This is a genomic window from Thalassotalea sp. ND16A (genome assembly GCF_000764205.1).
GTDB lineage: Bacteria > Pseudomonadota > Gammaproteobacteria > Enterobacterales > Alteromonadaceae > Thalassotalea_A.
In genome coordinates, this window is record NZ_JQDZ01000038.1 from 1 (window position 1) to 50,482 (window position 50,482).

At 42.9% G+C, this 50,482-nt stretch carries 40 protein-coding genes and 2 riboswitches; of the genes, 32 read left to right on the plus strand and 8 right to left on the minus strand.

The genetic code is table 11. The annotated features are described in order from the left end of the window. Positions 1-224: 224 nt before the first annotated feature. The 15 genes from ND16A_RS12825 (at position 225) to ND16A_RS12760 (ending at position 17,120) form a co-directional block, all read left to right on the plus strand. Positions 225-1,442: a pyridoxal phosphate-dependent aminotransferase gene (locus tag ND16A_RS12825; protein WP_033076892.1), complete on the plus strand. Its 1,218-nt coding sequence runs from the start codon at positions 225-227 to the stop codon at positions 1,440-1,442. Between the two features lie 38 nt (positions 1,443-1,480). Beyond that, positions 1,481-2,077, plus strand: coding sequence for a 5'-deoxynucleotidase (gene yfbR, locus ND16A_RS12820; protein ID WP_033076893.1), 597 nt, complete (start codon positions 1,481-1,483; stop codon positions 2,075-2,077). Positions 2,078-2,168: 91 nt separating this feature from the next. Then, positions 2,169-3,425 carry a hydroxymethylglutaryl-CoA reductase gene (locus tag ND16A_RS12815; protein ID WP_033076894.1) on the plus strand — a complete coding sequence of 419 codons (1,257 nt, stop codon included), beginning with the start codon at positions 2,169-2,171 and terminating at the stop codon, positions 3,423-3,425. An 87-nt stretch (positions 3,426-3,512) separates the two neighbouring features. Beyond that, positions 3,513-3,685, plus strand: a riboswitch (cobalamin riboswitch). Positions 3,686-3,849: 164 nt separating this feature from the next. Continuing rightward, positions 3,850-4,665, plus strand: coding sequence for an ABC transporter ATP-binding protein (locus ND16A_RS12810; RefSeq protein WP_052072952.1), 816 nt, complete (start codon positions 3,850-3,852; stop codon positions 4,663-4,665). After that, a complete protein-coding gene (locus ND16A_RS12805) occupies positions 4,662-5,660 on the plus strand; it encodes a FecCD family ABC transporter permease (protein ID WP_052072953.1) in 999 nt (332 codons plus the stop codon). The genes ND16A_RS12810 and ND16A_RS12805 overlap by 4 nt, the downstream gene beginning before the upstream one ends. 43 nt (positions 5,661-5,703) lie before the next feature. Then, positions 5,704-6,777, plus strand: coding sequence for a nicotinate-nucleotide--dimethylbenzimidazole phosphoribosyltransferase (gene cobT, locus ND16A_RS12800; RefSeq protein WP_033076895.1), 1,074 nt, complete (start codon positions 5,704-5,706; stop codon positions 6,775-6,777). A 13-nt stretch (positions 6,778-6,790) separates the two neighbouring features. Further along, entirely contained in the window at positions 6,791-7,621 is an 831-nt protein-coding gene (locus ND16A_RS12795; RefSeq protein ID WP_235282009.1) for an adenosylcobinamide-GDP ribazoletransferase, read from the plus strand. Further along, the gene (gene cobU / locus ND16A_RS12790) at positions 7,618-8,253 is read left to right on the plus strand and encodes a bifunctional adenosylcobinamide kinase/adenosylcobinamide-phosphate guanylyltransferase (protein WP_033076896.1); all 636 of its coding nucleotides are present in this window, start codon (positions 7,618-7,620) and stop codon (positions 8,251-8,253) included. The genes ND16A_RS12795 and cobU overlap by 4 nt, the downstream gene beginning before the upstream one ends. Then, positions 8,246-8,932 carry a histidine phosphatase family protein gene (locus tag ND16A_RS0118965; protein WP_052072954.1) on the plus strand — a complete coding sequence of 229 codons (687 nt, stop codon included), beginning with the start codon at positions 8,246-8,248 and terminating at the stop codon, positions 8,930-8,932. The genes cobU and ND16A_RS0118965 overlap by 8 nt, the downstream gene beginning before the upstream one ends. Positions 8,933-8,943: 11 nt before the next feature. Beyond that, positions 8,944-10,512, plus strand: coding sequence for a cobyric acid synthase (locus ND16A_RS12785; protein WP_033076923.1), 1,569 nt, complete (start codon positions 8,944-8,946; stop codon positions 10,510-10,512). 4 nt (positions 10,513-10,516) lie between these two features. Then, a complete protein-coding gene (gene cobO / locus ND16A_RS12780; protein ID WP_052072955.1) occupies positions 10,517-11,185 on the plus strand; it encodes a cob(I)yrinic acid a,c-diamide adenosyltransferase in 669 nt (222 codons plus the stop codon). An 81-nt stretch (positions 11,186-11,266) separates the two neighbouring features. Next, positions 11,267-12,184, plus strand: a complete 918-nt coding sequence (locus tag ND16A_RS12775; protein WP_081945506.1) for a cobalamin-binding protein — start codon at positions 11,267-11,269, stop codon at positions 12,182-12,184. Positions 12,185-12,359: 175 nt separating this feature from the next. Beyond that, positions 12,360-12,533, plus strand: a riboswitch (cobalamin riboswitch). Between the two features lie 32 nt (positions 12,534-12,565). Beyond that, entirely contained in the window at positions 12,566-14,491 is a 1,926-nt protein-coding gene (locus ND16A_RS12770) for a TonB-dependent receptor domain-containing protein (RefSeq protein WP_052072956.1), read from the plus strand. A 367-nt stretch (positions 14,492-14,858) separates the two neighbouring features. Then, complete coding sequence (gene ltaE / locus ND16A_RS12765; RefSeq protein WP_200880815.1) at positions 14,859-15,869, plus strand: low-specificity L-threonine aldolase; 1,011 nt, start codon at positions 14,859-14,861, stop codon at positions 15,867-15,869. Positions 15,870-16,247: 378 nt separating this feature from the next. Then, a complete protein-coding gene (locus tag ND16A_RS12760; protein ID WP_033076897.1) occupies positions 16,248-17,120 on the plus strand; it encodes a 1-acyl-sn-glycerol-3-phosphate acyltransferase in 873 nt (290 codons plus the stop codon). A 518-nt stretch (positions 17,121-17,638) separates the two neighbouring features. On the opposite strand, the gene astB is transcribed toward ND16A_RS12760, so the two are convergent. Next, entirely contained in the window at positions 17,639-18,979 is a 1,341-nt protein-coding gene (gene astB / locus ND16A_RS12755) for an N-succinylarginine dihydrolase (protein WP_033076898.1), read from the minus strand. A gap of 366 nt (positions 18,980-19,345) precedes the next feature. Between astB and ND16A_RS12750 the strand changes: the two genes are divergently transcribed. The 3 genes from ND16A_RS12750 (at position 19,346) to ND16A_RS12740 (ending at position 22,080) form a co-directional block, all read left to right on the plus strand. Then, positions 19,346-21,070, plus strand: a complete 1,725-nt coding sequence (locus ND16A_RS12750; protein ID WP_033076899.1) for an acetolactate synthase 3 large subunit — start codon at positions 19,346-19,348, stop codon at positions 21,068-21,070. Then, a complete protein-coding gene (gene ilvN, locus ND16A_RS12745; protein ID WP_033076900.1) occupies positions 21,070-21,567 on the plus strand; it encodes an acetolactate synthase small subunit in 498 nt (165 codons plus the stop codon). Before ND16A_RS12750 ends, ilvN begins: the two co-directional genes overlap by 1 nt. Before the next feature lie 90 nt (positions 21,568-21,657). Beyond that, complete coding sequence (locus ND16A_RS12740; RefSeq protein ID WP_033076901.1) at positions 21,658-22,080, plus strand: GNAT family N-acetyltransferase; 423 nt, start codon at positions 21,658-21,660, stop codon at positions 22,078-22,080. A 50-nt stretch (positions 22,081-22,130) separates the two neighbouring features. Here ND16A_RS12740 and ND16A_RS12735 read toward each other — a convergent pair whose 3' ends face one another. Next, positions 22,131-23,519 carry an IgA Peptidase M64 gene (locus ND16A_RS12735; RefSeq protein ID WP_033076928.1) on the minus strand — a complete coding sequence of 463 codons (1,389 nt, stop codon included), beginning with the start codon at positions 23,517-23,519 and terminating at the stop codon, positions 22,131-22,133. Positions 23,520-23,663: 144 nt separating this feature from the next. Here ND16A_RS12735 and ND16A_RS12730 point away from each other — a divergent pair, with 144 nt between their 5' ends. After that, positions 23,664-24,419, plus strand: a complete 756-nt coding sequence (locus ND16A_RS12730) for a hypothetical protein (protein ID WP_033076902.1) — start codon at positions 23,664-23,666, stop codon at positions 24,417-24,419. A 95-nt stretch (positions 24,420-24,514) separates the two neighbouring features. Here the strand turns inward: ND16A_RS12730 and ND16A_RS12725 are convergent, their stop codons facing one another. From ND16A_RS12725 to ND16A_RS12715, 3 genes are all read right to left on the minus strand, one after another. Further along, complete coding sequence (locus tag ND16A_RS12725; protein WP_033076903.1) at positions 24,515-24,994, minus strand: aminoacyl-tRNA deacylase; 480 nt, start codon at positions 24,992-24,994, stop codon at positions 24,515-24,517. A gap of 70 nt (positions 24,995-25,064) precedes the next feature. Then, complete coding sequence (locus ND16A_RS12720) at positions 25,065-26,543, minus strand: sigma-54-dependent transcriptional regulator (protein WP_052072958.1); 1,479 nt, start codon at positions 26,541-26,543, stop codon at positions 25,065-25,067. A 429-nt stretch (positions 26,544-26,972) separates the two neighbouring features. Then, a complete protein-coding gene (locus ND16A_RS12715; protein WP_033076905.1) occupies positions 26,973-28,061 on the minus strand; it encodes a flavin-containing monooxygenase in 1,089 nt (362 codons plus the stop codon). Between the two features lie 356 nt (positions 28,062-28,417). Here ND16A_RS12715 and ND16A_RS12710 point away from each other — a divergent pair, with 356 nt between their 5' ends. Continuing rightward, positions 28,418-30,553, plus strand: coding sequence for a S46 family peptidase (locus ND16A_RS12710; protein ID WP_052072965.1), 2,136 nt, complete (start codon positions 28,418-28,420; stop codon positions 30,551-30,553). A 738-nt stretch (positions 30,554-31,291) separates the two neighbouring features. Next, positions 31,292-32,599 (plus strand): amino-acid N-acetyltransferase, encoded by a 1,308-nt coding sequence (gene argA, locus ND16A_RS12705; RefSeq protein WP_033076906.1) that lies wholly within the window; start codon positions 31,292-31,294, stop codon positions 32,597-32,599. Between the two features lie 866 nt (positions 32,600-33,465). On the opposite strand, the gene amrA is transcribed toward argA, so the two are convergent. Together amrA and amrB are read right to left on the minus strand one after the other, a co-directional pair. Further along, the gene (amrA, locus tag ND16A_RS12700) at positions 33,466-34,047 is read right to left on the minus strand and encodes an AmmeMemoRadiSam system protein A (RefSeq protein ID WP_033076907.1); all 582 of its coding nucleotides are present in this window, start codon (positions 34,045-34,047) and stop codon (positions 33,466-33,468) included. Beyond that, a complete protein-coding gene (gene amrB / locus ND16A_RS12695; protein WP_033076908.1) occupies positions 34,025-34,801 on the minus strand; it encodes an AmmeMemoRadiSam system protein B in 777 nt (258 codons plus the stop codon). The genes amrA and amrB overlap by 23 nt, the downstream gene beginning before the upstream one ends. 110 nt (positions 34,802-34,911) lie before the next feature. Here amrB and amrS point away from each other — a divergent pair, with 110 nt between their 5' ends. From amrS to ND16A_RS12645, 11 genes are all read left to right on the plus strand, one after another. Next, a complete protein-coding gene (amrS, locus tag ND16A_RS12690; RefSeq protein ID WP_033076909.1) occupies positions 34,912-35,994 on the plus strand; it encodes an AmmeMemoRadiSam system radical SAM enzyme in 1,083 nt (360 codons plus the stop codon). Between the two features lie 20 nt (positions 35,995-36,014). Then, positions 36,015-36,623 carry a TetR/AcrR family transcriptional regulator gene (locus ND16A_RS0118970; protein ID WP_052072959.1) on the plus strand — a complete coding sequence of 203 codons (609 nt, stop codon included), beginning with the start codon at positions 36,015-36,017 and terminating at the stop codon, positions 36,621-36,623. A 7-nt stretch (positions 36,624-36,630) separates the two neighbouring features. Further along, positions 36,631-37,710 (plus strand): metal-dependent hydrolase, encoded by a 1,080-nt coding sequence (locus ND16A_RS12685; protein ID WP_033076910.1) that lies wholly within the window; start codon positions 36,631-36,633, stop codon positions 37,708-37,710. Positions 37,711-37,829: 119 nt separating this feature from the next. After that, positions 37,830-38,129: a hypothetical protein gene (locus ND16A_RS12680; RefSeq protein WP_033076911.1), complete on the plus strand. Its 300-nt coding sequence runs from the start codon at positions 37,830-37,832 to the stop codon at positions 38,127-38,129. 263 nt (positions 38,130-38,392) lie between these two features. Continuing rightward, a complete protein-coding gene (locus ND16A_RS12675; protein WP_152593836.1) occupies positions 38,393-38,932 on the plus strand; it encodes a hypothetical protein in 540 nt (179 codons plus the stop codon). Positions 38,933-39,388: 456 nt separating this feature from the next. Beyond that, complete coding sequence (locus ND16A_RS12670; RefSeq protein ID WP_052072960.1) at positions 39,389-40,735, plus strand: Hsp70 family protein; 1,347 nt, start codon at positions 39,389-39,391, stop codon at positions 40,733-40,735. Between the two features lie 242 nt (positions 40,736-40,977). Then, a complete protein-coding gene (locus ND16A_RS12665; RefSeq protein ID WP_033076914.1) occupies positions 40,978-42,216 on the plus strand; it encodes an efflux RND transporter periplasmic adaptor subunit in 1,239 nt (412 codons plus the stop codon). Positions 42,217-42,258: 42 nt separating this feature from the next. After that, positions 42,259-42,954, plus strand: a complete 696-nt coding sequence (locus tag ND16A_RS12660; protein ID WP_033076915.1) for an ABC transporter ATP-binding protein — start codon at positions 42,259-42,261, stop codon at positions 42,952-42,954. Continuing rightward, positions 42,951-45,446: an ABC transporter permease gene (locus tag ND16A_RS12655; protein WP_033076916.1), complete on the plus strand. Its 2,496-nt coding sequence runs from the start codon at positions 42,951-42,953 to the stop codon at positions 45,444-45,446. Before ND16A_RS12660 ends, ND16A_RS12655 begins: the two co-directional genes overlap by 4 nt. Before the next feature lie 141 nt (positions 45,447-45,587). Continuing rightward, on the plus strand, positions 45,588-46,973 hold the full coding sequence (locus tag ND16A_RS12650; RefSeq protein ID WP_033076917.1) for a sigma-54-dependent transcriptional regulator: 1,386 nt from the start codon (positions 45,588-45,590) through the stop codon (positions 46,971-46,973). Continuing rightward, complete coding sequence (locus ND16A_RS12645; RefSeq protein ID WP_052072961.1) at positions 46,973-48,244, plus strand: sensor histidine kinase; 1,272 nt, start codon at positions 46,973-46,975, stop codon at positions 48,242-48,244. Before ND16A_RS12650 ends, ND16A_RS12645 begins: the two co-directional genes overlap by 1 nt. 344 nt (positions 48,245-48,588) lie before the next feature. Here ND16A_RS12645 and ND16A_RS12640 read toward each other — a convergent pair whose 3' ends face one another. Continuing rightward, on the minus strand, positions 48,589-50,094 hold the full coding sequence (locus ND16A_RS12640) for a hypothetical protein (RefSeq protein ID WP_033076918.1): 1,506 nt from the start codon (positions 50,092-50,094) through the stop codon (positions 48,589-48,591). Positions 50,095-50,482: the final 388 nt, after the last annotated feature.

A 50,482-nucleotide genomic window follows, 5' to 3' on the forward strand; every position in this document is an offset into this window, starting at 1 on the left:
AATCACTTTTAAACCCATCGAAGAAGCGTTTGAGCAATCCCACTTCTTCGTTCCATCTATTTGTAAGGGAATAACCATTACTGTATAGATGCGCCTTGAATTGGAATCGCTCAAGCGCTCTGAAACCTTCATACTGAATGGTGAAGGGTATACACAAGTATGATAGCAATCTGCAAAATATGCAGATTGATTTAAGCCAAGCAAGAGAAGTATGGTAAGTCAAAATGAGTGAATATTTAAAGTCGGAAAAATTATCTGGTGTCTGTTACGAGATTCGCGGGCGTATTGCCGATGAAGCCAGACGGTTAGAAGAAGAAGGTCATAAAATCCTTAAACTCAATATTGGCAACCCGGCGCCGTTTGGCTTTCTTGCGCCTGACGATATTTTACGTGATGTCATTCACAATCTGCCGACCGCGCAAGGTTATAGTGAATCACAAGGCATATATTCTGCCCGGGTGGCGGTAATGCAGTATTATCAACAGTTTGGCATGAAAAACCTCGACGTTGATAATATCTTTATTGGTAACGGGGTCAGTGAGCTGATTGTTATGGCGATGCAAGCACTACTCAATCAAGGCGATGAAGTACTGCTACCGGCTCCCGATTATCCGCTGTGGACCGCCGCCGTTTCGCTTTCTGGTGGCAAGCCGGTACATTATCGATGTGATGAAAAAAAATTCTGGTATCCGGACATCGAAGATATCAAAAGCAAAATATCGACAAAAACCAAAGCCATCGTGTTAATTAATCCAAACAACCCAACGGGCTCGGTTTATCCAAAAGAAGTGCTTGAGCAAATTATTGCCGTTGCCAAAGAGCACAAGCTGATCATTTTTTCCGACGAGATTTACGACAAGGTATTGTTCGACGGTACCAGTCACACGCCAACGGCAAGTTTAAGCGACGAAGTGTTAATCGCCACTATGGGCGGTTTATCGAAAAACTACCGAATTGCTGGCTTTAGAGCCGGCTGGATGATGTTTACCGGACCAATACTGCAGGCGAAAAATTATATCGAAGGCATTACCATGCTGTCATCAATGCGTCTGTGCGCCAATGTGCCGTGCCAACATGCGATCCAAACCGCGTTAGGTGGCTATCAAAGCATAAACGAACTGGTGCAAGCAGGCGGTCGTTTAAAAGTACAATTAGATATTGCCCATAAGATGCTTAACGACATTGATGGTTTAAGCTGTCATAAAGCCAAAGGCGCGATGTATTTATTTGTTAAAGTCGATGGCGAAAAACTCGGCATCACTGACGATGAGAGAATGGTATTGGATATTTTGCGCCAAGAAAAGATCTTACTGGTACAAGGCAGCGCCTTTAACTTAACCGAAGGTATCTATTTTAGATTGGTGTTTTTGCCACATAGTGAAGATTTAGTGCAAGCGATCCAACGTTTGAAGCATTTTTTCAGTAATTATAGGCAAGATTAGTATAACGTCCGGTTGCTGCCGGGCATAGGGAGAGTTTGATGGAAAGTACATTTTTAGCCTGGATGTTTCGCATGCCGTTAATTAAGCGGTGGGCGTTAATGTATTGCGTAAAAGCTGAAAACATTGCCGAACATTCTCATCAGGTTGCCATCGTTGCTCATCTTCTCGCGGTGATTAAAAACAAAAAATTTGCAGGCAATCTTAACGCCGATAGAGCGGCAACCGTCGCTTTATACCATGAAGCCAGCGAAACCCGTTATGGTGATATTGTTAGTCCAACCAAATATGCCAATAGCGAGATCTCACGCGAGTTTAAAAAAATTGAACGTTTGGCAGAGCAAGAGTGTTTAGAGTCTCTCCCGGAAGAGTTACGCGACATCTTTGAAGATATTGTGGTACAAGACAATGTTGAACAACAATATAAAGACATAGTAAAGGCCGCCGACATCATGGTTGCTTATATTAAAGCGTTAGATGAATTAAACCACAACAACCCCGAATTTGAACACGTTGAACAAAACCTCAAAATGAAACTTGAAGGCCTTAGTGCCACCATGCCGGAAGTGGACTATTTTAGGTCGACTTTCTTACGCTTTTGTACGGTTTCGGTAGATAAACTTTCCAAGCACCCTTAATCCTTATACAATAATGCCCCTGTTATCAATCAGTACCTTTGTACTAGATAGATTTATGCCGCCGTAGGACTTGTAAGTTGCTAAAAAGTAAATGAAAAATAAAAATACCGATTTAAATCCAGAGATTTTCTCTGCGTTATCAACAGTGGATCAATATTCATTACAACAGCTTAAGCCAAGTTTTAGCCCGGTTGCTAAACCGCAACCGAAAAATATGTTTATTAGCCCCAAAGCAATCGAAAAGCGTTGGCAAGCGATAAACTGCCCGGCGGCACGAGAGCATTTACTCGATCAAAATACCTTTGCCTCAATGAGCCAATATCAAAAGAATATTGAAAACTTCATTGGCACGGTAAAAGTCCCCGTTGGCATTGCTGGCCCACTGCGCATCAATGGTTTGTTTGCCCAAGATGATTACTTTCTGCCGCTAGCAACCACTGAAGCCGCATTAGTCGCCTCTTACAATCGTGGCGCGCTGCTCATTACTGAAGCCGGTGGTTGCTCAACCATGTTACTTAACGAGGGCGTTTGCCGTACGCCAGGCTTTGCCTTTGAGACTTTAATACAGGCAGGGAAATTTGTTGCCTGGGCAACAACGCAGCAGGAAAGTTTTCGCCAAATCACCGAAGCCAGCTCCAATCATCTTAAGTTAAAAGACTTGCGTATCAATATTGAAGGCAACAATGTTTATCTGATTTTTGATTATTTAACCGGTGATGCATCGGGGCAAAATATGGTAACGATTGCCACCAATTGTGCGCTCGAATACATTATTGAAAACACCCCGGTGGCGCCAAAACATTACTTTTTGGATGCAAACTTATCCGGGGATAAAAAAGCCACCAGCCAGTCGTTATCAGGGGTACGTGGTAAAAAAGTGACCAGCGAAATCACCATTTCGGCTGAATTAATCAAAAAAAGACTACATACCACACCCGAGCTGATGGCCAATTTCTGGCGCATGTCTACCGTTGGTGGCGTACTCAGTGGCTCTGTTGGCGTGCAAGGTCATTATGCCAATGGCCTGGCGGCTTTATATATTGCCTGTGGCCAAGATGCCGCCTGTGTGGCCGAATCTGCCATAGGGGTAACCCGGATGGAGCTTAATGATGATGGTAGCCTTTATGCGGCGGTAACCTTGCCAAATCTAATGGTAGGCACAGTGGGTGGCGGTACCGGGCTGGCAAGTCAGCAGGCAAATTTGCAATTACTCGGATTAGCCGGCGCCGGAAATGCCCGAGCTTTGGCTGAAGTATGCGCCGGCCTGTGCCTGGCGGGTGAGCTTTCTATTATCGGTGCTTTTTGTGCCGGTCACTTTGCCAAAGCCCATCACAAATTGGCGCGTTAAGCCAATATCAGCTTAGTTATTAGATATGCTAAACTTATCCTATTGAATTAAGATTTTAGTGTTAAAACGATGACTGAGTTGCTAAAATCGACGCGTAAAATTTAAGGTGTCCTGAACTGTAACAAACTTCAAGACTTAATAGGGAATGTGGTGCAATAGGCAAAATGGCTTATTAATTCCACAGCTGTTCCCGCAACTGTAAATAGAATCAATGAAAACATTCTATGAGTCAGAAAACCTGCCTTAAATGTTAATTAATGCTTTACATAAAATGATTGAACGTGCGGGTAACGCGTAGAAGATCAGGGTCAATTTTCAGTTAACCATCTGTATATTTATTTTTCAAATAGTCTTGGTTTTGTACCCCTCCTTCTTTTTCCCGTACTTTATTGCAAATAATAGAGACGAAAAAGATTTATACAAGATGTCAAACACCGTTCTACAAGCAAAACAGTTAAGTTGGCAGGTCGCTGGCAAAAGCATCATTGAAAATGTCGATTTTGAATTAAATCGTGGCGAAACGGTGGCGATTGTTGGACCCAATGGTGCCGGAAAAACCTCTTTGCTAAAATGCTTGCATGGCGAACATAATGACTTTGACGGCAGCATCACCTTAAACTCAAAACCATTAAGCACGCTCCATCATAAAAACATCGCCAAACAAATTGCCGTGGTAAGCCAACAAACTAACTCGGTTTTTGATTTAACCGTTGTTGATATTGTGCGTATGGGCTTGATCCCGCATAAAAGTTTTTTTGAAAACGATAATGGCAACGATGCTAACAAAATTCATTCGGCCCTGAGTAAAGTGGATTTACTGGAGCAGCAGCAACAAGTATTCAATACCCTTTCCGGTGGCGAACAGCAACGGGTTCTTATTGCCAGGGCTGTCGTGCAAGCAGCCAACATCTTAATCATGGATGAACCCACTAACCATTTAGATATTTATTATCAGCACCAAATACTGGCGTTAGCCAAAAAACTGAAGATAACCTTGTTACTTACTATTCATGATCTTAATTTAGCGGCAGAATACTGCGATCGCATTGTGCTAATGGATCATGGCAAAATAGTGGCGAACGACACTCCTGAGCAGGTGTTAACACCACACACTTTAAAAAGTGTGTTTAACTTAGATTGCGCTGTCGATAAAAACCCTTTTACCAATAAACCGCGTATCACCTTTTCTGCGCATACTGACTCTGCTGTAAGCACTGAAAAGAAAGGAGATAAGCAATGACCTCCTTGCCACATCGGCTCAATATCAAACTAACGGCAGCATTATTAACGGGCCTGGTGTTGGCCACATTTGTTCTTGCCATTGGCTTTGGCGTTAGTGAAGTTGACCATCGAGCAGTGTGGCAATGCGTGATAGCCAGTTGTGATAAATCGATTTACCAAACCATACTCTACGATATTCGCTTACCTCGGGTACTGTTAGGCTTTTTAGCCGGTTTCGGCTTAGCCATTTCTGGCGCACTAATGCAAAATGTGACTCGCAACCCACTGGCAGACCCTTATTTGTTTGGTATTGTTGCCGGTGCCGGCCTAGGTGCAACCCTGGCAAGTTTGCTGCCGCAATCTACTCACTTTGTGTCATTACCATTAGCCGCTTTTATTGGCGCCTTAGCCGCCGTATCTCTGGTGTTAGCGGTAATTGCCAACAACAACTGGCGCCGGGTCGAGCACTTATTGCTTGCCGGGGTTGCGGTATCCTTTCTTTTGAGTTCAATCACCAGCTTTACGCTCTACATGGGCGAAGCGTTTGCTTCAAACCGAGTGATATTTTGGCTAATGGGTTCTTTAGCAAGAGCAGATACAACCGCCCTGCTGTGGATTTTTCCGGTGATTTTAATTGCCACCATCATCGCCTTCTCGCTGGCAAGACAACTCGATGCCTTGCTGCTTAGTGATGAAAGCGCCCGCACTTTAGGCGTTAAAGTGGCCCGATTACGCATTATTGTATTGGTCGTTTGTGCCGCTAGTACCGCCGTCATTGTTGCCTTTTGTGGCGGTATTGGTTTTGTTGGATTAATGATCCCTCATATCGTCCGCTCTTATCTGGGCATTACCACCGGCAAATTGCTAATTGGCTCAGGTTTACTCGGCGGTTGTTTCCTGGTTTGGGTCGATGTATTGGCTCGTACCGCATTAGACGGACAAGAGATCCCTATCGGGGTGATCACGTCTGCCATGGGCAGCGTGTTCTTTTTACTGTTAATGCGCAAAATGTAATTAGCATCTTGCATTCAAATTATTATAAATCAAAGGTTTCGCGATGAGTATTAGCGCTTTAGAGACAAGATATAAACAAGCAATAATAGATGTTATTGATCAAAAGACTAAGCCCATTGGCGCCCTTGGTCAGTTAGAACAACTGGCGCTGCAATTGGCCTTAATTCAAAGTAACAAGCAACAATCGCTGGTATCACGCATTAGCATTAACCAGCCTACCGCTCTGGTATTTGCCGGCGATCACGGCATCAGTGAAGAAGGCGTGAGTATCGCCCCAAGCGCGGTTACCCGGCAAATGGTGTTGAATTTTCTCAATGGCGGTGCCGCAATCAACTGTTTTTGCCGCGCCAATAATATCTCCTTAACAGTGATAGATGCCGGCATTATTGAACCAATTACCGTAGCAGATATTGCCAATGCCGCCGAGCAACAGACTAGTTCGACAAGTTTTATCGAACAACGGTTAGGTGCCGGCAGCAACAATTTTGCCACTATGCCAGCAATGAGCATCGAGCAGGTAAACCAAGGCATCGCTTATGGTGAACAAATTGCCAATCAGTACATTAACCAGGGCTGTAATTTACTGATTTTGGGTGAAATGGGCATCGCCAATACCAGCTCAGCTACAGCATTACTGGCGGCGGTGAGCAAAGCCGAGGTTGAACAATGCGTAGGATTTGGCACCGGCATCAACTCACAACAACTAATCCAAAAAACGCAACTGATCAAAAAGGCTCTGCTACGCGTGCAAACAACCGATGCCATCAGTATTTTGAGTGAAGTTGGTGGTTTTGAAATCGTGCAAATGGTAGGTGCGATACTGGCCGCAGCAAAAGCGAAAATCACCGTATTAATTGATGGCTTTATTGTCAGCTGTGCTGCCCTTATGGCCAAACAAATCGATGGCAACGTAACCGGTTATTTAGTGTTTGCCCATCAGTCAGAAGAATCGGGGCATCAACTGTTACTCAGTCAATTTAATGCAACGCCATTAATTAACTTAGGGTTAAGGCTCGGAGAAGGTACTGGTGCAGCCCTGGCATTGCCATTATTAACGGCTTGTGCGCATTTTTATAATGATATGGCAAGTTTTAGCGATGCCGGCATTTCGGTATAGGTTTTACTAACTAATGACGCCAACGGATGAGTACAGCAAAGAGAAACAACAGATGAGTGGTTTTCGATACCAGCTTAATTTATTTTATTTGGCGCTAAGTTTTTTTAGTCGTATTCCTGTACCCGCTACCGTCCAGTATTCTGCGCCATTACTAAATAAGTCCGCTCGCTATTTCTCCTTGGTCGGCATAACCTTAGCCGTTATTTTGGCGCTTAGTTATTGGTTACTGTCGCCATTTTTACCGACTACGGTAGTCATCGTGTGTTTGCTTAGCATCAGTTTATTGCTAACCGGGGCGTTTCATGAAGATGGTCTGGCCGATACGGTGGATGGCATAGGTGGCGGCTTAACCGTGGAAAAACGCCTTGAGATAATGAAAGATAGTCGTATTGGTGTTTATGGTGCGATAACTATAATCATCGCCTTATTAATGAAATACTCAAGCCTGCTGGTTATTGCCGATTCATCACAACTTATCGCAAGTTTATTACTAGGTTATGCACTATCGCGCGCGATAGCAGCAAGTTTAATGTTTGACATGGCTTATGTCAGCGCCAGTTCTGGCAGTAAGAGTAAGCCATTAACTGAGCAGCAGAGTGGCGCAGAATTAACCTTGTTATTAGCCGTTGGCGCTCTGCCATTATTCCTGTTCCCCGTTACCACCATAGTGTCAGTTCTGATCAGCATGTGGCTATTTCGTAGTGCTTTTAAACATTGGTTAACCAAACGTATTGGCGGTTATACCGGCGATTGTTTAGGCGCCGCGCAACAAATTAGTGAACTATTGATCTATTTGCTCATTATAGCCAGTAGCAACACCAACAATGCAGGAGTCTTGTCATGATCCATTTAGTCTTAGGCGGCGCTCGCTCTGGTAAATCCAGCTTTGCCGAACAATTGTGCCACTCTTTGCTTAGCCAAAAACAAGCGGGTAATACTCCTCAGCAAAAGCCCATTTATATTGCCACCGCACAAGCATTTGACGAAGAGATGCAAAACCGCATTGCCAAACACCAACTTGATCGACAAGACAAGTGGCAACTCATTGAATGTCCATTAAAGTTAAATGATGCGCTCAGTGTCGCTCTAAGCCCGCGACAGCTCCAGTCACAGGCAAAACAACAAGCTGAACATACTATCTTAATCGACTGCTTAACCTTATGGCTCAATAACGTAATTTTCGAGTTTGGCGATAGTGCCAGACAAGAAGATATAGCATTATACAGCGAGCAATTACTCACCGCCGTTAGCCCTTATGTGAACAAGCAAGGTATAGATATTGTACTGGTTGCGAATGAAGTCGGTTTAGGCGTAGTACCGTTAGGCAAAGTAAGCCGTTTGTTTGTAGATAATGCCGGCTGGTTAAATCAAAATATTGCCGCCATTGCCGACAGCGTCACCTTAATCACTGCCGGCATCCCTTTAACATTAAAAGGCAATGCCCGCAGACAAAATAGCGGTGCTGGTGATGACTAAGGTTAACTCTGGCACAATGACCAACTTATTCTTGCTCAGGCATGCAAAAGTGGATGGCCCGGCAGCACTCTATGGTCATACCGATATCGGCGTAAGCGCTTATGAAAATGATAAATTAGTTGCCGAATTATTAAGGGTAAAACATTGTTTTAGCCATATTGTTAGCTCGCCCTTGCAGCGCTGCCGAACAGTTGCCGAACAATTTTCTGAGCAAAGCGGGTTGCCGTTGACCATAGAGCCAGGCTTAAGCGAAACCAGTTTTGGTGACTATGACGGCATCGCTTTTGACGATATTAACGGCAATGATGCTAACGCCAGTGATGCTAACGCCAGCGACTTAAATTGGCCAACATTGGAGAAATTTTGGCATAACCCAATGCTCAACACGTTACCCAATGCTGAGTCATTAATGAATTTTAAACAGCGTATTAATAGTATCCTGCGAACACTTATTAGCGAACATAAAGGCGAAAATGCTCTGCTGATCTGCCATGGCGGCGTGATCAAAATGATGATCAGTACCGTGCTAGAACTAGAGCATAACCCTAAGCTGTTTAGCCATTTGCGTATTAGCAACGCCCACATCAGTAACGTGAGTCATGATAGCGTAAATAATTTTAGCCAAGTGTGTTGGGTGAATGCGCCAATATCTAGCTGTAATATCGACCGACAACAATGACAGATAACCTTATGCCAACAGCAAACCAGCAAGCCATGACCTTAATGGTGCAAGGTACCACTTCAGATGCGGGTAAAAGTACACTGGTGGCCGGAATTTGTCGTATTTTGGCCAGAGAGAAGGTGAACGTTGCGCCGTTTAAGCCGCAAAATATGGCACACAATAGTGCCGTAACCAAAGATGGCGGCGAAATTGGTCGTGCTCAGGCAGTGCAAGCGCATGCTGCACTTATTGAACCAGAAGTTGATTTTAATCCAATTTTGTTAAAACCAAATTCCGATACCGGTGCGCAAGTAATTGTCCATGGTAAAGCGTTAACCTCGATGGAAGCGCAAAGTTATCACGATTATAAAAAGCAAGCGATGCAAGCAGTACTCGAATCGCATCAACGTTTAACCGAACGATTTGATTATATTATTGTGGAAGGCGCCGGCAGCCCGGCCGAAATCAATTTACGTGAAGGTGACATCGCCAACATGGGTTTTGCCGAGCAAGTGGATTGCCCGGTAATATTAATTGCGGATATCGACCGTGGTGGTGTTTTTGCTCATTTGGTCGGCACCTTGGAGTTACTGTCGCCATCGGAGCAAAACCGGGTCGTTGGCTTTGTCATTAATCGGTTTCGCGGTGACATCAAGTTATTAGAGCCCGGTTTGGACTGGTTAGAGCAAAAAACCAAGAAACCGGTGCTAGCGGTATTACCCTACTTGCATGGTTTAACCATAGCGGCTGAAGATGCGGTAGATGAGCAACAGCAGTTAACTGATGTCACAGAAAATGGACAAAATAGCATTAAGGTGATTGTGCTGGTTACTCCGAGAATGAGTAATCATAGTGATTTTGATAATTTACGTTGGCATCCTAATATTAACTTTCAGTTTATTTATGGCCAAGACCTTGATAGCCCTAATATTGATAGAGAAACAGCGCAACAACCCTTGCCCCCTTGTGACTTGCTAATTTTGCCGGGCAGTAAAAATGTACAAGCCGATTTAGCGTTTATCATACAACAAGGCTGGGATATCTGTATCAACAGGCATTTACGTTATGGCGGCAAGGTGATGGGTATTTGTGGTGGCATGCAAATGCTTGGTCACACACTGGCCGATCCTGATGCGATAGAAAGCGAAGTGCCTATGAGCCAGGGCTTAGGCTTATTGCCATTAACAACAACATTGAGCAAACAAAAAACCTTAACCAATGTCACTGGCACACTGCATTTGAACGAAAAAAATTGCGCCGTCAGTGGTTATGAGATCCATGCCGGCATTACCAAGCGATTAGATTTAGACAATGAGCAGCAAGTTAACGCATTGATCAGTATTAATGGTAAAGACGAAGGGTATGTGAGTGCCGATCAGCAAATTATCGGCAGCTATTGGCACGGAATTTTTGATACGCCGTCCGCTCTTAAGCTGATCATGCAATGGGCTGGCGCTATCCTTGGTGAAAGCAAAAGCTTCAAACAACAACAAAATATCGCCATTGATAAACTGGCCGATGCCATCGCAGTTGATTTAGATTTTAACAAAATTAAGCAACTCGCACAGGTTAACAATATAAACGATAAAAAGGTTTAACATTATGAGCACAGATAAGAGAACAGAAGCTGCAAGCGAAGAGGCGACAAGCAAAGATGAAGCGACGAGTAAAGCCGCCACCCGCAAGGCCGAAAAGCATCAAGCTCGCCAGCAACGTCTAAAAGAACAAGTGGATCAGCGCATCAAAAATGCCACCGATGAAAAAGGCTTGCTGATCGTGATCACCGGTAATGGCAAAGGCAAATCAACCTCTGGCTTTGGTACTGTTGCCCGTGCAGTTGGTCACGGTTTAAAAGCATCGGTGGTACAATTTATTAAAGGTACCTGGGAATGTGGCGAGCGTAATTTGCTCGAACAGCATGACGTTGATTTTTATGTCATGGGGACCGGATTTACCTGGGAAACCCAAAACAAAGAAAAAGACACTGCCGCCGCGCAACTGGCCTGGAGCGATACGCAAACGTTGTTAACCGATAACACGGTTGATCTGGTGCTACTGGATGAAATCACCTACATGGTGACATACGGCTATATCGATTTGGATGAGGTGATCAGTGCATTAACCAATCGTCCGAAAAATCAACATGTGATCATTACCGGCAGAGCCTGTCACCGCCGCTTAATCGAGTTGGCCGACACAGTTTCCGAAGTGCAACCTATAAAACATGCCTTTGATAATGGCATCAAAGCGCAAGCTGGCATCGACTGGTAACGGATAAAAACGCTAATGACTAAAAAATTGAAAATCATATTCGTTGTAGCCGTACTTTTCGTTGTCATATTGCTAAAAAATATGCTTTTACCTGACAGCTCTAACGTAGTTACGGCGGTAACAACTGACGTAGTGAGTGCAATTAGCAATGAAGTGGCAGATGATAAAACAACGACAAGCAGCGTTGATTATAGCCAGCAAAAAATCATTGCTCTTGCACCACATGTGGTCGAAGTGTTGTTCGATCTCGGCGTTGGTGAGCGTATTGTCGCCACCACTGAACATTCTGATTTTCCCGCGCAAGCGCTGGATATCCCAAGAATTGGTAATTACGCCCGATTAAAAATAGAACAAATCCTTGCGCATCAACCCGACCTTATTATCGCCTGGCGTACCGGTAATCCGAGTGATGACTTGCAGCGCCTGGAACAACTTGGCTTGAACATTGTTTATTCTGATCCGGTGAATTTATCGGATGTGGCGAAAGAGTTTCGTTTATTTGGACAATTAACCGGCAAAGCAACAATAGCCGAACAAAAAGCGCAATCCTTTGAGCAAAGCCTAAATGCGTTACAACAAAAATATCAGGATAAACAAGATATTAAAGTATTTTATGAGCTCTGGTCGAAACCGCTGACGACAGTGGCGAAAAATGCCTGGCCGCAACAACATTTAAGCATTTGTGGCGCCAGTAATCCATTTGTGAATTTGGTTAATGATTACCCACAAATCAACATTGAACAAATCATCGTCGCAGATCCTGATTTAATCATTCAGCCAATGTCGCAAGGTGAACCGAATCCAGATGCCATCGACTGGCAAAAATTTCCACAGGTAAATGCGGCAAAGCATCAACAGCTGTTACAACCAAATTCCGATATGTTGCATCGGATGAGTTACCGCTTATTAACCGAGCTGGAATTACTTTGTGAAAACATCGATAACAGTCGAAATTACTATCAACAATTAGCTGTCCAGCAACCGAACCAGGTAAACTAAAGACAGATAATTAAACACCATTTGAGTCGATGCTGGCATATTTTGTCAGCCCAGACTCAATATTACACTCGGTAAGTTTATTAAACATTGATAAAACTTTACTGAATATTTTACATCGCTCAGGTGTTTGCAAGGCAGCAATGCCAATTTGATTAGTTAAGTGGTCAACTTGGTATTCACGGCCTAAAGCAAACTAGCTCTGCAACACTGCAGAGTTTTGGGAAACAGGTAAACGGATACGCCAACATGGCAAAGTTATTCCTGTACTGCCCCCGCAACGGTAATTTAGAGCTCGGCGTTCGCACGAGAACTAATAAGTCCGGAGACCTGCCTCAGCGTTAATTTTTTTCAGGTGCGGTGGGCATCTTAAGTGAGGAAATAATGCAAACAAACAACACAAACACAACCGTTTTAAACAAAGGCTTAATCGCAATTGCCATCGGCTTAACGTTATCAAGTCAGCAATCTTTAGCCGTGACTATCGATGAAAACATCCTAATTACTGCCAATCGCTCGCAGCAAGAGCAGTTTTTATCTCTATCTTCGGCAGACATTATCACCAGCGATGAAATCAAAGCCATGCAAGTGAGCAGCGTTACCGATATCCTAAATACGATTGCCGGTATCAATGTCGTCAATCAAGGTGGCTCAGGCCAATCAAGTTCCGTATTTATGCGTGGTACCAACTCAAACCATAGCTTAGTACTGATTGATGGCGTACGAGTAAGCTCTGCAACTTTGGGCAGCACTAATTTCAGTGCGATGTCACCAAGCCAGATCTCACGCATCGAAGTGGTAAAAGGTCCGCGCGCCGCACTTTGGGGCAGCGATGCCATTGGCGGTGTCATTCAAATATTCACCAAACAGCATGCTGCCGGTGAGGGCGCTGTCAGTGTCGGTATCGGCAGCAATGGCTATGTTCAGGGCGATGCCGCGATTGGTTTGGGCAATGAACAGCATAGTTTAACTATCTCAGTATCAACAGAAAGCAGTGATGGCTTTAATGCTTATCATTCAGATCCATTGAATGATTATGACATTAACGAAGACGACGATGATGGTTATGACCGCTTCAGCATCAGTGCCGTGGGTAAAAGCCAAGTCACTAATACCTTATCATTGCATCTGGCCTCGCGTTTTGAGTCGGGTAACAGTGAATTTGATGCTTCCTATCCTGATCAACCTTGTTGGAATGATCCTGCCACCGCTTGTCCGGTCTATTACGCCAACGAACAGGACCATGAAAACTATTCAGTAAAACTGTCTAGCCAATATCAGGGCGATAACATCTTCAGTGAAGTTGCCATCGCAACTAGCCAAGATCAAGGCGAATCTTTTGGCAATGACACGCAAAAGAGCCGAATTACTACCGAGCGCGATCAAGTCAGCTTTATCAATCAGTACAGTTTTACTGGCCAAAGTAGTGTGAACCTTGGCCTCGAATATTACAACGAAACAGTATCTACTAGTAGTGACCTGGACCCCTGGACTGCTGATTTTCAAAGCTGGGCAGAAGACGAACGTGATGTAAGTGCAGTATTCTTACAAGGCCGCCATCAACAGGGACAATTGTTATTAGAAGCTGCGGTTCGCTATGATGATATTGAAAGATTAGGTAGTGAAACCACTTACAATGCCTCAATTGGCTATCAACCAAGTGACGACTGGCTAGTAAGTTTAAACCGCGGCACAGGTTTTAAAGCGCCAACGTTTAATGATTTGTATTGGCCTGGATCAGGCAACCCGGACTTAAAGCCTGAAGAAATCACCAATACTGAAATTTTAGTGCGTCATCAGTTTACCGACAATACCCTGGATGGCAGTGTGGAAGTGACAGTATTCGATTCAGAAATTACCAATCTGATCGCCTGGGCACCCAATGAATTTGGTTTATGGTTCCCGGCCAACATTAACGCTGCAGACATCCGAGGCGTTGAAGCCACTGTAACCGCGAACTTTAATAGCATTCACAATACCTTAGCAATTGCTTTTGTTGAGGCTGAAGACGGTGACACGGGTAAGCAGTTATTACGCCGTCCAGAACTGACTGCCACCTATGCTATTGACTATCACTGGCAAGATTTTAGCTTCTCTGGCATGGTGACTTATCGTGACGAAAGTATCGATTCTGGCGATGCGAAACTCGACAGCTATGTCTTGCTGGATCTCGGTGTGAGCTATCAGGCGACAGCTAATTTAAGCGTTAACGCCAAGGTAAATAACCTGCTTGATGAAGAATATGAAACCGCGCTTAACTACCTTGCTGATGGTACTAATTATAAGGCCTCAATCACGTACAGTTTCTAAATTGACAACAAATTTTAGAGTTTAATCAAAGCACATTTTAATAGTATTAAAATGTGCTTTTTTTTACTATGCTAATTAATACCAATTCTATTAAGCTTTTCCCAACTCAGAGCTGTGTCAGAGGTTCAATAATAAACTAAATTTTATTGGTATAGTTATTCTATATTAATTGGATTTTGTAAAATTAGTGGGTCACTGACAAGCTCCCAAGGGTGAGTTTAAAAGGCATATAGCCTTCTTTACTAATTTTAACAATGGAATAACCATTCTCTGCAATTAGTGCCTTGTCTATAAGACTTTTAATTCTCACTGAGTGATAAAAAGCTTAGTAGACTTGGTATACCATTAACTCAAATGAGAACTGATAATGATAGATTACCGCTCTGACACTGTAACCAAACCAACACCTGAGATGATGCAAGCCATGCTCAATGCCGAAGTCGGTGATGATGTTTATGGTGACGACCCATCGGTAAATGCTTTCGAAGCGCGCATGGCCAAGCTTTCTGGTTTTCAGGCGGCGATGATCGTTTGCTCCGGCACTCAGTCTAATTTGTGTGCCCTGCTTGCTCATTGTGGCAGAGGTGAAGAATATATTGTTGGCCAGGGCTATCATGCTTACCTTTATGAGGCCGGCGGTGCCGCGGTATTAGGTAGTGTGGTGCCACAACCAATCAAAGTACAATCTAGCGGTGAACTTTCCTTTGCCGATATCGCCGCGGTGATCAAAGAAGATGATCAACATTTTGCCATCACGAAATTGCTTAGCCTGGAAAATAGTTATTGCGGCAAGGTGATCCCGATGGAGTATTTTAGCGAAGCAAGAATATTTGCCGATCAGCACGGTTTGGCGATTCACCTAGATGGAGCTCGTATTTTTAATGCCCTAACCGCCATCGGCGTTGAGTTAAAAGATATTTGCCAGTATGTTGACTCAATCTCGGTGTGTTTTTCCAAAGGCTTAGGTACACCTATGGGTTCTGTACTTTGTGGCAGTAGCGATTTTATCGCTAAAGCCCGACGTATACGTAAAATGGTCGGTGGTGGCACTCGGCAAGCGGGGATCATGGCCAAAGCCATGGATCACGCTTTGGATCACAATATTGAACGTTTACAGGTTGATCATGCCAACGCCGTATTGCTGGCGGATTTATTAACGGAAAGTGACAAACTTAAAGTGATCACACCACAAACCAATATGGTTTATATCGACTTGGACGACAGCATTGATGGTGATCTGTTAGCGAAATTATTGCTGGCCGAAGGCATACAAATTTCTGCCGGACAAAATTTACGTCTGGTCACCCACCTGGACATCAATACTGCGGACATTATCTATACTGCTGATACCATCAAAGAGTGTCTAAAGCTGTTGTGATCTCTAATTTATTGGCTCTATTTGAGCTTAAAAGACGATAAATGGCAATTTGCCGACCGATTGATGATTACAAATTAAGTTTACAATGGCACTTTTTCTAGGCTCGTTATAACCTGAAGGAGGTCCCACATCTCGCTAGTGCTCGTGATGGGATGACGGCGTATTTTTTCTAAAATTGTATAGCTCCTTATGGCACTGAACTGCCGGTTCAAACCTGACATCTTGCCTTCCTTTTTAGAACCCAATCGAATAAATGAAAAAGCCGGTTTGTGGAAAACGGTATGCGAGCATAGTAAAAACCTACTCTAAATCAATATTCTCTACCGCTTACATGCTACAATCTTAGCTATCTTCATCGTAACAACAATCCCGATTATCATGGCTAAAAAAGCACTCCCCATTCGTGATAAAACCATCTTCGACGGTATTTTCACTAAATATTTTTTAAAATTTCTTTTTACCCTTTGGTTTAAGATTGCCGGTTGGAAGCTTTGCAAAAATGCGCCTGAAGGGGCTGGTGTGGCTATTGCGGCACCTCATACCTCAAATTGGGATTTTTTTTACGCTCTTGGTGCTGCCATACTACAAGATGTGAAAATATACTTTTCCATTAAAGATAGCTTATGCCGGGTACCTGTATTAGGCACTTGGTTAATGTATCTTGGTGCTATTCCTATTGATCGTTCAGCAAAAGGTGTTGGTCAAGTTCAGCAAATCAAAAACTTTATCAATAACCAAAAATTGAACCGAGTGTTTTTCTTATTTACCCCTGAAGGTACCCGCGGTGCAGTACCTAAATGGAAAACAGGCTTTTACCATGTTGCCCAAGGTTGTGGTTTGCCCATATTTTTAGCTAAAGTGGATTATCTTAGTAAAGAATCGGGTGTTTTTCATACCTTTAAATTAACTGATAATAAAGAGGATGATATTAGGGCGATGCAGGCTTCTTATGAGAGTATTCAAGGTAAGTTCCCGTTACATCAATACCCGCCATACACAGGTAGCATGCCAAAAATATCTGAAGCAGAAGCCAAAATAATCAAGGCCATGTACTCTTTTAAAGGCGTAGCCACTAAAATGGAAATCACCGCCAAAGCTAAACTGGGTGAACTATCAACGACCATGTTAGACTTTTTGATTGAGAAAGGCATGTTAGAAAAAGTCTCATCTTCTACTAATAAGAACGAGCCTAGCTATCAACTGACTTTTGCTGGTAGGGGTTGTTTTCTTCATTTATCGCCGAGTGTTTAGCTATTATTCACTGTAGCAAGCTGTCATAGCTCTATAAGGCCAACAACGGAAGGTTGAATTTATCAGCTACTCGCTTTCGCCATGCGCATATACAAGTCATAAAAACGAATTAGTGAACCTCCGCTTTCGTTTCAAAGTGATCCTTAGGCTAGTATAAATACAGCGTCATGCCGGCGCAGGCCGATACCTCCTGACGTATGCTGAGGATATAAAACAATTATTTTTAGGCACATTATATCTGAAGGGAGGTTGCGGCCTCGGCTCTGGCATCCATGCTTCGCTCTACCTCCTCCATCCTTGGAGTCGTTCGCCGCAATGACGTGGTTAATTGTTTCTGAATATAAATCAACAACTAACGCTAATAGAGCTAATTTACTAGACCTACCCTGGCAATTCTCAGTTAATTTATCCCTGAATTAGATACCATTCTAAAGGTGTCCTGCCGGGTATAAGCATCATCCTTGTGCAAAAAAAAGGGTCGACAAATGTCGACCCAAAAGAAAAGTGGCGGGAGCTACTTATATTTGTTGGAAATGATATACCGAGCCTAGCTTCAACATCTGGGTTAATTCGTCCAGGGCGGTACGAGACTCCATCAATAAATTCGGATCGCGTAAATCATCAAAGTGCAACTCGTCACGATAATGTTTGCTTACCCAGGCGTTTAAGTTGGTAAATAACTCATCACTCATTAAACAATGTTGGTTCACCGCGTTTAACTCAGTGTCATTTAATGCGACACGTAAACGTAAACAGGCAGGTCCACCACCGTTTTTCATACTCTCGTTCACATCAAAATACTTCACCTGTTTTATCGGTGTATTGAGAGTGACTAATTTGTCTAAATAAGCCTTAACCTTTGGGTTATGGTAACAATGCATAGGCGCTATGATTGCCATGGTGCCATCTGCTAAAGTGATTATTTGGGTATTAAACAAATAGGTTTTTACACAATCTTCCAGCGACACTTCATCTGTGGTTACTTTGATAAAGTGTAAATCGTCAGAGCCGAACTTACTTTGTACTTCGGCGAGAAAGGCATCGCTATGTAAAAATGCTTGCTCATGATAAAACAACACGTTTTGGTTACCGACAGAGATCACATCGTTATGAAATACCCCTTGGTCGATCACGTGCGGATTTTGCTGAACATACACCACATTTTCATCACTTAACCCGTGTAAGCGAGCAACCGCCTGGCTGGCTTCGAGAGTTTGACGTGCCGGGAATTTTGTTGGTGCCGGTTTAGATTGATCAAACGCATACTTACCAAAGGTAAATATTTCTAGCCCCTGCTCACCATACTCGCTACATAAACGGGTATGATTAGCCGCGCCTTCATCACCAAAATGATCATTCTCGTTTAAGTGCAAATGATGATTAAAGTGGTTGTCATCATTAAAAACCGCTTTTAAAATGTTACCGGTAATTTCCGGCTCTAGTGAGCGATGAAATTTATTGGTTAAATTCGCCGGGGTGAAATGTACCTTTGAGTCTTTGCTATCGCCAGATGGAGAAACCGTAGAAGAGTTAGCCGTCCACATACTTGAGGCACTGAAACACGCAGATAAGACATTGGGTGCTTCTTTATGCGCTTGCTCTAACACATTGGCATCTGAGCCAGAAAACCCCAAACGACGCAAAGACAAGATATCGGGACGCTCTTGTGGGGCAAATACCCCTTGTGTCATCCCCATATCGTGTAACGCTTTCATTTTGGCAATGCCTTGCAACGCGGCATTTTTAGGGCTTGAAGTATCGTTAGCGCTTAATTTAGAGGCAACGTTGCCCGTAGATAGGCCAGCGTAGTTGTGAGTAGGTCCAACCAAACCATCAAAATTTGCTTCAAAACTCTTCATTTTTCAACTCCCTATAGGTATAGATACCGAGTAAAACTGTTTGTAAATTTGCCGCTATTGTAACGATTTTTACCTTTGAGTAAATGCTAATCTCCTTTGCTTATATGTTATTTATTATTGATTTCTATTTAAATGTTGACTTTCAAGGCCTACTATTTAAATATAAAGCAACATTAACTAAATAATCATTATCGATGTCTATTAAATCTCTTTTTCTTCAAGTCCTGCTGGTCGTGGTTTTAATACTAAGGCTAGGGTTTTGATTGAATAAATAGACAACGCATAAAAATTCACAAAACCCTCGCTATACTAAGTGAGGGTTTTTTACTTTCTGAACCCAAAAAAATTTTAATCTAAGGCAATAAAATGACAATTGAGCGGTTATCAGGAGCGCATTTACTCACCAAAGCGCTGGCAGAATTAGAGGTTGAGTATATTTTTGGCTACCCGGGTGGGTCAGTTTTAGATATTTACGATGCCATTTTCCAACAAGATAAAGTAAGCCATATTCTGGTCCGCCATGAACAAGCTGCGACTCATATGGCCGATGGTTATACCAGAGCGACGGGCAAATGTGGTGTTGTTCTGGCAACATCAGGTCCAGGTAATACTAATTGTATTACCGGTATCGCTACCGCTTATATGGACTCTATTCCTATGGTCGTACTGGCAGGACAAGTAGCATCAAGCCTGATTGGTGGCGATGCCTTCCAGGAAACAGACATAGTTGGTTGTTCTCGTCCGATTGTTAAGCACAGCTTCAACTGTCGAGATGTGAATGATATCCCTAACGTACTGGCGAAAGCTTTTTATCTGGCTGAAACCGGACGACCAGGACCTGTAGTGGTGGAATTACCAAAAGATATTCTTAACCCGGATATTAAAGTGCCATTTGTGCTCAATAAAGATGTGAAAATACGTTCTTACAACCCAAACGTTAAGGGCCACAGCAAACAAATTAAAAAAGCGGTTGAGAAAATTGTTAACGCCAAGAAATTGGTGGTTTATACCGGTGGCGGTATTATTCTGGCCAATGCTGCCGAGCAGTTAACCGCATTGGTTGAACGGTTAAATGCGCCTTGCACCAATACCTTAATGGGCCTTGGCGGCATTAGCGGCTTGCATGACAACTTTATTGGCATGTTAGGTATGCACGGCACAGCAGAGGCGAATAAGGCGATGGCCAATGCCGATATTATTCTTGCTCTTGGCGCCCGCTTTGATGACAGGGTTACCAACAAAGTAGAAAAGTTCTGTCCGAACGCCACCATTATCCATGTCGATATTGACCCGACGTCAATTTCAAAAACCGTATCTGCGCATATTCCAATTGTTGGCCTGGTAGATGTGGTGATGGCGCAAATTAACAAGGAGCTTGATGACGTTGGATATCAATCTTCTGCAGATACATTCAAAGACTGGTGGCAGGACATTAACCAATGGCGCAAATTAAACAGTTTTAGCTATGAAACTAAAGAAGATTTAATTAAACCGCAACAAGTGGTTGAAGCGGTATACAAGCACACCAATGGTGATGCTTATGTATGTTCGGATGTTGGTCAGCATCAAATGTTTGCCGCCCAGTATTACCCGTTTAAAAACCCGCGCCAATGGATCAACTCAGGTGGGTTGGGCACCATGGGCTTTGGTTTCCCGGCCGCGATGGGGGTGAAACTGGCGTTCCCTGACAGTCACGTTGTTTGTATAACTGGTGATGGTTCAATCCAAATGAATATTCAGGAAATGTCTACTTGCCTGCAATACGACATTCCGGTGGTCATTGTGTCACTGAACAACCGTTCTCTGGGCATGGTGCGCCAGTGGCAAGACATGATTTATGGTGGTCGTCATTCCTCTTCATACATGGAATCTTTGCCTGATTTTGTCAAATTAGCCGAAGCATACGGTCATGTGGGGATGCAGGTAAATCACCCAGATGAACTCGATGACGCAATTAAAGAAGCGTTTGCAATTAAAAACCGATTGGTATTTGTTGACGTATTAGTCGATGAAAACGAACACGTATACCCGATGCAAGTGCGCTTTGGTGCGGTTGACGATATGTGGCTTAAAAAAGGAGAAAAAGTATAATGCGCCGTATCATTTCGATATTACTAGAGAACGAACCAGGTGCCCTTTCTCGCATTGTTGGCCTGTTTTCACAACGAGCCTTTAACATTGAAAGCTTATGTGTTGCCGAAACCGACGAGCCTAGTCTGTCACGTATTACCATTTCCACTTTTGGCGATGATAAAATTCTTGAGCAAATTACCAAACAGGTAAACAAGTTAGTCGATGTAATTAAAGTGGCAGACTTAACCGAACGGCCACACATTGAGCGTGAAATTGTCTTGGTAAAAGTATTGGCGATGAACAACAAAACGCGCACCGAAGTAATGCGCATAAGCGATATTTTCCGTGGCGACATCGTCGATGTTGGCAAGCAAATATACACGGTACAACTTACCGGTGATGAAGATAAAATATCATCCTTTATCAGTATATTGAGTAATGAAACCGAGATAATCGAAGTAGTACGCTCTGGTACTGTAGGTATTGCCCGCGGCGAAAAAGCCCTGCGCGCCTAGACGATAAACCGGGGTCAGAGTCAAGTTAACTAAAGCGATTAACTTGACTCTGACCCCGTACTTTGACCCCGCGCTCCCAGTCCTTATCTGATGCAAATTATTCAAGCAGACAAAACCAACAAAAAAGCGATCAAACGCTTTTACAAAAACAACCATTATAGTGCCAGCTTCATGGGTGATGATGCCTGTTACTTTATTACTGAAGATAGTGCTGACAACACAAACATTATTGCCGGTGTGATCATCTCTTACCAACAAAGCACGCCGTTTTTACACGCACTAGTTGTCACCAAAGAGTATCGTGGTAAAGGCCTGTCGACATTGTTACTCAATCACTGCCAACAGCAGATTAACCTCATCTATTGTTTTGCCAATAACTCATTATGCAGGCTTTACCAGCAACAAGGGTTTGCCTCGATTGCCGCAAATCAGCTGCCCGAGAGTTTAAAAGTACGCTTGTTAAATTACCAACAAAAAAGCCCTTCCCTGCAGAGCTTGATCTGGCAAAGATGAGCTTGCTTAGGCAGAACTAAGTTTTGTAATAATACTTATGCAGATTGGTATTAGCGCGAATATAGCTTGATCATGTCGATAATGCCCTGCTGACAAACCTGACAAAACTCTTCGGTTCGGGTAAACATAATGCAATTTAATTCACTGCGATAATAACCTTTGGCGGAATAGTTTGCCCCTTCAAAGGCACCTATGACATCCTTGTTGTCGGCTTTCGAGAACATAGTTTCGACAATCTGCTGATTTTGATGAAATAACTTATCCATCTCTGCTTCCGGTTTATTATCTTGGCGTAACTGTTGTCGAATTTTTTGATATTGATAAGAATGTTTTTCATATTCAGCTTTCGGCCAGGCCGTTGGTACATCGCTGTCCTTTTTAGTCAGATGCTGCCATTTTAACGGCTGACCTGGCAGTAATGCGGTAACATTGGGCTCATACGGCTCAATTATATTTTGCGGCGTTGTATAGGCCACCGAGCTGGTGTAATACTCATCGGCAAGTCCGGCAAAATGATGACCAAACTCATGAATAAACAGATAATTGGCCCAATCACTATTGGCCGCTGCAGTGGAAAACAAGCCGAATATGCCACCGCCGCCGTAGGTATCGTTATTGACGATAATTTCGACAAAATCGTAAGGCACTGACGATGCGATACGGCGAAAATTACGATTGTCGCTGGTCAGAACATAACGCTCAGAGCCAAACGCATCATAGGTGACGCCTAAAGGGCTATCATGATAAGTGTTGGTCGATGGCCTTGAAACGCCAGATTCAGCGGTAAGTGGTGCCAACGCCCAAACGTTAAAATGTTTGCGGTATTGTTTAAATGGACTGGTGGCAAATAATGCTTCGGTCATCGCTTTCGCCGATTGTTTGAATTTATCCATTTCCGCCGCGGTGTAGCCGTCTCCGAGGATTAACAAATCGACCTTTTCTGTCGGTGAGCCATTTTGCTCAATGGCAATCACTTGCGGTTGATAACTTGCCGATTCGCGATGATTTAAGTAATGGTTGGGATCAATTTCAGTGCTCCACACCGGTTGAAAGTCAAACTTGTGATCTCGTTTTTCAATGGTGATAACGACATTACTTTGAGGTTGCGGAAAACGTAGCGACTCATGAAAGGTACGTTTTATTTTCTTCGCTTCAGCGGTAGTTTCCCATTCCCCATAAATCGAACTAAAGCTGCGAGTAAATAACACCTTTTGGCTTTTACTGTCTGTTACGATAAAGCGATACTTACCACGATTCAGGCTATCGAGTACTTGCGATTTTGCCCCCGGCCAGGCCAATGGTTCAATCACCACTTGATCGAGAGAAAAGATCTCTGCTTTGGCATCCCCTGTATGGTAAAAATCTAGGCGCAAGGTATTCACTTGCGCATAACCATAACTTACCCAAAATAAACCTAAGGCGATGAAAAATTTAAACACAGCATTCTCCTTTTTATAGATAAATAACATAACGTTAACTTAATACCAATGCTAATAAATTTATTCTATAATGCTAGAATAATGAACTGCAATGTTTATTACTCAAAGATCTTTATAATTAACGGCTGAAGAGTAGAAATCGGTATGTTAAAACAGAATTATTTAATCCTCGGGGTAATAACATCATTTGTTATTCTATTCTTTATTTTTACCCCTGCGTTATCGCAATCCATTGAATATCACAGCTTTGCCGATCAAGGTAATTTCTACGCAATTCCCAACACCCTGAATGTGCTTTCAAATTTGCCGTTTATTGCTGTAGGCCTTTATGCATTAAGTAAAATCAGCAACAACTCGACTCGATTGTTCGACCACCATCTAGCGTTGAATTATCAGTTATTTTTTGCGGGCTTAATTGCCACCGGTATAGGGTCAAGTTTTTACCATCTAAACCCCACTAATTTCACCTTGATTTTTGACCGTTTAGGCATAGCTTTCAGTTTCATGGCGATTTTCAGCGCATTGCTCGGAGAATTTGTCAGTGTAAAATTAGGAAAAAAATGTCTGTTGCCGTTTATTTTTATCGGTATTGCCAGTGTCATTTACTGGGGCATAAGTGAGCACTTTCAACAAGGCGATTTACGGGGTTATTTGCTAGTACAATACCTGCCAATGATTATTTTACCCATCATTGTATTGACCAAAACATGGCCGTACACGGATAAAAATCAATGCTTTACGCTCATTACCATTTACTTTATCGCCAAGCTTTGTGAGCTATTTGATAATGAACTTTATGCTGTTATTCAAATAGTTAGTGGTCACACCTTAAAACATCTTTTTGCCGCATTTGCCGGTTACTGGGTGTACTGGATATTAATTCACCGTAAACCACGATAAAGCGGTCGCAGTAGCTTTAACGGATACGTAATACCTATTCCGACAATTTATTGGTCAATAAATTATCGGACTTGGTATAAACGACCTCTTTAAATTTAATGGATCACTTCTCGGCTAAATCGTGCATGTCTGGCACTGGCGGTTAATTTTTCAAAGCCTTGCTTATCAATACACAATAAATTTTCATGATCACCCGCTTCAATATAGACTTCGTCTAATTCGTCGAGTAACGAATCACAAATCATCGACATGTTATAGGCAATGCCCACTGGTGGCACGGCGCCATGTTCGCAATCTTTAAATAACTCATACACCTGGTTTTCTTTAATCAAATGATAACTTCCGAGTAATTCTTCATTAACTCTCGACATAGTCACTTTATTGTTTGCCGGTAACACTGCCATTAATTTTCGCCCTTCGTGATCAGAAAGCATCACCCCTTTGGCGATTTGATTTAATGGTACATTTGCGGTAACCGCTGTGCTAACGGAATTATCGCTATGAAAATGAGGAATAACCTGAAAAGGAATTTGATGTTCACTTAGGTAAAAACCCAATCGGTTCGCAATAGACATAAACACCTCCACACTAAATATGCCTTTGTTAAGTATAGCCGGAAGCTCAACAAAAACATCATTATCAGGCTTACTTTCCAGAGTTACTTTCCAGAATGTATTTCTTCACCGTGCGTCGGTCCAGGTTGGTTTTTTTCGCTACCGCTTCATAGCTACCAAGCTGCTGATAAAGTTTGAAACAATACCTTTTCGAAAAGTCTTTCAGATCAAGATGTTCACGATTAAATTGTGGCATTGAGCCAACATCATTATGCTGGTGATGAAATCTGTCGCCTAAATAACTGCCACTCAATATTACCCTTCTGATCGCTTGTTCCAACTCGCGCACATTACCTGGCCAATAATAATCTTTAGGCAATCCCTGAGCCAGAGCAGTAAGTACCCTGTCGACGATGTTGTCATCTTTATTGCCACAAATCCGTGATACCAACTCAGCTACCAGTATTTCCAGTTCATTTTTCGATTCGTTAATGCGCTGCCTTAATGACGGAATTTCGATAACGTCTGAGCAAAGACGATAATAAAAGTCATCCCGTAACATTTCGTCTTTTCTTAAATCATGTAATGACTGATTTGCTGCAGCAACAATGCGGCCATGGAAAGACTCTTCAATATAACTGCCAACCGGCACAAATTTTCGCTCTTGCAATACTTTCAATAATTTAATTTGAATGTTTTGACTGAGGTTGCCAATCTCGTCGAGAAACAACAAACCATGTGAATTGCACTGGGAAAAAAGACCTTTATGCTGTTCAACGGCTCCGGTAAAGGCACCTTTACGATGGCCAAATAATTCTGACTCAATTAAGTTTTCCGCAAATTGCGACAAATTGGCACTGATAAACGTTTGATTGAAATTTTCACTAAAGCAAGCGGTTTTTCTATCAAAGGTAATATGCACTGAACGCCCTAAGGCAAAGGCTGCGGCCCCTTTACCAGTACCGGTTTCGCCCACTAAGAACACCGAAAAGTCTTCCATATTATCCCATAAACTGCGGTGATAATTAAACACATCGGAAGTAAACAGGTTATTCCACAGGCTCTCCCGTAACCGGGTTATTGCGTCACATTGGCCCACCAGGCCGGTATTAATAAACAAGTAAGCACGGCGAAATTGATACAACAACTCTAATAGGCTCAGCGCCTCTTTTTCAATAAAACCTCGACTTACCAGCTTGGCAATAATTGGTTCCCCTTCGGGAAAGGTGACTGAGCTGGTTTTTGAGGCTAATTGCCGTTTAATTAAATCATCTAACGGCTCGATATAGTCTAAATACACTTCCGCAATATAAGAAAAATACAGAATTTTACGCTCTTGACCATTAAATTGCTGAAAGGTAGTGAGGTTACGCTTTTCAAGTTCGGCGATATTGGCAGTTAACAGCGGTTGTAAGCTTTTAAAAAAATGCACGCCTACAGACTGGCCCGTTAAATATTTACTGGTTACCAGAGTGTGTAACAACCTGCGCTCTTCGGTGAAAGGATTAACCATTACCGAGCGGGTAAAATTAGAAAAAAACTTCAGCTCTTCATTGGTTAATAGTTTCACCACTGTGCCCTTTTCATTCAGTTGATTTGGTTTTATAGCAATTCTTTTAGTGTAGGATAAATTGTCGATCTATAAACACGATCACCAGAAACAGCGAGAATACGATGGCAAAAAGTAAAAACTTGCTGGTTTTAACGAATGAGTTAACAATGCTCATAACAACTCCTATTCAACTATCAATGAAAATTAATTTACGTAGCAGTTTATAAGAGGGCATAAGTTGTGCCAGTTACCTAAATTATTATAAGTAGCTGGTTTTATTGATAAACTAATATAGAATTTTGAATGGCTCACAGGTCCGCTGAGCAAACCACATACATAAAGGTATAGGTAATGTACATTTTTGCCAATAGATAATAGCGATATCAATGGCGGGATTAAGCCGCCATGAATACTATTTTTTGATGAAAAGTATTGCCGTAATGGATACTAGGCGTTGCAAGAAAGCAGCTCTACATCATTTAACTGATATTGCTGAGCGATATGATCCGCCAAATACTGGGCATCGGCAGCGACTCCGCCTAATGTTGCCGAACCTCGGGTGTGCATCCAGGGCAAACCAATAAAATACATGCCTTCACTATTGCCTACGCCACGATGGTTTGTCGGGTAACCGTCTTGTTCAAATTTCACTGGCGTTGAACCTTCGCCGGCGAGCCAGGAAAAATCGGGTTTATAACCGGTGGCCCAGATGATATTTTTTATTGACGATATTGAGGCGTCGGCAAAATTAATGGTTTTGCCCTTGGCCGCAACCGTTCTTCCTAACACCTGAATGTTTTCCTTGTTCAGTAGTGCTTTAACATTGGTACCAATCACCGGTTGCATCCGGTTTTTCAGGATTTTACCTAAAAATGAATGTCGTGATAACGACAGTATGCCCAACGATTTCAACCACCACCATAAAGTTTTGCCGAATAATGCCTGCGGCAACGACGCCGTACTAGTAACGCCAGAGCTAAAGGTAGTACGTCCGTTTTCGGCAATTTCTGCCAATATTTGTACTGCAGAATCACCACCACCAACCACTAAGGTGTCGCCCGCGTTTAATTGCTCAGTATTGACGTAATCCCGACTGTGGATTTGTTTAACTGTTGAACAAATGTTTGCCGCAAAGCTTGGGATAAATGGGGTATGAAATGGGCCGGTAGCAATAATAACATTACGACAAAATAATTTTCGGCTATTGGCATTCACCTGATAAACACCCGCGTTTTTCTCTAGCGATTCAACTTTGGTGTTTAATTGCACCGGCAAGTTAAAAGTGGCTACGTAGTTTTTTAAATATTTAGCTACATCATATTTATTCGGGTATTCGCGACTACCGCTAAACTTCAAGCCAGGTAATGCATTGTATTTTTTCGGTGTGAATAAGGTTAGGGAATCCCAGCGCGAAAGCCAGGCACTGCCAATTTCATCGCCAGCATCAACAATTAAAAAATTTACCCCTAATTGTTTTAAATGATACCCCATGGCAAGGCCTGCCTGGCTGCCACCAATCACAATAAAATCGTACATAAACCACTTCAACTACAAAATTTGGCTGCATACTAACAAAATTTACCGTTAAAATAGAGTTTTAATCGTTAATTTCACCAACAAAGTTGGAATCTAAGGTTTACATAAGCTCTTTTTTAAAAGCATATTTTGACGTTACACAGAGTGACTCATTGTTTTTGTTGATAGCTTTTACTGTAAAGCTTTGTTAACTAGTTACTGACTTTGGTAACAATTTTTAAATCACTCGATTTGACTATAAATTGTCATTTTTGCAAAATCCCGAAGGTAAAATTTTTTTAAGGGAGAATTAGGTGCGAGTAATAACATCATTACTGCTATTGGCAGTAAGCGCTACGTCATTTGCCGATGAAGGTATGTGGCAACCACATCAGTTACCAAGTATTAGCAAAGAATTAACGGCAGCGGGTTTAGAAATGAATCCGAGCGATTTAACCAATTTAACCGAATTTCCAATGGGTGCCATTGTCAGCTTGGGTGGTTGTACCGCATCGTTTATTTCTGACCAGGCCTTGGTCGTTACCAACCATCACTGTGTTTATGGCTCGGTGCAGTACAATTCAAACGAAGAAAACAACTTGCTTAAAAATGGTTTTCTCGCCAAATCATTCGCCGAAGAATTGCCCGCGGCTCCTGGTCAACGCATTTACGTAACGGAAGAGATCACCGAAGTAACACCATTGATCACTGCTGGCATTAGCAATGCCATGAAGGGTGATGAGCGCTATAAGCAAGTTGAAAATAGCAGCAAGAAAATGGTTGCTGAGTGTGAACAAGATAAAGACTACCGTTGTAGCGTCGTAAATTTTCACGGTGGTTTAGAATATTACCTGTTCAAGCAATTGATGATCCGTGATGTCAGACTCGTGCACGCCCCGGCGTCGAGTGTTGGCAAGTATGGCGGCGATATCGATAACTGGATGTGGCCACGACATACCGGTGATTACGGTTTCTATCGAGCCTATGTAGGCAAAGACGGTAAGCCAGCAGATTTTGCCAAAGATAACGTACCATACCAACCTAAGCATCATTTGAAAGTGAACAAAGAGTCGGTCAGTGAAGATGATTACATTATGGTGCTTGGCTACCCGGGCAGAACCAACCGTTACCGTGTAGCCAGTGAAGTTGAACATCAGTTTACCTGGGCATATCCGGTTGCAAAAGCGTACCGTGAAGAGATCATTGACTTAATTCATCAAAATTCAGCCGTTGCTAGCGATAAACGCATTAAATACCAAAACGAGTTGGCAAGTTTGGCAAATTACGCCAAAAACTATGGTTCATTAGTGGAAAGCTACACTAAAGGCACTACCTTAGCACGTAAGCAACAGTTAGAAGCAGAGCTTACCGCCTGGATCAACAACAATGCTCAGCGCAAGGCTAAATATGGCAATGCCCTGCCAGGCTTAAACAAATTGGTTGCTCAAAGCCAGGAGTTTGCCCCGCAAAGCTATGTATTAAGCTATATGGGCCGTAGCCAGTTATTGACTGCGGCAAATAAATTACACCGTTTAGCGGTAGAAAAAACCAAGCCAGATCTTGAACGCCAACGCGGCTACCAAAACCGTGATATGTCGCGTTTTGAGCAGGGGATGAAAACCATTAACCGACGTTTAGATTTGGATATTGATCAAAAAATCCTGGCGCACATGTTAAAACATTATGCCGCACTGCCGGCAAAGCAGCACATTAAAGCGATCGATCAATTCTTTGGCCTTGAAAACGGGCTAAACGAGGCTGCCTTAGCTGAAAAACTTAATAACATTTACCAACAAACCCAGTTGCATGATGAAGCTACCCGATTAGCCTGGATGGATAAAAGCGTTGCCGATTTCAATAATGCTACCGACCCGTTCATTCAGCTAGCGGTTAACACCTTTAAAGCACGCAAAGCCATTGAAGATGCTGACAAAGAGTTATCAGGCAATATTCAGGCATATCGTCCTAAGTTTATGGAAGCATTAATTGCTTACAACAAAGCGAAAAATTTACCGGTTTACGCCGATGCCAACTCCACTTTGCGTGTCACTTACGGTAATGTCAAAGGCTACTCACCGAAGGACGGTATTATCGCTAGCCCGTTTACCACGGTTGAAGGAATTGTCGCCAAAGATACTGGCACATTTCCATTTGATGCGCCGAAAAAGCAGCTGGATTTGATCAACAAAAAGCAATACGGCGTGTACAGCAAAGATTCGCTAAACACCGTACCTGTTAATTTTCTCGGTACGCTAGACATTACCGGCGGCAACTCGGGTTCACCAACCTTAAACAGCAAAGCTGAGTTTGTTGGCCTGGTATTTGACGGTGTCTATGAAAGTATCATTGGTGGTTGGGATTACGATGCCAAGCTAAACCGCTCAATTCATGTTGATGTACGCTACATGCTTTGGGTGATGGAACATATCGACGGTGCCACTAACCTGATAGATGAAATGAATATTGTAGAGATGACTGAAACCGCACAAATTAAAGCTACGGTTGCAGAATAACAAGATACAAGGTAATTAAATATCTAAGGGCGCACTAATATTGCGCCCTTTTTTTTGAGGAAATTAATTTATCCTAGTAAGAATTAGCTTTAATTTTTGTTCTAGTAAGCTAATGCCACAAACCTGACGGTTTTAGATATGAAAAAAGAGTGGGGATTCCACTCTTCTTAGATGTCGCGCTGTTCGTTGGCTTAGTGCCACTTGCGGGCACTCTTTTTTAGTATGTTGTGCAATACTTCGAAAAAATTAACCACGTCATTGCGGCGCAGGCCGCAACCTCCCTTCGGATATAACGTGCTTATAAACAATACCTTACATGCTCTGTTGCTGTTCAGGAGGTTGCGGCCTGCGCCGCAATGACGGTGTTTTTTTCCTATATCGTGTAGGTAGGTTATCGCTCTTTATAAGCATTTAGTCCTGAATTAAATCGCCCGCAGGAATGGTAAGGAGTAAACAATTGGACATAAATTCCCCTGGTTTTTGTTATCTATTAACTTGTGATTTATATCGCTACTATACTTTATAGAACACCAATCCATAGAACTCTATATACTCAACCCAAGATTAATAAAAAAAGATGAAATACTTTTGATGCGTTGTTCAATGGCTGGGCTGAATACAAACCCGTGGCTAAAATTAGTTGACCACTACAGCTCATGGACAAGGACAAGCGTTAGTACAATGCTTAGTTGAATTTGCTCATCAAATGGAGTCGCAAAGGAAAATGAAATAAACACCATGGATAATTATACAAATAACATTAAATGGTTTAGAAATGCTGCGCCATATATCAATGCGCATCGTGGTAAAACTGTAGTAATAATGTTTGGCGGAGAAGCCGTATCACACGAAAATTTTGCCAATATTATTCATGATATTTCCTTGTTGCGTAGTTTAGGCGTTAAGTTAGTGGTGGTGCATGGCGCACGGCCACAAATTGAAGAGCGCATGATCCAACGTAATATTAATCGAGTTATTGAAAATAATATTCGTGTCACCGACGCCGATACGCTAGTGGCGGTTAAAGATGCTACGGGTTCTTTACGCTTGCATATTGAAGCCTTATTAAGTACAGGCTTAGTAAATTCGCCTATGCATGGCTCTCAAATTCGTGTGAGTACAGGTAACTTTGTTATTGCCAAGCCTATGGGGGTTCGTGATGGTGTCGATTTTAAATATACCGGCAGTGTCCGTAGAATTGACTCTGATGGTATTAACATGCAGCTAGATTATGGCTCAATTGTTTTATTGTCACCGATAGGTTATTCGCCTACTGGTGAAGTATTTAACCTTGCTTTAGAAGATGTAGCAGCACAAACAGCCATTGCTTTAAAAGCGGATAAATTGATCACCTTAACCGAAGGTGAAGGGTTGATAGGTAAAACAGGCGAGTTGATCAGAAGTTGTAGTGTACGTCGGGTTAAAACCTTATTAGATGAAAAAGATTGTCATGTACGTCAGTTATTGCTTCGAGCAATCATTCAATGTGGTGAGAATGGGGTTGAACGTTGTCACTGTGTTAGTTATCAAAGTGATACTGCATTATTGCAAGAGCTATTTACGCTTGACGGTGCCGGTACTCTGATTGCTAAAGATCATAAAGAACAAATATCCATTGCGACTATTGATGATGTTGGCGGTATCTTGGAATTACTTGCTCCGCTTGAGGCTGAAGGTATTTTAGTTAAACGTTCACGGGAACTACTTGAAGTTGAAATTGACAAGTTCACTGTGCTTAAAAAAGAAGACGTTATCATTGCTTGTGCTGCATTGTATCCATATTCGGATGCAAAAATGGGCGAGGTAGCCTGTGTTGCTATTCATCCTGATTACCGTAAAGGTAACCGCGGCGGACGTTTGATTGCTGCGCTAGAAACTGAAGCTAAACAACAGCATCTTGGCTCGATATTTGTGTTAACAACGGTAAGTGGTCATTGGTTTCTCGAGCAGGGTTTTATTGAGCAGCCTATGAATAAATTACCTGAAGGCAAACAAAAAATGTATAACTTTCAGCGAAAATCAAAAGTTTTTATTAAAGAGATTTAATTATTGTAAGTTGAATAATTGAAAAATTTTAGATCTCGGTTTGCCGCACTATAATCATTTACAAGTCAGATTTAACCTTGTTTGTAGTGGGCAAGTAATATTGGCCTCTGTTTGTAGCTTTACCGTGATAAGACCGATGACTTCTAACTAAAGGGCTGTTGGCTGGCATCTCCCCCCCCTTAAGACAGCTGACCTGAGAGTGTAGAAAGTTTATGATCACAATTGCCACATTGCTGACAGTTTGGTTTGGGTTATTGATATGCAGGCACCGCGCAAAGCTTAACGCTGGTTTCTGACGCGCTCAAATGCACAAGCCAGAAAGCAGACGTTTGATACTTTTATATCCCAGATTTTCAGTTATTCGATTGGGTTCTAAGAAGGAAGGTAATATGTCAGGCTCGATCCGTAGGGTCAGTGCCAGGAGCTGCTACACAATATCAGAAAAAATACTCCGTCATCCCGTTATGTTTTTGAACGGGATCTCCTCCAGCTTCAAGGTGGCTCTGAACGGCAAGTCAGTGCCACTTGCAGAAGTAGAGAAAGTACGCCGTCATCCTCGAGGAGCTCAAGCGACATCGGGGACCTCCTCCAGTAATAGTGTGCTTGTAAAAATTTGATTTTATTTAATTTTAAAACCACAGCATGCGTAAGGAGGTCCCGTGTCTCGCTTAAACTCGCACAGGATGACGGTGTGTTTTTTCTAGATTGAGTGGTGTATTGTACAGCTCTTAATCGCTGTGAGTTCAACTGGTGAATGCAACGCTATCCTTATAGTAGCTTAAGGAATGCTGACACAAAATTAAGCTCAACAATTAGCGCTAATAGAGCCATTTCCTACTAAAGGATGCGTTAAAGCAATTAAAACGCTAACTTGCCGATTTGATCAACAAGGTTTGAAAACGAAACAACTTAATGTCCGGGTGCCAATAATCCTCTGCCAATCCGGCTTTCACCTTTAACTTAGCGACGAAAACTTCTGGCTTGGGTAGAGCATCCCAAACCGAAGGCAAAAATAACGCATTATGTTGTTGATATTCAATGACTAAACCATCAACACCTGCATTTAATTCGCTAACTAGCGCTTGTTCGCCGAGATTGTCAATGCTGCTGCAAGCCGATAAAATTGAAATTTGAAAACTTAACTGTTTCAGCTCCGCAAACTTTATCGGGTCGAAGCGATAGTCTTTAAAGGCACTGTTATAGCTATAAGTGCAAATATTCTGCCACAAGGGTTTTTCTGCCACGCTGGTGCCAATGCAACCGCGCAGTTGCTCATCAACATAAAGCGTGATGAAACAACCGGCCTGTTGTTGCAAAACGGTACAATCCGGCATCGCCGGCATAACCAATTGCTGCTGTTTAATGCTTTCGCGCAGTACTAGCCAAACCATATCAATGGCAAGTTGTTGCTCCGCGGTTGTCAGTTCAATACACGATAAAGCTGGCATAGCCTACTACTCTGCTTTTATCGCTGCCGGTATCGCCGGAATTTTCCGCCTTGACCATGCGGATTTTCCACTGCTGAGCAGCGCAATATTCAAAAAAACCATTTAACGCATAACTGCCACAGGCATCCTCGCTAACCAAGTCGGTAGCAAAATTTAGCATCCGCACAATATTGAAATTATCTATTGCTTGCGCTTCAAAATAGCTGTGATAATGGCTCATATCCGTGCTCACCACAAACAAGGTGCCTTTCGTGTCTAGCGCTTTTATCACTTTAACCACCGCTTCGGGTTCACACACGCCAACCACAATCGGCAAAATGCTAAACTGCTGCAAACTGGCCTGTAAAAATGGCAGTTGCACTTCTAAAGAGTGTTCAAACTGATGCGCTTCGTCAGACAGCTGTACCACGCCTTTTTCCAAAAGCATCTCGCTTGCATCTTCATCAACCTTTACATCACCTAACGGTGTCGAAAAAAATTCGTAGCTGGCCAGCGCCATGCCGTATAAAGCGATTCGATGGCAAGGGCCAAGCAATACCACTCGATTAATGTCATTGGCACTATTAGCCAATAATCGATAAGCCGCACCAGCAACCGCGCCCGAATAACAATAACCGGCATGAGGTACAATTAACGCCTTGGCATACACGCCAGCATCAACAAACTCACCGATATACTGTTTAACACTGCTGACCAGCTCGATGGCATCATCAGCATAAAAACTCCCTGCTACTGCAGGTTTACGAATACTCAATATTATTCCTTATTAATTGCCCGAAAATGTGCGACTTCGGTCGACCAACTCTCTAAGTATAGATAACGATTCACGATAATTTACCTATACTTATTACAGGCGGTAACTTTATGGCAAATCAACTGATTGAACATTTTCCAACCAAGTACTGGCAGCGGCTAGAAGATGGCAGAGTACGTTGCGATGTGTGCCCGCAACACTGCACCTTACGGGAGGGAAAACGCGGCAGCTGTTTTGTGCGTATGCATCATAAAGGCAAAATTGTGCTCACCAGTTATGGCCGCTCTTCCGGCTTTTGTATCGACCCGATTGAAAAAAAACCGCTCAATCATTTCTATCCAGGCAGCAGTGTGTTGTCCTTTGGTACGGCAGGATGTAATTTAAGCTGTAAGTTTTGCCAAAACTGGGACATCAGCAAGTCGCGGCAAATAGATACTTTAAGTGGCAGTGCCATGCCAGAACAGTTAGCCAAAGCGGCGAAACAGCATCACTGCAAGAGTCTGGCGTTTACCTATAACGATCCGGTTATTTTTATGGAATACGCCATCGACACCGCCATTGCCGCGAAACAGCAAAACATAAAAAGTGTGGCGGTAAGTGCCGGTTATATCTGCGCTGAGCCAAGAGCAGAGTTTTACCAACACATGGATGCAGCCAATATTGATTTAAAAGCATTTAGCGAAAGCTTTTATCACAAAATATGTCACGGTCATTTACAGCCAGTGTTAGAGACGCTGCTTTATTTAAAAAATGAAACCAATGTCTGGTTTGAAATCACCACGTTGCTGATCCCCGATGAAAACGATTCAGCGCAAGAGTTGCATGCGATGTGTCAATGGATTGCAGAAAGTCTTGGCGTGGATATTCCGCTGCACTTTAGTGCCTTTCATCCCGATTTTAAAATGCTGGATAAAGGCAATACGCCGCTTTCAACACTGTTAAAAGCACGGGCAATCGCGCAAAGCTACGGCCTTAACTATGTGTATTGTGGCAATGTATTTGATAGCGAGTCCGACAGCACTTATTGCCCAAATTGCCAACAATTGCTGATTGGCCGGAACTGGTATGAACTTAACCAATATCGCTTAACGGAACACGGTAATTGCCAACACTGCGGCCAGCAATTACCCGGTCGTTTCGCTGCCTTTAACAACAGTTTTGGCCGAAAGCGCATACCAATTGCGATTATCTAACAGACCCTAAGGGAGGGATTATGGGCGAAGATGAGATCACTCAACAAGTAGTGTTAGATAAGGCACTGGCTCTTGCGCACCAAAGCAGCTGGGAGGGTTTTAGTTTGTTAGCGCTGGCCCATAACTTAAACTGCAGCCTCGGCGATATTCGAATGTTATTTCGTTCAAAAGACGATATGGCGGAAGCATTGTTCGATCGAGCCGATGCTGCCATGCTCAATAGTAGCAGCCCAAATGCACTGCCAGCGCAAACCAGTGAACAGCTCCTGATTGATTGCATCATGGTCTGGTTTAATTTTCTCACGCCCCATAAGAAACTGGTTAAGGAGATCCTTGCCTATAAATTTGAACCGGGTCATTTTCATCTACAAGCCCATGGAATTACCCGCGTAAGCCGTACCGTACAGTGGTTTATACTAGCTGCCGGTCGTGATTACTCCGGGCTTAAGCGTATTGGTGATGAAATATCCGTAACCTCGGCCTATTTGCTGAGTTTTTCCTTTTATTTTGTCGATAATAGCAAGCAACACCTAAAAACGCGGCAGCTGTTACAGCGTTTGCTAAACAGAAACAGGCAACTGTATCATGCGCTCAAGGCCATAAGCCGGCCTTTAAGGCACAAAAAGTGAAGCTCAATTGGATGTCCTAACCCATGCTATTGTCGGCGCTGCGGTGGCTCAATTGCCCGGCTCTGGCAACGCTGACAAGCAAACCATAATATCTTGGCAAAAACGGACCGTAATTGGTGCCAGCGCGGCATTGTTTGCAGATATCGATTATCTGTTATTTTTCATTAACCCGTTAGAATTTCTCGCCTATTGGCACCGGGCAGAAACTCACTCTTTGTTACTGGCACCAGTATGGGCCTGGATAATCACGCAGAGCTGGCAACGTCTAAGCGCCTGGCGACTTCCGACAAAAACCTTATACTGGCTATGTTTACTGGCCTTTATCTCACACCCGTTACTCGACAGTCTTACCGCATTCGGGACCCAATGGTTTGCCCCGTTCAGTCGTTACCGGGTGGCGTTCAATATACTGTTTGTGATCGACGCTTACTTTAGCGCCGCGGTACTATGCAGCTTGTGTTTACTGCTTATCTCTAATCACCTTCCCCCTATTCACCTGCGCTTTAAGTCTTTGGTAATATTCTTTGCCGCATTATTACCTTGTAGCTACCTGTTCATGGTCATTCACATCAAGCATCATATTGAGCAGCAAATTATTGCGAGCCCAAAAAGCATGACATTAATGCCACAACCCTTTTCGCCCTTTTACTGGAGTGCCATCAGTAAAACAGCAAATGGCTTTGACCAGGCGTATATCAGATTTGACAACGATTATATCGGGCAATGGGTGACCACTAAGTTTGGTATCCAGCAACATCAGGCAAGCTACCGACTGGTCGAGCAAATAATTTGGCTAAATTACCCGCTCTTGCCAAAACCTGAAACAATGAAAAACCAGGCGTTGGCCGTTTGGAATCATCCAAAATTCAGGCCATTTCAGCATTTTAGCGTTTCCCCCATTTTTTATGATTACCAACAGACAAGCCAACAAACCTGCGTATGGTTTAGCGATTTACGCTATCACTGGCCAAATATTCCGCCTTCTTTTCGTTATGGCATGTGCAGGCAATACCCGCTAAACAGCACAAACGACTGGCAGTTATCTCGGATGAAATACTTTCACCCTCAAAGTACTGCCAACCATTGATAGCAATCCTCTTATGCTTTTCACAACCCCTTGAAATTATTAAAGTTACTAAATTAGAACTAATACAGTTTTTAGTCTATTCTTGGTATATATAAAAACAAGAACCAGGGTAATTCACGATGATTGACAACAAAGACCTCCTTGAACAATTTAGACGGTTCATTTGGCAAAACAAAACCGCAAATGCGATTGAACTTAGTATTGAAACCGTAGACTGGAATGGCAGCGAGCCAAGGTTAAAATACCAAGTAGTAAAAATACTTCCCCACGATGCCAATGAGCAACAGGTCGAAGCTGCGATGCAAGACCTTTGTGCCAACAGCAACTATTTTGCCACTTGTGCTCTTTGCAAAAAGCCGGAGTTAGCCGGGAAAATGTATGATGAGTATCTTTGCCAACGCTGTGCTAAATCGCAATAACATTTGAATTTACACAATAAATTGCTATTTAACAGCGCCACTTATACTCTATAAATACAAAAGAATAATAAAAAGCGTTCGGCATGAAAAATGACGTAAGATCATTAAGCAGGAAGTTAACCAGTTAAGAACATCTCTCAACCAGCATTGGTCGAATTGCGGTTAAAACCTCAGGCTTTGCGCTACCAATATTTATCGGCGTGCAATTTGACAGTACTTTTATCGCTAGCCTTATCGCCAGTGTTTATTGGGGAGTGGCGTATGTGTTTATTAACAATTCAATATACTTGCGCACCAGCAGCGAATTTATCAAATGCACTAATCTATTGATTTTATTAGCTAGTTGGTTCTTTACCCTGGACAACAGTTACTATGTGTGCAGCGCAACACTGACGCTAATTTGTATGGCGTATGGTACGTTAACAGCGGCATCACCCCAGCAATGGTTGCGGATGGGCGCACATTACGATTTATTTTTGCACAGTTTCGCCGCTGTTACCTATTGTCTGGCTTTGTTCTCTTTGGCCCGCTCGGGGTTTGATTTGCTTATTGGTCCCGCCTTGGCCATTCACGGTGTGTATATTTTGCTAAAACAGTCTGGCAGCTTAATCAAGGTAAAATATGGCTTTGCCTTAATGTTTATCGCCATCGTCAAACTCGCCTTAATCGATGCCGCGAGTGCACTGTTATGGCAGAAGGTGGTCTTGTTTATCGGTGTTGGCGCATTTTTGTTATTTGCCGCATTTTGGTACCAAAAATTAATGACGAAAATGACCGCCGCGGATACTGCCACAATGAACTGATGGATGAAAACGTTAAGGTCTGGGTAGAGCGCTTAAGAGACTGATACGATATAAGAAAAAATACAACGTCATTGCGGCGAAGGCCGCAACCTCCTCAAAAGCAACAGAGCATTTAAGGTATTGTTTATAAGCACGTTATATCCGAATGGAGGTTGCGGCCTGCGCCGCAATGACGTGGTTAATTGTTTCGAAGTATTGCACAACACACTAAAAAAAGAGTGCCTCTCAATGGCACAAATCAGCCTGATGTAGTCATATCGCAACAGTAAGAGAACCCGTCCAAAAACATGACGGATAACGGTGTTTTTTTTCTGATTACAGTGGTGTTTTTTTCATTTCTACTCCTGGCAGTTAAATTGTTGGTAATAAATTCTATATCAGGTACTCATTGCGCCGCGTTCAGGTTAAAATAGCCGTTTTATAATTACACTTCGTTTTTATTGTTAAGGATTTATTTTGCATTCATTCTGTGGCCTGGACTTTGGCACATCTAACTCAACTTTTGGTACCCTAAACCCAGCATCTCAGCAAGCCATGCTTTTGCCGTTAGAAGATAATAAAGTGACTTTACCCAGCGCAATATTTTTTCATTTTGATCTAAATGAATGCTTTTATGGCCGGGCGGCAATTAATGAGTATATCGATGGTGAGTTTGGTCGATTAATGCGTTCATTAAAAAGTGTCCTCGGTACTCCTTTGATGGAGGAAACCACGCAGATAAAAGCACAGCAACTGCCATTTGTTGACATTCTCACCAGTTTTTTACAAAACCTCAAAATCAAAGCCGAACAAAGTGCCGCTGCCAATGGACAACATTCATTCGAACAAGTCGTACTCGGCAGACCGGTACATTTTGTCGATAGCGATCCACAAGCCGACTTGCTTGCCCAGGACACATTAGAGCAAGCAGCCATTCGAGCAGGCTTTAATGACGTAGTATTTCAATACGAGCCGATCGCCGCCGCGCTGGATTATGAACAAAGTGTTGACCAGGAAGAAATTGCCTTAATTGTCGATATTGGCGGTGGTACCTCAGATTTTTCTGTGGTCAGAATCTCACCGGAGCGAGCAAGTAGAGCCGAGAGAAAAGACGATATCTTAGCCAACGGTGGTATTCACATCGGCGGTACCGACTTTGATCGAAAACTCAGTTTAGCCAGCGCTATGCATGAGCTTGGTTATAAAAGTTCGTTTAAAGACAAAGCGGCAACGGCAAATTTTGAGAAAAATTTTAGTATTCGCAAATCGGTGAGCAAAGACAGCTATACCGAATCGACTAAAATGATCATGCCATCGAGTTACTATCATGATTTGGCCACCTGGCATCGTATTCATCAATTGTATGACCGACATACTATTCACTCATTAAAAGATATTGCTTATCGGGTAGAGAACAAGCAGCTAATCGATCGCTTGATCAATGTGATCAACAAACGCGAAGGCCATCGTTTAGCCATCGATATCGAGCACGCAAAAATTGAGCTCAGTGCCAACGCAAACACCCACATTGACCTGGATTATATTGAACATAACTTAGGGTTAAACATCAGCCTTGAACAATTACGCGATTCGGTTAACCATGAAATTAAGAACATTCAAACTCAGGCGTTTCAAACCGTACAAGATGCAGGTTTAGTCCCTTCGCAAATCACCAAAGTGTTTATGACCGGTGGCACCACGGCTATCCCTATGGTGAAACACGCCATTGAAGCACTGTTCCCGCACACAGATATCATTCAGGGTGATCAATTTGGCTCGGTAGGTTTAGGGTTGGCTATAGATGCCGGTCGCAAGTTTGCCTAATACCAAAGAATTTGAATCCGGGATATTGAGTGCTGATTATCCCGAGTTCAGGTTAATTACGAGATCGTCCAATTAATACATTTGGTATCATTCAAAACCGAACACAAGGTCGTTAAAAGCGAACATACAAGCTTCATTTTCAACCTTTGCAAACACATAACCACATGTATTTATTGCAATTTTAATTGTGGCACGAATATTTCATAGTACAGTTAATATCATGTTAATCACTATGAGTCATTATGAAAATTGAACTAACTCAGCAAAAACCGTGGAAAAAAATTGCCGCTCTTGGCTTGTTTATTAGCTTACTCGGTTATGCCACGTATGCAGTCAGCAGCAAAGCCAGCAAAACAGTCGATATCGACAGCTTAACTTTTACCACCGTTGCCACGGGTCCATTAGATATATACAGCAGCGCCTACGGTGAATTTGCCTCAGCCAAAGAGCGGTTATTAACGGCTCCGGCGTTAGGTAAAGTCGCTGAAATTCTAGTACGCCCGGGTACCAAGGTAACCCCGGATACGGTTATTTTACTTCTTGATAACCCAAAACTGGAACAAGAGGTTAGCCAGGCGCAAGGGCAACTAGCGCAACAACAGGCGCAGTTAGAAGCATTTAAATACGAACAACAAAGCGAACGCTTGAACTACCAAGGCCGCATTGCCGACATTGAAGCCGAGATTGAAAAGGCGCAACTGGAACTATCAGTCAATGAAAATTTAATGAATTTGGGCGTGTCGTCAAAAATTGAATTGCAACGTGCCAGGCTGGCGGTGAAGCAAGAAAGCAAACGGCTGAAATTTGAGCAACAAAAATATCAGCAGTTTATCGAAATGCAGGGCTACCAGGTAACCCAGCGTGATATCACGATCAATCAACAAGCTTCACAAGTTGCCCTGTTAGAAAAACAACTGGCTGACATGCAAGTCACTGCCGGGATCAAAGGTTCGCTGCAAACCTTGGAAGTTGAACTTGGCCAAAGTGTGCAATTGGGTGAATCATTAGCAAAAGTTGGCAGCGATGAGGAACTGATCGCTCGTTTACGTTTGCCACAACATCAGGCAGACCAGATAGACATTAACTCTGCAGTCATTATTGATACCCAAAAAGGCAAAATAGCCGCCCACATTACTCGTATTGAAAGCGTTGTCGCCAATGGTTCCGTCCTGGCTGAAGCGGTTCTTGATGGTGAGCTAACTTCAAACGCCCGCCCTTCTTTAGCGATATCGGCGCAAGTATTTGTTAGGCATAACGTTAATGCGATGTTCATTAAGCAAACACCGGGATTACGTCCCCGCTCGAAACAAGCGTTATTTGTCCGTACTGCCAGCAACTTGTTAGAGCAACGCAGCGTCACCTTTGGCGAGCTTTCGCAAAACCAGTTAGTGATCAATGACGGCCTTGCTCAAGGTGAAGAAATTGTCAGCAGTGATACCAGTAAATACAACCAGTTTAGCCAATTAACGCTAACTGATTAAATAACGAATTAACGAATTAAAAATAACAGGATGGAACAGACAATGAAAAAAGTAGTTGAAATGAACAATGTGCACAAACGCTATGACGGCCAGCAAATTGAAACTCATGCCCTGCAAGGGATCTCACTGGAAATAAACCAGGGTGAATTTGTCGCCATTACCGGCCCTTCCGGTTGTGGCAAGTCAACCTTGCTATCGATCATGGGGCTAATGGACAGTGCCAGTGAAGGCGATTATCACATTGCCAACATCAATACTTCCGGACTGAAAGTTGATCAACGTACGCAAATTAGAAACCAGCACATTGGCTACGTATTCCAATCATTCAATCTGATTGACAGCTTAACCGTATTTGAAAACGTTGCCCTGCCACTTGAGCACCGAAACGTCAAAAAAGCCGAAATAAAACAACGGGTGGAACAAGTGCTAACCCAGGTAGATATGTGGCATCGACAAAATTATCGTCCAAATCAGCTATCGGGTGGTCAACAGCAACGTATCGCCATCGCCCGCGCCTTAGTGGGCAAGCCCGATCTTATCCTGGTGGATGAGCCAACCGGAAACCTCGACAGTAAAAATGGCGATCAGGTAATGGCGCTGTTAGAGCAATTGAATAAAGATGGTTCAACCATCGTCATGGTGACTCACGACAGCCGCTATTCACGCTGTGCTAATCGTCAAATACAATTGCTTGATGGCCAAATTGTGACTGAGCAAAAACTACGAGGTGTGGCATGAGTTTATACAAAAAGGCTTTCCTGCATGGCATAGCGCGAGTCTTCGCCTTGCCACGACTGAGCATTCCACTAATCTTAACCTTGGGTCTAACCTTGGGCGCGGTATTAAGCGTAACCGCAATTTCTTCAACCTTGTTGTATCAGCCATTACAAGGGGTTAAAAACGAAGCATCGCTACAAACCTTTGAATATCGCTTTAAAATGTCTGATACCTTAAGTGTGTCTTATTGGAATATGAACCGTTTACAGTCATTTGGTGAACACTTTGCCGATTTGGGCGAATGGGCGGGAATTAGTCCAGCCGAGCAAGATGTTGAAATTAACAACGGCATTTATCCAACCACTCTTTTTGAAGCATCGAGTAACATTTTAGAAGTATTGGGCGCGCGTTTATTGCTCGGGGACGATGTCAGCATCGCGGCGCCAGAGCAATATGTGTGGATTTCCGAAAGCTTATGGCAATACGCCTACGCCGGCATTGAGTCCGTGATTGGCAAACAGTTAAATGTGAACAATCAACCGTTTATCATCGCCGGTGTGATTGAAGATGTCATGGCAATAAAGAGTGATCAGGCAATATTGCCACAACAAGTTTGGTTTATTAAAAACCTTGCCACGGTCGCCACACAAGAAGATAACGTCGGTAATATCAGCAATGATATTGATTTTTTATTGCTTAAAAGTGCCAATGGCAACGCGGTATTACCTACGCAAGAGCAAACTGATGAATGGTTGACAAATTACGTCACCAGCAATGTCGATGGCGACAATGTACAAATGTTTTTAGACTTTCTCAGTAATACCAACAAAGAAGTGATCGGTGCGCCATATCGCAGCAATATGCTAGGTGAAACCGAAGGCTTAATCATTGCCCTGTTTGCGGCATCAATTGGTTTATTATTGATGGCGACACTGAATTTATTGAATCTGTTTATCGCCCATTATCAAAGCCGCACCAAAGAATTCGCCATTCAATTGAGTTTGGGTGCGAGTCTGTTAAAAGTACGATTACTGGTGTTGCTGGAAAATCTGCCCAGCTTTTTACTGGCCGCAACGGCAGGATTATTGGTTACTGGCTGGGCATTAAAAAGTTTACCGTTAATTGCCGGTGACAGTTTGCCGATGATAGACACTATCGGCCTCAATGGGGTCACCATCGCCGCATCGTTTGCGATCATTATCTTGTTAAGTATTTTGTTTAGTGTGTTGGCCCTGGTGGATATCGATAAACAGGCATTGTCAAATAACCTTAATAGCAGTGGTAAAGGCATTCAGGCACAGAGCAATCAATGGTTGAGTCGCATGTTAATGGTGCTGCAACTCTCTATTGCCTCAGTGTTGCTAACAGCGTCAGTGATGATAACTCTGCAGAGTTATCAATCGGTATACCAAGACTTAGGGTACGAAATTGGCAACTCTTATAATATATCCCTGACGGTGGCGGATGAAGAATATATCACTCAACTAAGAGATTACGAGAAATACGGTAACAGCGAAATAAATACCCTACTTGCTGATGTTAGCAGCATGATTGAGACTAAAGTTGCCAACGCTGATGTGATTATTAGCGATAATGGTCCGCTTTCGGATTCTCTGCAAGTGCGTGCATTTCGCAATGAAGACAATAATAATGAACGGGTGATCTTTCAGATAAGAAGTTTGAGTAGCGATTTTTTCAGCGCCTTCAATATTAACATGCTCGCCGGTGCCAATCTCAGCCAAGAGCAAATTGATAACGACGAAGATCGCATCGTAATTGATCAAAACATGGCAACGACTATGTTCCCAAGCTTGAGCAATGAACAAATTATTGGCAAAACTGTCAAATTAAACCAAGGCGAAGATAACCCGGCAATGATAGTCACCGGCATTGTCAGCAATACCATAAGTCAAACCGGCATTGCCGACCCACTTGGTTTACCTGCCGTGTATTCACACCGTATTGACACTGGTGGTAACTTGCAATTTACGGTGATGATGCCAGCGGGCAAAAGCTTAACTGATGAGATGATCAACAGTGAATTACAACGTCAGTTTCCACGGCTGAGTAATTTACAAGTCACCCCGTTAAGTGATATTTGGCAACGCCAAACGCTAAACCAACGGGTGAGTTTATGGGTGGTGCTTACCATGACGGCGTTAACCTTGCTGTTAGCGGCAATTGGTGTTGCCGGTTTAACCCAAATGACCACCAATCATCGTAAGTACGAGCTGGCCGTGCGCATGGCAACTGGTGCGAAGCAATCACGTCTGGTGCGCTTTATTTTAACAGACGCGTTATGGATGCTAGTGATAGGTTTGGGCTTAGGTTTTGTAGTTTCGGTACTGGGCTATCAGCAAATTCAGCAACAATTAGAGATGTTACCTGAATTTAACTGGTTAGCGATGACAGCGTTAGATAGCGGCTTAATTGTCATCGTCTTGCTCTCGGTGTTGCTGCCGGCATGGCGAGTCATTCGCGCCGATCCAATGCAAGCGTTACGCGAAGAGTAAAATTTACCAGCCGTTACACTTCGCATTGGTATAACGGCAAACAATACAGTAAACTTTGCTACCAGTTCACATGAGCTGGTATCTTTGCTTATACCTTTTATAGATTTAACAAGGTGTTAGCCCTTTTTTTTAGGAATTTTTTTGAATACAGACAATAGCAACAACGCCACGATATTAGTTGCCGATGACGATGAAGATATTCGTTTAGCGCTGGAGCTGTTGCTCAATGCCAATGGCTATCAGGTTATTGAAGCAAGTTGCGCCAAGGAAGTCGTGGTGCAAACCGATCGACAAAAGCCCGATTTAGTGTTGCTCGATATGAATTTTAGCCGTGACACCACCAGTGGCCAGGAAGGTCTGGAGATATTGCAACAACTGCAACAAAGTAACATTCCGGTAATTTTAATGACCGCCTGGGGTAGCATCGAATTGGCGGTAAAAGGGTTACAACTGGGCGCCTGTGACTTTATTGAAAAGCCCTGGAACAAAGGCAAATTGCTTAACAGCATTAGCCAGCAGTTAAGCCACTCGCGCTTAAAGCAAGAACATCAGGGTTATCGTCAATTACTCAGCAAGAAGCCCGCAGGCAAGCTGCAAAATAAAAATTGGATTGCCGTGTCCCCGGCGATGCTGGCGATAGAGCAATTGGTTAGTCAAATCGCACCAACCGATGCCAACGTACTGATCTTAGGCGAAAATGGTACCGGCAAGTCCCTTTTGGCCGAGCGCATCCATCAGTTGTCGAGTCGACAAAACAATCCCTTTATTGCAGTCAACATGGCGGCGATACCGGACAACTTATTTGAGAGTGAATTGTTTGGTCATCAAAAAGGCGCATTTACCGACGCTAAGCAACATCGAGTCGGCCGTTTTCAATTGGCCGAACAAGGCAGCTTGTTTCTCGATGAAATTGGCTCATTGCCGCTAAATTTGCAGCCGAAATTATTACGGGTACTGGAAACCGGACAATATGAAATTTTAGGCTCTAGTCAAACAGAGCGTGCCAATGTCAGGTTAATCAGTGCCACCAATGCCAATTTGAATCAGTTACTCAAAGATGGTGAATTTCGTCAGGATTTGTTGTACCGGTTAAATACGTTAGTAATAACCATGCCACCTCTGCGCGAGCGGCTAGATGACATGCAAGCGTTAAGCGAAAATTTTTTGCAGCATTTTTCCGGAAAATATCAAAAATCCAACTTAGTACTCAGCGCGGCGGCGCTAAGTAAATTACAACAGCATAGCTGGCCGGGCAACATTCGAGAGCTGAGTCACGTGATCGAGCGGGCGGTACTGCTAGCAACAACGTCTGAGATCGGAGCGCAACAACTATTACTCGATGCAACCGATAACGCAGACAGTGAAATAACATTGCAACCCTTAGAACAAGCAGAACAGCAGCTTATTGAAAAAGCCATGCTAGTCAGCGGCGGACAAGTGATCGAAGCGGCGAAAATACTCGAAATATCACGCAATGCCTTATATCGACGCCTGGAAAAATTTAATATTTCCCACGAGCAACACTAATGAGTCATGAAAAGTGGCTAATAACCGGCCTAAGCACCATTGTTCTTGTCATAGTGTCCCTCACGGCGGCTTTAACCATTAGCCTGGGCTGGAGTCTGCTGGCTGTCTGCACTTTACTTTTTGTGTTGATACACCCGCTGATTTGGCTGGCGTGGCGATATTACTGGTTTTGGTGCCAAAATATAATGCAACTCACTACCTATAGCCAAATGCTGAAGGAAGGCGAACAAAACTTACACTTAAAAACCGCCCATAAGGATAATTTGCTGGTTGAATTACAACGGGAAATTGAATCCCTGGCAAACAAGAAAAACAGTCAGCAATCGCATAGTCAAAGCCTGGAGCATCTGTTAAGTGGCATGCTCGATTCCTGGTCTGTCCCGGTATGCCTGTTTGATCAACAACTTAATTTAACCTATCGCAATGGCGCGATGAATGAGCAATTGCAGCAACCGATGTTAGTGGGAAGTGCTGCCAAAGATTTAGGCTTCTCTTTGCAAGATAGCCAGCTTTGCCACCCCAAATTTGCGCAACAATGGCAATGCCAAAGCATAAATTACCTGTATCAGGGTAAAAAGCACTGGTTATTTAGCGCTCTCGATATTTCGCAATTGTTGCATCAAACCCAAACCACCACCCAGCAAAATTTAATCCGGGTCTTAGGTCATGAACTGCGCAATTCATTAACGCCAATGTCTTCAATGGCCGATACCTTGCTTGCCAGTGAGCATTTAGATGAACAGCGCACCCGCTTGGTATTATCGAGAATACATCAGCGCAGTGACAGGTTACTTTCCTTTGTTGGCCAATACAGTCAGCTGGCGCAATTGCCGCTACCCAAGCTGCAATGGTTTAACATCGAGGAAGTATTGACGGAAGCCACTGCGATGATAGATGAAAGCAAGTGTGAGATTGACTTTAAAGGCAATGAACAATGTTTCGGTGACGCTGAACAACTTGCCCAGATTATGATCAACTTGTTAAAAAACTCGCAAGAAGCGTGTCAGCAGGAAATCACCAAAGTCACCATAAAATCTTACTATCACCAACAAAGTCAAGTGCTTGAGTTGAGTGATGACGGCCCTGGTTTTGCAAATTTAAGCAATGTACTAACCCCTTTTTATACTACCAAGCAACAAGGTTCAGGGATCGGGTTATCACTTTGCGCCGAAATTATTCGCAATCATGGTGGCCAATTAACGGTAAGCAATCAACGAGATTCAGGGGCAAAAATCAGCATGAGTTGGCCCCTTATTAAATCTGACAACTAAGCTCAATAGAATTGCTATTATTTAGCAGCCCTATTAGCGTTAATTGTTCAGCTTTATTTTGTGTCAGTAAATGCCACATTGCCGCCATACGATATAAGAAAAAATACTCCGTCATTCCACCATGCTTTTGGGTGGGATCTTCTCCAGTTTTGATGTGACCTTGAATGAACGGTTTGTGCCAACAGCCGACCAATTAAACACACGATTATTAGTTATTATCAAAAATATTGAAATATACTTATGTAGTCTTCTAATGCCAACTAAGATTGACCGAATCTAATTACATAAGGCGATAGAGTAATTCTATCTATTACTCTCTAACGCCTAATATAACGATATAATGGCTAAGGATTTGGGTCTGCTGTCAAAAATGGGGTGACATTAATCGTGCCGCCATTAAGTTCATTTAAAAATGCAGGTCCAGTATCGCTTCCCCACCAGTTACCAGCAGCAGAGACAGAAACACCATCAGCAGATATATCAAAAACTCCACTATTAATTATTCGATTTTGCCCTGCACTGCCTAACCCACCAAGGCCAGAATCCAGTAGTATGCTGTTTGCTGTTGCATTAAAAAGTGAAAACTCAAGGCCAGTTGTTTCCGAATTAACTATTAGATTATTTTCCATAAAAACCTCTGCAACATCTAGCACAGCGCGACTCAGGCCAATGTAAATCCCTCCTCCTAATTCCCTACCTTCACCTCTGTCAGTTGGAGAATCGATGACATTGTCTGTTATATTAAGAAACATGCTGCTATTTGGCGTAGCATCCATAAAGCCTTGAATGCCTTGCGCACAATTTTTGATCTTATTGTCTCGAATTTCAACCGTTAGGGTATTACTACCGCCACTAAACTGATCCAAAACTTGAATCCCCGCATGCCACGCATCCTCAATTATACTATTGGTGACAATTCCACTGAAGCTACCGCCACCAGTTGAGTCGAAAAATCCCATCTCGATTCCAGTAGAAGTGCCTATTTTTCCGCCGTCATCTGGATTGGAATAACGGTAACCATCCACCAATACAGTCATAGCGCCACTGCCTTGATTTAGTAACAAAAGGCCATCTGAGTTTGAGAGTGTGTCGTGGCCAATATTTGATACAGACGTATTGTTGATCAAAACATCCACAGATGAATTATTAGCAGCAATGACTGTTATGCCTGATGACACATTACTGCCACCTGGTAGGTGGCCTTGATCTCTAACTTTAGTATGACTAATTTGAACCTCAGCATGACCCACAAGTTGAATAATACCCACTGACGGTGCATCGGCCTCCCCAATCTCGCTGTTCTCAATGACTAAGTTCATGTCTGCCTCAGATACGATTCCTACACTAGCCCAAGCTTGAGCAAATGGAGAGAACCCTGCAGACTGATTAGCACCGGTAACTAGGGTATTCTGTATCTTGAGATCACCGCCCACAGGCTGAACTAGATACGAACCCAATATGCCACTGGTCAAAGTGTCTTTAACATGAATGTGTTTTATACTATTGTCTATAGCCAAAATAATACCGAAACCATTAAGTGCCGCCGTGGTATTTGTGATGACAGGCAACGCACCGTTCTTGCCTTTATTTCCCTCTAGTCGCTGACCATCTTTCAGGACGATCCCTCCATCGAGAAGGGTTTCGGAATACAGCACATTAATAACTTCACATTCGGGGTCAGCCTGTACCTCCAATAGTGAGCCATAGGGGTTCTGCTTGCTACCGTATGGTTGATTTAATTTGCTTTGATTTATATCGCCAGAGACGTAACAGTTAACAGGTGATTTGCCCAAAGCTGTAGTAGATGCGCAGAGAAGAGTCGCTGCACTAAGTAGTGATATTATCCTCATGTTCGTTCCTCCTTGACGCGATAAAATATAAGGAGATACCTTTAGTTTCACGCGTTAAGAGATAAAGATAGTAGTATTATTGATATTTTCCAGTTTGATATTTTAGTGCAAAGTAAATAAGATCATTTTATCTGAAGCCATGCCTATATAAAAAATCCAGTAATTTCATATTTACTTCTGGTAACAGATATTTTTTAAGCTCTCTAATTGTCGCGAATACTAAAAAATGGAAATTATTAAAGGGATATCGATGTCCGCTTTTCGCTCATCGCAGACGATGACGACTGCTAAAAACTTGTGTTTTTACAATAACATCAGATATAGTAACTTTACAAATTATTAACCAGCCCAACGGCTGGTTAGAGCGATTAAGAGCCGTACAATACAC

Excerpts from the sequence above, each read along its gene's own strand:
- ND16A_RS12825 (WP_033076892.1), top strand. The coding sequence starts at position 225 with ATGAGTGAATATTTAAAGTCGGAAAAATTATCTGGTGTCTGTTACGAG.
- yfbR (WP_033076893.1), top strand. The coding sequence starts at position 1,481 with ATGGAAAGTACATTTTTAGCCTGGATGTTTCGCATGCCGTTAATTAAG.
- ND16A_RS12815 (WP_033076894.1), top strand. The coding sequence starts at position 2,169 with ATGAAAAATAAAAATACCGATTTAAATCCAGAGATTTTCTCTGCGTTA.
- ND16A_RS12810 (WP_052072952.1), top strand. The coding sequence starts at position 3,850 with ATGTCAAACACCGTTCTACAAGCAAAACAGTTAAGTTGGCAGGTCGCT.
- ND16A_RS12805 (WP_052072953.1), top strand. The coding sequence starts at position 4,662 with ATGACCTCCTTGCCACATCGGCTCAATATCAAACTAACGGCAGCATTA.
- cobT (WP_033076895.1), top strand. The coding sequence starts at position 5,704 with ATGAGTATTAGCGCTTTAGAGACAAGATATAAACAAGCAATAATAGAT.
- ND16A_RS12795 (WP_235282009.1), top strand. The coding sequence starts at position 6,791 with ATGACGCCAACGGATGAGTACAGCAAAGAGAAACAACAGATGAGTGGT.
- cobU (WP_033076896.1), top strand. The coding sequence starts at position 7,618 with ATGATCCATTTAGTCTTAGGCGGCGCTCGCTCTGGTAAATCCAGCTTT.
- ND16A_RS0118965 (WP_052072954.1), top strand. The coding sequence starts at position 8,246 with ATGACTAAGGTTAACTCTGGCACAATGACCAACTTATTCTTGCTCAGG.
- ND16A_RS12785 (WP_033076923.1), top strand. The coding sequence starts at position 8,944 with ATGCCAACAGCAAACCAGCAAGCCATGACCTTAATGGTGCAAGGTACC.
- cobO (WP_052072955.1), top strand. The coding sequence starts at position 10,517 with ATGAGCACAGATAAGAGAACAGAAGCTGCAAGCGAAGAGGCGACAAGC.
- ND16A_RS12775 (WP_081945506.1), top strand. The coding sequence starts at position 11,267 with ATGCTTTTACCTGACAGCTCTAACGTAGTTACGGCGGTAACAACTGAC.
- ND16A_RS12770 (WP_052072956.1), top strand. The coding sequence starts at position 12,566 with ATGCAAACAAACAACACAAACACAACCGTTTTAAACAAAGGCTTAATC.
- ltaE (WP_200880815.1), top strand. The coding sequence starts at position 14,859 with ATGATAGATTACCGCTCTGACACTGTAACCAAACCAACACCTGAGATG.
- ND16A_RS12760 (WP_033076897.1), top strand. The coding sequence starts at position 16,248 with ATGGCTAAAAAAGCACTCCCCATTCGTGATAAAACCATCTTCGACGGT.
- astB (WP_033076898.1), bottom strand. The coding sequence starts at position 18,979 with ATGAAGAGTTTTGAAGCAAATTTTGATGGTTTGGTTGGACCTACTCAC.
- ND16A_RS12750 (WP_033076899.1), top strand. The coding sequence starts at position 19,346 with ATGACAATTGAGCGGTTATCAGGAGCGCATTTACTCACCAAAGCGCTG.
- ilvN (WP_033076900.1), top strand. The coding sequence starts at position 21,070 with ATGCGCCGTATCATTTCGATATTACTAGAGAACGAACCAGGTGCCCTT.
- ND16A_RS12740 (WP_033076901.1), top strand. The coding sequence starts at position 21,658 with ATGCAAATTATTCAAGCAGACAAAACCAACAAAAAAGCGATCAAACGC.
- ND16A_RS12730 (WP_033076902.1), top strand. The coding sequence starts at position 23,664 with ATGTTAAAACAGAATTATTTAATCCTCGGGGTAATAACATCATTTGTT.
- ND16A_RS12725 (WP_033076903.1), bottom strand. The coding sequence starts at position 24,994 with ATGTCTATTGCGAACCGATTGGGTTTTTACCTAAGTGAACATCAAATT.
- ND16A_RS12715 (WP_033076905.1), bottom strand. The coding sequence starts at position 28,061 with ATGTACGATTTTATTGTGATTGGTGGCAGCCAGGCAGGCCTTGCCATG.
- ND16A_RS12710 (WP_052072965.1), top strand. The coding sequence starts at position 28,418 with ATGTGGCAACCACATCAGTTACCAAGTATTAGCAAAGAATTAACGGCA.
- argA (WP_033076906.1), top strand. The coding sequence starts at position 31,292 with ATGGATAATTATACAAATAACATTAAATGGTTTAGAAATGCTGCGCCA.
- amrA (WP_033076907.1), bottom strand. The coding sequence starts at position 34,047 with ATGCCAGCTTTATCGTGTATTGAACTGACAACCGCGGAGCAACAACTT.
- amrS (WP_033076909.1), top strand. The coding sequence starts at position 34,912 with ATGGCAAATCAACTGATTGAACATTTTCCAACCAAGTACTGGCAGCGG.
- ND16A_RS0118970 (WP_052072959.1), top strand. The coding sequence starts at position 36,015 with ATGGGCGAAGATGAGATCACTCAACAAGTAGTGTTAGATAAGGCACTG.
- ND16A_RS12680 (WP_033076911.1), top strand. The coding sequence starts at position 37,830 with ATGATTGACAACAAAGACCTCCTTGAACAATTTAGACGGTTCATTTGG.
- ND16A_RS12665 (WP_033076914.1), top strand. The coding sequence starts at position 40,978 with ATGAAAATTGAACTAACTCAGCAAAAACCGTGGAAAAAAATTGCCGCT.
- ND16A_RS12660 (WP_033076915.1), top strand. The coding sequence starts at position 42,259 with ATGAAAAAAGTAGTTGAAATGAACAATGTGCACAAACGCTATGACGGC.
- ND16A_RS12655 (WP_033076916.1), top strand. The coding sequence starts at position 42,951 with ATGAGTTTATACAAAAAGGCTTTCCTGCATGGCATAGCGCGAGTCTTC.
- ND16A_RS12645 (WP_052072961.1), top strand. The coding sequence starts at position 46,973 with ATGAGTCATGAAAAGTGGCTAATAACCGGCCTAAGCACCATTGTTCTT.
- ND16A_RS12640 (WP_033076918.1), bottom strand. The coding sequence starts at position 50,094 with ATGAGGATAATATCACTACTTAGTGCAGCGACTCTTCTCTGCGCATCT.